Here is a 56576-nt window from a genome sequence, read left to right on the forward strand (position 1 = left end):
GTGCGGGTATCTACCTGGCGAGCATCGATTCCAACAGCAACCTGCCCGGCTATGCTCCGTTCAGCATCATCTATCAGGATGGTGGGCTAATTGAAGGTGGTGAATACGCCATTTATTCCGATCCGCAAAACAATGACTCACGACTGATCTGGGGAGGCGGTACGATCAAGGGCAAGATCCACGGTATCTCCTATATAGACATCGTCGGGGACGCTACTTTTGACGGCAATCACATCTCTGACGGCGGTGATTATGGCGGCGTGGATATCTTCAATGCCGACGATAGCCCTCTAGGCCGACCGGGAAAACTGACACTGCTTCAACCCCATGTGACGCTGGATGGCCATCTTGAGATGAACCGTGGCACCGTGTTGCAGCTCAACCTCAGTGACGCGACCGATCCTGACAGGGCGATTCTCAAGGTAAGAGACGAGGCCTACTTTTCGGAAGAAAGTACCATTGCGCTTCGCCCTACTTCGGAGGCCTTTCGTGCCTCGGGCAAAGAGTACAAGCTGATTCAGGCAGATAAGATCGAATACGACGGCAACGGCAGCCTGGTGGTCAGCAGCTCACCCTTACTGACCGTCAACTCTTCCAGGCTTACCGATACCGAAGTATTGGCAACTGTCAGCAGTGTATCTGGCCAGCAGGCCGGTGAAATCATCGATCAGGCCGGCAGCAGCCCCAACGCCCGCCGTGCCTTCCAGCCGTTCTATGCCAGTGTGATGGCGCAACTGGACAGCAACGACCCGGTGTTCCAGGCGTTCGCCAATGCCGATGAGGCCCAGCTTGCCGCCCTGAGCGAACAGCTCACGCCTCAGGTCGATGGCGCCGCACAGGCTGCAGCCAATGCGGTGCAAAACCTGGTCAGCGGGGCTGTGAGCTCGCGTACTTCGTCGCTGCGTGGTGCCTCGTCCGGTTCGGCATTCAGCGAGACCGGCTTCTGGGTCCAAGGGCACGACAGCGACCTGCGCCAGGGCCGTCGCAGCGGCATCGCCGGTTACGACGCCGACAGCCGCGGCCTGAGCCTCGGCCTCGACGGCAAGCTCGACGAGCAGTGGACGCTGGGTGTGGCTTACAGCAACCTGGATACCAACGTCAGTGGCCGCACCGGCAACAAGAGCGAGATCGACAGCCAGGTACTGACCCTGTATTCGAGTTTCGAACAGGGCCCGGTATTCGTCGATACCAGCCTGAGCTATGGCTTCAACGACAACACCAGCAAGCGCAACATCGCCGGCACCCGTGCCAAAGGCGACTTCGACAGCCAGTCCCTGGCGTGGAATCTGGAAGCGGGCTACGGCCTGCATGCCGGCAGCATCACGCTTGAGCCACGTGTAGCGACCCGTTACACCCGCCTGGACATCGACGGCTATCGGGAAAAAGGCTCCTCGGCGGCACTGGCAGTAAGCAGCCAGCGCTATGAAGCTATCGAACTCGGCGCGGGTGCACGCCTGGCCAGCCGGTTCTCCGTTGGCCAGGGCACTCTCGAGCCGGAGCTGAAGCTGATGGCCTACCACGACTTCGCGGCTGATCGTGCCAGCAGCACCTCCAGCTTCGTACTGGGTGGCTCATCCTTCGTGACCCACGGTGCCAACCCGGCACGTGACAGCTACGAGGCCAGCCTTGGCGTCAACTACCGGCTCGGCGCCCTGAGCCTGGGCGCAGGCTACGAGCACGTGGGCCGCTCGGGCTTCGATGCCGATACGCTTCGCGCGAAAGTCCGTTACGACTTCTGATCGTGACCAAGTGGCGTTCAGGATGAAACCTGGACGCCATCTCTGCACCACTGCCTTCTCAAATCGGATTCGGGCAATCGATGAACAGATGCTCGATGGCGAAGCGTCGGCTCAGGTACTCCCCCAGTGCCTGCACGCCATAACGCTCGGTAGCGTGGTGGCCGGCGGCGATAAAGCTGACGCCGTTTTCCCGTGCGCTGTGGAAGGTCTGCTCGGACGCTTCCCCCGTCAGGTACAGGTCGACGCCGGCGGCGATGGCCTGGTCGATATAGCCCTGTCCGCCCCCCGTACACCAGCCGATACGGCTGACCGGTCTGTCCTCCTCCACCAGCAACGGTTCACGACCCAGCACTTCATGCACGCGGCGGGCGAAGTCGCGGGCGCTCAGCGGTTGCGCGAGCGAACCGATCAAGCCGACGGTACGCGGATTGTCCGGCTCCAGCGGCCCCTCGACGGTGATATCGAGCTGGCGCGCCAGCTGCACGTTGTTGCCGACTTCGGGGTGCAGGTCCAGCGGCAGGTGGTAGGCCAGCAGGCTGATGTCGTTGGCCAGCAGGGTCTTCAGGCGACGCTGCTTCATGCCGGTAAGGCAGGGGTTCTCGCCCTTCCAGAAGTAGCCGTGGTGCACCAGCAGGACGTCGGCACGGGCCTCGACGGCCGCCTCGATCATCGCCAGGCTAGCGGTTACGCCACTGACGATGCGCTGCACCTGCGGCCGCCCCTCGACCTGCAGGCCGTTGGGGCAGTAATCGCTGATGCGCGAGGCGCCCAGATAGCGCTCAACGTCCTCTACCAGGGTGGTCAGGGCAATGGCCATACAGATTTCCTCACGAACGGTTGCGAACCGCTGCTTTCTTGGCACGGTTCTCTATAATGGCGCACCTTAAGGGCCCGATAGGGGCCTCGCAACCCTCAGGATTGGATCGATGCTCAAGGCCCTGCGTTTCTTCGGCTGGCCACTACTGGTTGGCGTTCTGGTGTCGCTGCTGATCATGCAGCAGTACCCGCAGCTGGTCGGTCTGCCCATGCATGACGTGCAGCTGCGCCAGGCGCCTATCTACGCGCGCTCCCAGGAGGGCCCGGCCTCCTACGCCACGGCCGTCAGCGTCGCCTCGCCGGCGGTGGCCAACCTGTACACCACCAAGTACGTGGGCAAGTCCAATCACCCGCTGCTCGATGACCCGCAATTTCGCAAGTTCTACGGCGAGAACCTGCCCGGCCAGCGGCGCATGGAGTCCAGCCTCGGCTCGGCGGTGATCATGAGCCCGGAAGGCTACCTGCTGACCAACAACCACGTGACCGCCAATGCCGACCAGATCGTGGTGGCCCTCAAGGATGGCCGCGAGACCCTGGCGCGGGTGATCGGCAGCGACCCGGAGACCGACCTGGCGGTGCTGAAGATCGACCTCAAGGATCTGCCGGCGATGACCCTCGGGCGCTCCGACAACATCCGCATCGGCGACGTCACCCTGGCCATCGGCAACCCGTTCGGCGTCGGCCAGACCGTGACCATGGGCATCATCAGCGCCACCGGCCGCAACCAGCTGGGCCTCAACACCTACGAAGACTTCATCCAGACCGACGCGGCGATCAACCCGGGCAACTCCGGCGGCGCGCTGGTCGACGCCTACGGCAACCTGGTCGGTATCAACACGGCGATCTTCTCCAAATCCGGCGGTTCCCAGGGCATCGGCTTCGCCATCCCGGTGAAGTTGGCGACGGAAGTGATGCAGGCGATCATCGAGCACGGCAAGGTGATCCGTGGCTGGCTGGGCCTGGAAGTACAACCGCTGACTCCGGAACTGGCCGAGTCCTTCGGCCTGGAAGGCCGCCAGGGCATCATCGTCGCCGGCATCTACCGCAACGGCCCGGCTCAGAAGGCCGGCCTGCAACCCAACGACCTGATCCTCAAGATCGACGGCGAACCGGCCGGTGACGCGCGCCGCTCGATGAACCAGGTTGCCCGCGCCAAGCCAGGTGAGACCATCCGCATCGAAGTGATGCGCAACGGCAAGCCGATGGAGCTCAAGGCCGAGATCGGCATCCGCCCGCCGGTGGCCACCAGCAACTGATACCTACAGTTGTCGCGGATACGAAAAAGCCAGGGCCTGTGCCCTGGCTTTTTTCTTTGCGGTTATCGATCAGAGCGCGGCGAGTGCGTCGAGCAGGGCCTGGTTCTGCTCGGGCGAGCCGATGCTGATACGCAGGAACTGAGCGATGCGCGCCTGCTTGAAGTGGCGCACGATCACGCCCTGCTCACGCAGTGAGGCGGCGATGCTGGCCGCGTCATGCCCCGGATGGCGAGCGAAGATGAAGTTGGCGGCTGACGGCAGTACCTCGAAGCCCAGCGCCTGCAGCCCGGCAACGACCTGCTCGCGGCTGTCGACCACCGCAGCGCAGGTCTGCTCGAAATAGGCACGATCCTCGAACGCGGCTGCCGCGCCGGCGATGGCGATACGATCCAGCGGGTAGGAGTTGAAGCTGTTCTTGATCCGCTCCAGCGCCTCGATCAGGTCTTCATGACCCACCGCCAGGCCAACCCGCAGGCCGGCCAGCGAGCGCGATTTGGACAGCGTCTGGGTAACCAGCAGATTCGGGTATTGGCTCACCAGGCTGATCGCCGATTCGCCACCGAAATCGATATAGGCCTCGTCCACCAGCACCACGCTGTCCGGGTTGGCCTGCAGCAGCCGCTCCACCGCCTCCAGCGCCAGCAGGCAGCCGGTCGGCGCGTTCGGGTTGGGGAAAATGATGCCGCCGTTGGGCCGCGCGTAATCCTCGACGCGGATCTGGAACTGCTCGTCCAGGGCGATCGGCTCGGCCTGGATGCCGTACAGCCCGCAGTAGACCGGATAGAAGCTGTAGCTGATATCGGGGAACAGCAGCGGCTTGCCGTGCTGGAACAGGCCGTGGAAGGCGTGGGCCAGGACTTCGTCCGAGCCGTTGCCGACGAACACCTGGCTGGCCGGCACGCCATAGTGAGCGGCGACGGCCTGCTTGAGGCGATCGCCATTGGGATCCGGGTACAGACGTAGGTCGTCGTTCAGCTCCGCCTGCATGGCGGCGATGGCCTTGGGCGACGGACCGTAGGGGTTCTCGTTGGTGTTGAGCTTGACCAGCTTGGTCAGCTTCGGCTGCTCACCCGGCACATAGGGCACCAGGTCCTTGACGAAGGGGCTCCAGAATTTGCTCATCTGCCCTTCTCTCCTAGAAATTGTTCAGAAGAAACGGTGGACGAGAAAAGCCTCGTCCACCCTACGATCAGCTATCAGTTCTTGATGCGGTATTCGGCGCTGCGCGCATGGGCAGTCAGCGATTCGCCGCGGGCGAGCACCGAGGCCACCTTGCCCAGCTCGGAGGCACCGTCGGCCGAGCAGTGGATGATCGACGAGCGCTTCTGGAAGTCGTAGACGCCCAGCGGCGACGAGAAGCGCGCGGTGCCCGAGGTCGGCAGCACGTGGTTGGGCCCTGCACAGTAATCGCCCAGCGCCTCGGCGGTGTACCGGCCCATGAAGATCGCACCGGCATGGCGGATCTGCGCCAGGTATTGCTCGGGGTTCTCGACCGACAGCTCCAGGTGCTCGGGGGCGATACGGTTGGCCACTTCGATGGCCTGGGCCATGTCATCGACCAGAATCAGCGCGCCGCGGCCTTCGATGGAAGTACGGGCAATGGCCTCGCGTTCCAGGCTCGGCAGCAGCTTGGCAATGCTTTCGGCGACCTTGTCGAGGAATGCGGCGTCCGGGCTGACCAGGATCGACTGCGCATCCTCGTCGTGCTCGGCCTGGGAGAACAGGTCCATGGCGATCCAGTCCGGATCGGTCTGGCCGTCGCACACCACGAGGATCTCCGATGGCCCGGCGATCATGTCGATGCCGACCTTGCCGAACACATGGCGCTTGGCGGTGGCCACGTAGATGTTGCCCGGCCCGACGATCTTGTCCACCGGCGGCACGCTCTCGGTACCGTAGGCCAGCGCCGCGACGGCCTGGGCGCCACCGATGGTGAACACCCGGTCGACACCGGCAATGGCGGCGGCAGCCAGGACGATCTCGTTGATCTCGCCACGCGGCGTGGGCACCACCATGACCACTTCGGGTACGCCGGCGACCTTGGCCGGGATGGCGTTCATCAACACCGAAGAGGGGTACGAAGCCTTGCCGCCCGGCACGTACAGGCCGGCGCGGTCGAGCGGCGTGACCTTCTGGCCCAGCACCGTGCCGTCGGCTTCGGTGTAGGTCCAGGAATCCTGCTTCTGCTTTTCGTGGTAGCTGCGCACCCGGGCGGCGGCCGTTTCCAGCGCCTGGCGCTGCTCGGCGGTGATACGGGTGAGCGCCAGCTCCAGGCGCTCGCGCGGCAGGATCAGGTCGGCCACGGAGTCCACATCCAGCGCGTCGAAACGCTGGGTGAACTCGACCAGAGCCGCATCACCGCGCTCGCGCACCGCCTTGATGATATCCAGCACGCGCTGATTGACGCCGTCGTCGGAGACGCTTTCCCAGCTCAGCAGATGATCCAGATGCTGGGCGAAATCCGCGTCGGCAGCGTTGAGTCGGCGAATGGCAACTGGAGCGGTCATAGCTGAAGCCTCATCTGGATGGCGGTATTCTCAGGCGCCGCTAGAGTAGCAAGCCCACCGTGCGGGCACCTGAGAATTTGGCTATAGCACGAATAGGCGTTGCGCGGCGCTTAGCAGGCTGTCGAAAAACTATCTGCGTTGCCATCGCCGCGTTAAAAACAACCTCAAAATGCTCATGTACTACTCGTACACTCCGCTTTTTCGCCTGTTTTTGCCTTGCGCTGGCTACCTCGATTACGTTTTTCAACGGCCTGCTAGGCCACGCGAGAGAGGGTCAATGCGGATGGTGGCTCTCGACCGCTTCTCGCAGCGTGTCGATCAGCGCCTGCAGACGGCCGTGCTGCATCTTCATGGAGGCCTTGTTGACGATCAGTCGCGAGCTGATGTGGGCGATCAGTTCCTGGGCTTCCAGGCCATTGGCCTTGAGGGTGTTGCCGGTGTCGACCACGTCGATGATCTTGTCGGCCAGGCCCACCAGCGGTGCCAGCTCCATGGAGCCGTACAGCTTGATGATGTCGACCTGACGCCCCTGCTCGGCGTAGTAGCGCTTGGCGACGTTGACGAACTTGGTGGCTACGCGCAGGCGGCCTTTCGGCTCGGGTGCACCCACGGCACCGGCGGTCATCAGCTTGCAGCGGGCGATACGCAGGTCCAGCGGCTCGTAGAGCCCCTGGCCGCCGTACTCGAGCAGCACGTCCTTGCCGGCCACGCCGAGGTCGGCGGCGCCGTGTTCGACGTAGGTCGGCACATCGGTGGCGCGTACGATCAGCAGGCGCACATCGTCCAGGGTGGTGGGGATGATCAGCTTGCGGCTCTTGTCCGGATTCTCGGTCGGCACGATGCCTGCCGCCGCGAGCAGCGGCAGGGTGTCGTCGAGAATACGGCCTTTGGACAGGGCAATGGTCAGCATCTGGTCAGCCCGGCACGCGGCGAATCTTCGCCCCCAGCAATTGCAGTTTTTCCTCGATGCATTCGTAACCACGGTCGATGTGGTAGATGCGATCGATCACGGTATCGCCCTGGGCAACCAGCGCAGCGATCACCAGGCTCGCCGAGGCGCGCAGGTCGGTGGCCATCACCGGAGCGCCATTGAGCTGCGCCGCGCCAGTGACGATGGCGGTGTTGCCTTCGACCTGGATCTGCGCGCCCATGCGGCTCATTTCGTATACATGCATGAAGCGGTTTTCGAAGATCGTCTCGATCACCGTACCGGTGCCTTCGGCGATGGCATTGAGGGCGATGAACTGCGCCTGCATGTCGGTCGGGAAAGCCGGGTACGGCGCGGTACGCAGGCTTACCGCCTTCGGGCGCTTGCCTTTCATGTCCAGTTCGATCCAGTCGGGACCGGTGGTGATCTCGGCACCCGCTTCCTGCAGCTTGGCCAGTACGGCTTCGAGGGTGCTCGGGTCGGCGTCCTTGACCTTGACGCGGCCACCGGTGGCCGCTGCGGCAACCAGGTAGGTGCCGGTTTCGATACGGTCGGGCATCACGTTGAAACGCGCACCGTGCAGGCGCTCGACGCCATCGATGGTGATGGTGTCGGTACCAGCACCCTGAATCTTCGCGCCCATGGCGATCAGGCAGTTGGCCAGGTCCACCACTTCCGGTTCGCGAGCGGCGTTTTCCAGAACCGTGCGGCCCTTGGCCAGGGTAGCGGCCATCAGGATGTTTTCGGTGCCGGTCACGCTGACCATGTCGAAGAAGAAGTGCGCACCGCGCAAGCCGCCTTCCGGCGCCTTGGCCTTGATGTAGCCACCTTCGACATCGATGATCGCGCCCATGGCCTCCAGGCCACGGATGTGCAGGTCGACCGGACGCGAGCCGATGGCGCAACCGCCCGGCAGCGCCACCTCGGCCTCCCCGAAGCGGGCGACCATGGGGCCGAGCACCAGGATCGAGGCGCGCATGGTCTTCACCAGCTCATAGGGCGCGACCAAGGTCTTCATGGTGCGCGCATCGACTTCGACGCTGAGCTTCTCGTCGATGATCGGCTCGATACCCATGCGGCCGAACAGCTCGATCATCGTGGTGATGTCGTGCAGGTGCGGCAGGTTGCAGATGGTCACCGGCGCGTCGCCCAGCAGGGTGGCGGCAAGGATCGGCAGTGCGGAGTTCTTCGCACCGGAAATGCGGATTTCGCCGTCGAGACGCACGCCGCCCGTAATGCTCAATTTATCCATAGCTAATTCGTCGTCTCAGGAACGCGCGGCCCAGTCGGCACGGCTGAAGAATTTCATGCTCACGGCATGGATGCTGCCATCGGCGATCCAGGGATTGAGGTGAGCGTAGATCTGTTGCTGACGCTTGACCGGGCTGAGGGCGGCCAATTCGTCGCTGATCAGGTTGAGCTGGAAGTTGCAGCCTTCGCCGTCGACCTCTACCTGAACATCCGGCAGTTTGGTCTCCAAGAAACTTTTTACCTCAAGGGCCTGCATGCTCAACCTCGATCAACGTATTCAATATGCGTGAACGTCGCCTGGCGACGCCTATGAAAGCGGACCATGCCCGGGCAGCGGAGGCGCCTGGCAAGCGGCCAGCGGCAGTGACCGGCAGACATGGGGCCGGCATCATACCAAAAAATCGCCAGCGGCGATTTCCCAGTTCAGCCGGTAGCCAAGCGGTCAGGCCGGTAGCGGCAGCACATGCTGCAGCTCGCACACCTTGGCGATTCCACCCATGTCCTGCGGCAGCCCGCGGACGCTCAGCGGCTTGCCGGCCGCACGTGCATCGCGCATGTAGCACAGCAGCAGCGACAGGCCGACGCTGCTGGACTTCTCGACGGCCGAGCAATCGATCACGCAGGCTTCTGCCTGGGTCGCGCGGATCAGCCGCCCACCCTGCTCACGCAAGGCCGGGCCGCTCTGGTAATCGAGCACGCCGGAGAGTGCGAGCACACCCGGCGCCTGTTCGACGATGGCCGCCGGACTCACGACGTCCCCCGGGCCTGACGCGCCCTGGCCACGGTGTCGGCCCAGCTGTCGATGACCTTGTCGAGGTCGTTGCGGTTGTTCTGCATCGACTGGGCGAACTGATCGCGGAACAGTTTGCCGACGTTGATGCCGTTGATCACCACGTTACGCAGCTTCCAGGTCCCGTCCATGGCGACCATGGTGTACGACAGCGGGTACACGACACCCTTGCCATCGCGGATCTCCATGTTCACCGAGGTACGCTGCGCATCCTGCTTGCCGGAAGCCGGAATCACGCGGATGTCCTGGTTGTTGTATTCCAGCAGCGCGTTGCCATAGAACTGCATCAGGCTGCGCTTGAAGTTCTCCTGGAAGCGCGCCATCTGCTCCGGCGTGGCTTCGCGGGAATAACGCACGGTCATCACGCTGCGCGAGACGCCATCGACGTCCACCACCGGGCCAAGAATCTCGTTGAGCGCGTTGTAGAAGGCCTCGGGGTTCTGGCGGTATTGGTCCTTGTTGGCCTTCAGATCAGCCAGCAGGGTATCGGTGGTTTTCTGCACCACTTCGTGGGCAGCAGGCGCGGCCACGGCCAGCAAGGGTAGAGCAGCCAGCAGAGCGACGAGGCTGTTGCGCAGGGTCTTGATCATCATCGGGTACCTCATTGGCTTTCCTGGTCCCGGTTCACCGAATTGAGCAAGAACTTGCCAATCAGGTCTTCGAGCACCAGGGAAGATTGGGTGTCGTGGATGGTTCCGCCATCGGCCAGCAACTCTTCGTCGCCGCCGACGCTGATACCCACATACTTTTCACCGAGCAGACCAGCGGTCAGGATCGACGCGGTGGAGTCCACCGGAAGATTGTCGACAGCGCCATCGAGTTCCATCGTTACGCGCCCGGTGTAGCTGTCGCGGTCCAGATCGATCGCCGTCACACGGCCGATATTGACGCCCGCCATGGTCACCTTGGCGCGCACGGTCAGGCCGGCAATGTTGTCGAAATGGGCGTACACCTTGTAGGTATCGGCATTGCCACCCGGCGCCAGACCGCTGACGCGCAGCGCCAGCAGCAACAGGGCCAGCAGGCCGGCGAGCAGGAACAGGCCGACACCGATTTCCATCGTGCGGTTTTGCATCAGAAATCTCCAAACATCAAAGCGGTCAGAATGAAGTCCAGCCCCAGCACGGCCAGCGAGGCATACACCACCGTGCGGGTAGTCGCCCGGCTGATGCCTTCGGAAGTGGGTTCGCAGTCATAGCCCTGGAACACGGCGATCCAGGTCACCACGAAGGCGAAGACCAGGCTCTTGATCACGCCGTTGAGCACGTCTTCGCGAAACGAAACACTGTTTTGCATGTTGGCCCAGAACGAGCCCTCGTAGACGCCCAGCCAATCGACGGCGACCATCGCGCCGCCCCAGATGCCGACCACGCTGAAGATCATCGCCAGCAGCGGCATGGAGATGAAGCCGGCCCAAAGGCGCGGCGCGACGATGTGCTTGAGCGGGTCGACACCGATCATCGCCAGGCTGGACAGTTGCTCGGTGGATTTCATGTTGCCGATCTCGGCGGTCAGCGCCGAGCCGGCACGCCCGGCGAACAACAGCGCGGTGACCACCGGTCCCAACTCACGCAACAGGGTCAGGGCGACCATCTGCCCCACCGCCTGTTCGGAACCGTATTTGGCGAGGATGCTGAAGCCCTGCAGCGACAGCACCATGCCGATGAATACGCCGGACACCACGATGATCGCCAGGGACAGCACGCCCACCGAATACAGCTGCTTGATCAGCAACTGCAGGCCATTGCCCGAAGTGCCGCGGCCGAACAGCGCGCGCAGCAGAAAGATCGTCGAACGCCCCAGCGCGGCGACCACATCGATACCCGCCCGCCCGAACAGGCGAACGCGTTCGAGTGAAGATGTCCTGCGCATCAGCGCCCTCCCAGTAGATCGTCGTGGTAATTCGGCGCTTGGAAATGGAAGGGAACCGGGCCGTCTGGCGTTCCCTGCATGAATTGACGCACCCGCGGATTGTCCGAGTCACGCAGCTCGGCCGGTGTTCCCTGGCCCAGCACCTGGCTGTCGCCGACCACATAGATGTAGTCGGCGATGCTGGCCGTCTCGGCCAGATCATGGGAAACCACGATGCTGGTGATGCCCAGGGCATCGTTGAGCAGGCGGATCAAGCGCACCAGCACGCCCATGGCGATCGGGTCCTGACCGACGAACGGCTCGTCGTACATGAGAATCTGCGGATCCAGGGCGATGGCCCGTGCCAGCGCCACGCGGCGCTTCATGCCACCGGAGAGTTCATCAGGCATCAGCTCGATGGCGCCACGCAAGCCGACGGCCTGCAGCTTCATCAGAACAATGTCACGAATCATTTCTTCGGGCAGTTGGGTGTGCACGCGCAGCGGGAACGCCACGTTCTCGAACACGTCGAGGTCGGTGAACAGCGCGCCACTCTGGAACAGCACGCCCATCTGCTTGCGCATGTCGAACAGTTCGCTGCGCGACAGGTCGGGCAGGTTCAGGCCATTGACCCGGATCTCGCCGGCGCTCGGGCGCAGTTCGGCGGCGATCAGGCGCAGCAGCGTGGTCTTGCCGCAGCCCGACGGCCCCATGATCCCGGTGACCTTGCCACGCGGGATACAGATATCGACGTTGTTGAAGATGTGTCGCTCGCCGCGCTGAAAACTTACGTTCTTAAGCTCGACCGCGTACTGATTTTCCGCGCTCATCGGAACTCCATTGCGTACTGCCTTCCTAATCAGACGCCCGGGATCGGGACAAGGGCACTCCATTCGCCCCCTGGAAAAGGCTGCGGACTATAGCATTTGCCCATTTGCCCGCCAAAGCCAGGCTCCGTCCACGTTCAGGGTTGTGACAGCTTTGCCATTTACGGGTTTGCTGCATGGATGATGAGTCCACAGGGCTTTCCCGCTATAATCCCCGTCTTTTTCGTCGAGCAGCCCAAGCCGAGCATGAACCAGACCCGCGACCTGATTGATTCCGCACAGCGCACCATTCGCCTCGAGATCGAGGCGGTGCAAGAGCTGCTGCCTCGCATCGATGCCAATTTCGTCAAGGCCTGCGAGCTGATCCTGGCCAGCAAGGGCCGCGTGGTCGTGGTGGGCATGGGCAAGTCCGGGCATATCGGCAACAAGATCGCCGCGACCCTGGCCAGCACCGGCACCACCGCATTTTTCGTGCACCCGGCCGAAGCCAGTCACGGCGACATGGGCATGATCACCCGTGACGACGTGGTGCTGGCCCTCTCCAACTCGGGCTCCACCGCGGAAATCGTCACCCTGCTGCCGCTGATCAAGCGCCTCGGCATCACCCTGATCAGCATGACCGGCAATCCCGAGTCGCCGCTGTCCAAGGCCGCCGAAGTCAACCTGGACACCCGGGTGGCCAAGGAGGCCTGCCCGCTCAACCTGGCGCCGACCTCCTCCACCACCGCCTCGCTGGTGCTGGGCGACGCCCTGGCCATCGCCCTGCTCGAAGCCCGCGGCTTCACCGCCGAGGACTTCGCCTTCTCGCACCCCGGTGGCGCCCTGGGTCGCCGCCTGCTGCTCAAGGTCGAGAACGTCATGCACGCCGGCGACCGCCTGCCCCAGGTCAAGCGCGGCACCAGCCTGCGTGACGCGCTGCTGGAAATGACCCAGAAGGGCCTGGGCATGACCGCCGTACTGGAAAGCGATGGCCGCCTGGCCGGCATCTTCACCGACGGCGATCTGCGCCGAGCCCTGGACAAGGGCATCGACGTGCGTGACGCACGCATCGACGAGGTCATGACCCCCCACGGCAAGACCGCTCGCGCCGACATGCTCGCCGCCGAGGCCCTGAAGATCATGGAAGACAACAAGATCAGCGCCCTGGTGGTGATCGACGCCACCGGGCGCCCGGTAGGCGCCTTCAACCTGGGCGACCTGCTGCGCGCGGGGGTGATGTGATGAACGATCTGCTGCAGCGTACTCAAGCGATCAAGCTGGCGATCTTCGACGTCGACGGCGTGCTCACCGATGGCAAGCTGTACTTCCTGGTCGACGGCAGCGAGTTCAAGACCTTCAACACGCTCGACGGCCAGGGCATCAAGATGCTCATCAACTCCGGCGTACGCACCGCCATCATCAGCGGCCGCAAGACGCCGGTGGTCGAGCGCCGCGCCCAGAACCTCGGCATCCAGCACCTGTACCAGGGCCGCGAGGACAAGCTCGACGTGCTCGACGAGCTGCTCGCCGAGCTGGGCCTGAGCTACGAGCAGGTCGCCTACCTGGGTGACGACCTGCCGGACCTGCCGGTGATCCGCCGGGTCGGCCTGGGCATGGCCGTGGCCAGCGCCAACGAATTCGTGCGCGAGCATGCCCATGGCGTGACCCGGGCACGCGGTGGCGAAGGCGCCGCCCGCGAATTCTGTGAACTGATCATGCGCGGACAGGGTACCCTCGACGCCGCCCAATCCGCCTACCTCTAGGGCCTGCCGATGCTGCGCAAATTCCTCACCCCCGTCCTGCTGACCTTCGGCGCATTGCTGATCGTGGCGGCCGGCTACTGGAACATCAATCCGGACAGTTTCTCCAGCGCGCCCCAGCACAGCGGGCCGGAAAACCCCATCGACTTCTATGCGATCAATGCGCGCAGCGTGCAGTACCTGCCCGACGGCCGGGTGCAGAACGACATGACCAGCGAACGACTCGAACACGTGCAGAGCAGCGACACCACCCTGCTCACCGAGCCGCGCATGAACCTGTTCCGCGGCACCGAGTTGCCCTGGAAGGTACGCAGCGCCCGTGGCGAAGTCGGCCCCGATGGCAACGAGGTCGAACTGATCGACCAGGTGCGCGTCGAGCGCACGGACGAAAAGGGCCGCCCCACTATACTCACCACCAGCCGCCTGACCGTATTCCCCCAGAAGGAATATGCGCAGACCCAGCAAGCCGTTAGAATCGACGCGGCCAATGGGGTGACCACGGCACAAGGAATGAAAGCGTACTTGAATGACGGCAGGATGATCCTGCAGTCCAATGTAAGAGGCCAGCATGAGGTTCGTTAAAACCCTCCCCCTACTTCTCAGCCTTGGCGCCACGCTCGGAAGCGTAAGCGCCTGGGCTCTGCCGAGTGACCGCGATCAACCGATCCGCGTGCAGGCCGACAGCGCTGAACTGGACGACAAGCAAGGCGTAGCCGTGTACCGCGGCGACGTCGTCATCACCCAGGGCACCATGAAGATCACCGGCGACACCGTTACCATCACCCAGAACGCACAGGGCGACATCGACGTGTTCACCTCGGTGGGCAAGCCGGCCTACTACGAGCAGAAGCCGGCGGCCGACAAGCAGATCGTCAAGGCGTACGGCCTGACCATCCAGTACTTCGCCGCCAACGAGCGCATCGTACTGATCGACCAGGCCAAGGTCGTGCAGGAAGGCAATACATTCGAAGGCGAGAAGATCGTCTACGACACGCGCCGCCAGATCGTCAACGCCGGCCGCGCCACCGGCACCAACGTGTCGAGCCCGCGCCCGCGTATCGACATGGTGATCCAGCCGCAGAAGAAAGCGGCCCCCGCTGCCGAGCAGGGCCAATAACCATGGCGATTCTCAAAGCCCAGCACCTGGCCAAGAGCTACAAAGGCCGCCAGGTCGTGCGCGACGTCAGCCTGAGCATCGAGAGCGGGCAGATCGTCGGCCTGCTCGGCCCAAACGGCGCCGGCAAGACCACCTGCTTCTACATGATCGTGGGCCTGGTGCAGGCCGACCAGGGCCGCGTACTGATCGACGACCTGGACGTCAGCCATCAGCCGATGCACGGCCGTGCCCGTGCCGGGATCGGCTACCTGCCCCAGGAGGCCTCGATCTTCCGCAAGCTCAGCGTTGCCGACAACATCATGGCGATCCTGGAAACCCGCAAGGACCTCAACCGCGAACAGCGGCTGCAGGAGCTCGAGAGCCTGCTGCAGGAATTCCACATCACCCATATCCGCGACAACCTGGGCATGAGCCTGTCCGGTGGTGAACGCCGACGCGTCGAGATCGCACGCGCCCTGGCCACTTCGCCGAAATTCATCCTGCTCGATGAACCCTTCGCCGGCGTGGACCCCATCTCCGTGGGCGACATCAAGCAGATCATCCATCACCTCAAGGCCAAGGGCATCGGCGTGCTGATCACCGATCACAACGTCCGTGAAACCCTGGACATCTGCGAAACCGCCTACATCGTCAGCGATGGCCAGCTGATCGCCGAAGGTGATTCAGCGGCGATCCTGGCCAACCAGGTGGTCAAGGAAGTCTACCTGGGCCACGAATTCCGCCTGTAGCGGATTCCCCTTCCCATGAATCTTTGCCAGCGCCCGTTACCGTTCGAGCCGTATCGCAACGAAATGGTAACAGGCCCTAGGCAAAGGGCTCGGATTCAGGCATATAATTTGCTTCCTAGTGGCGCTTCGTCGCCCTGTCGTGGATTACGTACAGACGCCGGATAAGGTCTGCAATGAAACCATCGCTAGTCCTGAAAATGGGCCAGCAGCTGACGATGACGCCGCAGCTGCAACAAGCCATTCGCCTGCTCCAACTGTCGACCCTGGATCTGCAACAGGAAATCCAGGAGGCGTTGGAATCCAACCCGATGCTGGAGCGCCAGGAAGAAGGCGAAGACTTCGACAACTCCGACCCAATGGCCGACGGCGCCGAAAGCGCGGCGGCGACCGCCGTTCAGGAAGAGACCTTTCAGGAGTCGAGCTTTCAGGAAAGCCCGCAAACCGTCGACAACCTGGAAGACGGCGAATGGGGCGAGCGCATTCCCAATGAGCTGCCCGTGGATACGGCCTGGGAAGACATCTACCAGACCAGTGCCAGCAGCCTGCCCAGCAATGACGATGACGAATGGGACTTCACCACCCGCACGTCCTCGGGCGAAAGCCTGCATAGCCACATGCTCTGGCAACTGAACCTGGCGCCCATGTCCGACAAGGACCGCCTGATCGCCGTAACGCTCATCGACTGCATCAACGACCAGGGCTACCTGGAGGAAACCCTCGACGAGATCGTCGAGTCCTTCGACCCGGAGCTGGATGTCGAGCTGGACGAAGTCGAAGCCGTGCTGCGCCGTATCCAGCAGTTCGAGCCGTCGGGAATCGGCGCTCGCGACCTGCGCGAATGCCTGCTCCTGCAATTGCGCCAACTGCCCGCCTCAACTCCATGGCTCAAGGAAGCACAGCGCCTGACGAGTGAGTACCTGGACCTGCTCGGCAACCGTGACTACAGCCAGCTGATGCGCCGCATGAAGCTCAAGGAGGACGAACTTCGCCCGGTCATCGAACTGATCCAGAGCCTCAACCCGCGCCCTGGCTCGCAGATCGAGTCCAGCGAACCGGAGTACGTGGTGCCGGATGTGATCGTGCGCAAGCACAACGATCGCTGGCTAGTCGAACTCAACCAGGAAGCCATGCCGCGCCTGCGCGTCAACGCCCAGTACGCCGGTTTCGTGAAGCGCGCCGACTCCAGCGCCGACAACACCTTCATGCGCAACCAGCTGCAGGAAGCACGCTGGTTCATCAAGAGCCTGCAGAGCCGCAACGAGACCCTGATGAAGGTCGCCACGCAGATTGTCGAGCACCAGCGCGGTTTCCTGGATTACGGCGACGAGGCCATGAAGCCCCTGGTGCTGCACGACATCGCCGAGGCGGTGGGCATGCACGAGTCGACCATTTCCCGCGTCACCACCCAGAAGTACATGCACACCCCCCGTGGCATTTACGAGCTGAAATACTTCTTCTCCAGCCACGTCAGCACCGCCGAAGGTGGCGAATGTTCGTCGACCGCGATCCGCGCGATCATCAAGAAACTGGTCGCGGCGGAAAATGCGAAAAAGCCATTGAGCGACAGCAAGATCGCTGGTTTACTGGAAGCACAGGGCATTCAAGTGGCGCGCCGCACAGTCGCCAAGTACCGTGAATCGCTCGGTATAGCGCCTTCGAGCGAACGCAAGCGACTGATGTAGGGTGCCCTTGTAGCGAAAGCAACGCCCCAGTGTTCCTGCGGCAGGCTGCCAAGCCTGCCACTCACACACGGCAACAAGGAGAAGCGGTATGCAAGTCAACATCAGTGGACACCAGCTGGATGTGACAGACGCACTACGCAGCTACATCGAAGAGAAGCTCGAGCGCCTCGAGCGGCACTTCGACAAGATCACCAATGTGCAGGTTATCCTGGAGGTCGAGAAGCTCAAGCAGAAAGTCGAAGCCACCCTGCACATCGCAGGAGGCGAAGTGGTGGCCAATGCCGAACACGACGACATGTACGCAGCCATCGATCTACTCACCGACAAACTCGATCGCCAACTTATCAAGCACAAGGAAAAACAGCTCGATCGCCAGCAGGGCGCGATGGCCCGCTGAGTTCGTCCTTCTCCTATGATCCGACTTGAAACCATCCTGACCCCCGGCCGTTCCCTGGTGAACGTGCCGGGCGGCAGCAAGAAGCGTGTCCTCGAACAGATAGCCAGCGTGATCGCGCGCGACCTGCCCGATCTCGATGGCCAGACCATCTACGAAAGCCTGATCGCCCGTGAGAAGCTCGGTTCGACCGGCTTCGGCAACGGCATCGCCATTCCCCATTGTCGCCTGCCCGGCTGCAACACGCCGATCAGCGCCCTGCTCAAGCTGAGCACCGCGGTCGACTTCGACGCCATCGACGGCGCCCCCGTCGACCTGCTTTTCGTGCTGCTGGTACCCGAAGCGGCCACCGACGAGCACCTCGAGCTGCTGCGCCAGATCGCCAGCATGTTCGACCGCGAGGATGTCCGCGAACGGCTGCGCCAGGCCCAGGACAGCGAAGCCCTGTACCAGACCGTCGTGAACGTCCAGAACGGCCAATAGCCTGCGGGGTTAGCCCATGCGCCTGATCATCGTCAGCGGTCGTTCCGGTTCGGGCAAGAGCACGGCGCTCGACGTGCTCGAAGACAACGGCTTCTATTGCATCGACAACCTGCCGGCCGGCCTGCTGCCCGAGCTGGCGGAGCGCGCACTGCCCAACACCGAACTGCTGCATCCGCAGGTGGCGGTGTCCATCGATGCGCGCAACCTGCCCAGCCAGCTCAGGCGCTTTTCCGAACTGCTCGACGAAGTGCGCTCACGCAACATTCGTTGCGATGTGCTGTACCTGGATGCCAGTGAAGAAACCCTGCTCAAGCGCTTTTCGGAGACGCGCCGGCGCCATCCACTGACCAACGACCAGCGCTCCCTGGCCGAGGCCATGGTCGCCGAGGTCAAGCTGCTGAGCCCGATCATCGACCGGGCCGACCTGAAGATCGATACCACCCACCTGAATCTGTACCAGCTGCGCGACACCCTCAAGTTGCGCCTGCTCAACCAGCCCGAGCCCGGCACCGCCTACCTGATCGAGTCGTTCGGCTTCAAACGCGGCATGCCGGTGGATGCCGATCTGGTGTTCGACGTGCGCTGCCTGCCCAACCCTTACTGGAAGCCCGAGCTGCGTGATTTCACCGGCCTGGAGCAGCCGGTGGAGGAATACCTGGCGGCGCAGGCGGATGTCGAGGAGATGTATCAGGATATCCATGCCTATCTGCACAAATGGCTGCCGCGCTTCGCGGCCAGCAACCGCTCCTACGTGACCGTGGCCATCGGTTGCACGGGCGGCCATCACCGCTCCGTCTACCTGGCCAATCGCCTGGGCCAGGCCCTCAAGCCGTTGTTGAAGAACGTTCAGATCCGCCACCGCGACCTCAGTTAAGGAATTGCCGCGATGCCCGCCCGTGAAATCACCATCATCAACAAGCTCGGCCTGCATGCCCGGGCGGCCGCCAAGTTCGTCGGCGTCGCGGGGCGCTTTCCGTGTCAGGTGAAGATCGGCCGTAGCGCCGAAGCACTGGTGGACGGCAAGAGCATCATGGCGGTGATGATGCTGGCAGCAGGCAAGGGTACCAACGTGCACCTGCTGACCGAGGGGGAGCGCGAGGACGAGGCGCTGCAGGCCCTGGTCGATCTGATCAACAACTACTTCGACGAAGGCGAGTAGCAGAATTCGTATAGCACAGTGGCACGCGCCATCTGACGGGCTGGTCAAAACCAGCCCGGCGCGCCGTTCAAGAGCTTGACGACGAGAATCAACCCGCCGGCAAAGACCACCATGAACCCCAGTGCATGACGCAGCGAGCGGCGGTTGGCCACGATCAGCTCATGCAATGGGCTCATGGATGCTCCTGAAGCCGTGGATCACGCCGTTGCGGCTTGATAGCGGCGGGCAACCTCTGCCCAGTCCACGACGTTGTAGAACGCACCGATGTATTCCGGGCGGCGGTTCTGGTAACGCAGGTAATAGGCGTGCTCCCAGACGTCCAGGCCGAGGATCGGCGTATTGCCGTTCATCAGCGGGCTGTCCTGATTACCGGTGCTCTCAACCACCAACTTCTTCTGCGGCGTCACGCTGAGCCACGCCCAGCCGCTGCCGAAGCGGGTCAGTGCCGCCTTGGTGAAGGCTTCCTTGAAAGCCTCGAAGCCACCCAGTTGGCTGTCGATGGCCGCTTTCAGGTCGCCCTGGGGCTCGCCGCCGCCATCTGTGCTCATCACCGTCCAGAACAGCGAGTGGTTGGCGTGACCGCCACCGTTGTTGATCACGGCGCCGCGTTTGTCTTCCGGCACCTCCTTGAGACGGGTCAGCAGCTCCTCGACCGGCAGCTCGCCCAGTGCGTTGCCCTCCAGGGCGGCATTGAGGTTGTTGACGTAGGTCTGGTGGTGCTTGCTGTGGTGGATCTCCATGGTCTGCGCATCGATGTGCGGCTCCAGGGCATCGTAGGCATAAGGCAGAGCAGGCAGGCTATACGGCATGGTTTCACTCCTCTAATGGTACTGACGGGCGGCAGGCACCAGGTGCGCTGCCATTGACGCATCGCCGGACGCCTGGGCATCCAGCAATCGATCTGTACGGGGGTAGGCCCCGTGCTCGGCGACAAAGTTCAATACACCGGCGTAAGTGCGCCGGCTGTGATTCATGGCGGCCTGGCGCAGCGCGGGCGACAGGTGTTCGCCCGCCATGCAGCGCAGCAGGTGTTCGTGGCAGGCACACAGGTGCTCGGCAGCACCCTCGGGATGGCCGATGGTCAACTGCAGGTCGGCCAGGTTGTGCTGCGAGACGACGAACGCCGCCACCGCCGCATCGGCGTCACGCCAGCGTTCGAACAGCACCTGGGCCAGGGCAAGGGCCTGCAGGTACTGCTCGCGCGCTTCGACCCAGCGGCCTTCGGCGAAGTGGCGGTTACCGGCGGCGATGAGTCGTTTCCACTGTTCCATGATCGGCCTCCTCGCCTGAGTTCAAGGCACCGGTGTGCGAACGCTGCACCGCTTAAAGACCGCCCTCGGTAAGGCGCTCGGGGTTGAGCAGCTGCTCCAGCTCGGCGCGACCCAGTTCGGTCATCTCTTCGGCCACATCGATGATGGGCCGGCCTTCCCGGTAGGCTTTCTTGGCGATTTCCGCGGCCTTCTGGTAGCCGATCAGGGGATTGAGCGCGGTGACCAGAATCGGATTGCGCCCCAGCGCTTCCTTGAGCTTGGGTTCGTTGACCTTGAAGCTGGCGATGGCGCGATCGGCTAGCAGGCGGCTGACATTGGCCAGCAACTCGATGCTGCCGAGAAGGTTGTGGGCGATCACCGGCAGCATCACGTTCAGCTCGAAGTTGCCGGACTGCCCGGCCACGGCGATGGCGGCGTCATTGCCGATCACCTGCGCGGCGACCATGGCGGTGGCTTCGGGAATCACCGGATTGACCTTGCCGGGCATGATCGACGAGCCGGGCTGCAGGGCCTCGAGTTCGATCTCGCTCAACCCGGCCAGGGGCCCGGAATTCATCCAGCGCAGGTCGTTGGCGATCTTCATCAGCGAGACGGCGACGGTCTTCAGCTGGCCGGACAGGGCGACCGCGGTGTCCTGGGAGCCGATCAGGGCGAAGAAGTTGCTGCCTGGGGTGAACTGCCGGCCGGTCAGGGCATTGAGCTCCTGGCAGAACAGCTCGGCAAAACGCGGGTGGGCATTGATGCCGGTGCCCACCGCGGTGCCACCCTGGGCCAGCGCCTGCAGCGCCGGCAACAGCCCGCTGAGCAACTGGATGTTGGCCTGGATCTGCTGGGCCCAGCCATCGAGCACCTGGCTCATGCGCACCGGCATGGCATCCATCAGGTGGGTGCGCCCGGTTTTCACGTAGGGCTGCACCGCCAGGGACTTGTTGCACAGCACCTCGAGCAGATGCCCCAGCGCCGGCAGCAGCTTCTCGCTGACCTCGATGGCGGCACTGACGTGGATGGTGGTGGGGATGATGTCGTTGCTGCTTTGCCCGCAATTGACGTGATCGTTGGGGTTGATCGGCTCCCCCAGAATGCGCGTGGCCAGGGTGGCGATCACCTCGTTGGCATTCATGTTGGAGCTGGTGCCGGAACCGGTCTGGAAAACATCCACCGGAAAATGCTGCATGAAGTCTTCGGCCAGCAATTGCTGGCACGCCGCGACGATGGCATCACCCTGCGCCGGCAGAATCTGCTCCAGGTCGACGTTGGCGCGAGCGGCTGCCGCCTTGGCCAGCACCAGGGCACGGATGAACGCCTCGGGCATGGCCTGCCCCGACACCGGGAAGTTGTTGACCGCACGCTGGGTCTGGGCGCCATACAGCGCCTCGGCGGGTACAGCCAGCTCACCCATGCTGTCACGTTCGATACGGGTGTCGCTGTGGTGGTTACTCATAGGGGTTTCCTTCTGCCAGTTCGGACATCGAAAGCGAGGGCTGCATGCGCAGGGTAGCGAGCCGATTGCGCGCGCGATTGAGGCTGCCATGCTGCTCGCGGTCTACCGCCAGGTGTTGCAGGGCGTAGAGCGAGCGGTAGGCGTGATCCAGGCAGACGCTGCGCCAGTGCCAGGGCAGCGCCCTGTCGCAGGCGGTGTCCATGAGCAGGGTCAGGGTGGTCAGCGACATCCGCCAGGGACACAGGCGGCCGTGTTCGACCAGTTGCCGCCCCTGCGCCCAGTGCAGTTCCAGCAGCCGCGGCTCGTCCGGCAGCAGCGCGCAACGGATCCTGAATCCCAGCCAGTGCCAGCAATCCAGACAAGGCGTATTGCTCGTGCGAAATCTCATGGCAATCCCTCAAAAGATAATGATATTAATTCCTATATAGGAAAAATAATCAATCCTTTGCGGTAAATGCAAACGCAGATGCCGATTCAGCAGGAAGGAAGGGATGGCAGATCAGCCTGGCGAACCGGTGAAAGGAGAAACGGCTGGTGAAACCGTCGCCTTGCGCAACGGTTTGCGAGAAACGGGCGCCAAACAAGCGGTGTGAAAACGTCGCGAGCAGTAGTCTTCACACGGACTGCAAGGGCGCCCTGCTGAATTCAGCTACCGGCGACGGTCATCTTCTCGATCAGCACCGAGCCCGTGCGAATATTGCTGCGCAGCTCCAGATCGCTGCCCACGGCGACGATCTGCCGGAACATGTCGCGCATGTTGCCGGCGATGGTCACCTCCTGCACGGCGAACTGGATCTCGCCATTCTCCACCCAGTAACCACCCGCACCGCGGGAATAGTCACCGGTCACCATGTTCAGGCCGTGGCCCATCAGCTCGGTGACCAGCAGGCCGCGGCCCATGCGCTTGATCAGCGCCTGCTGATCCTCCTCGCCATGGCTGACGAACAGATTGTGCACGCCACCGGCGTTGGCGGTACTGGGCATGCCCAGCTTGCGGCCGGAGTAGGTGCTCAGGATGTAGGACACCAGCCGGCCGCCCTCGACGAACGGTTTGGCATAGGTGGCCAGGCCGTCGCCATCGAACGAGGCGCTGCCCATGGCGCGCGGAATGTGCGGGCGCTCGTCGAGGTTCAGCCAGGACGGGAACAGCTGCTCGCCCAGGGTGCCTTCGAGAAACGACGACTTGCGGTACAGCGCGCCGCCGGAAATGGCGCCGAGGAAACTGCCGAACAGGCCGGTAGCCAATTCCGCGGAAAACAACACTGGCACCTCGCAGGTCGGCACCGGGTGAGCGCCGAGGCGGCTGACCGCCCGTTGCGCGGCGCGCCGGCCGATGCTGACAGGGTCAGCGAGCAGAGGGCCCTGGCGGTTCACGTCATACCAGTAATCGCGCTGCATCTGCCCTTCGCTCTCGGCGATCATCACGCAGCTGAGGCTGTGGCGGGTGCTGGCGTAACCGCCGATGAAACCATGACTGTTGCCGTACACGCGGCAGCCCTGATGGGTGCCCAGGCTGGTGCCATCGGCATTGCGGATGCGCGCATCGGCGTCGAAGGCCGCTGCCTCGCATATCAGCGCACGCTCGACGGCCTGCTCGGGGGTGATGTCCCAGGCGTGATAGAGGTCCAGCTCCGGCAGGTCGCGGGCCATCAGCGCGGCATCGGCCAGGCCGGCGCTGTCGTCCTCGGAGGCATGCTTGGCAATCGCCAGGGCGGCCGCCACGGTTTCCCGAATGGCCGCCTCGCCGGTGGCCGAGGTGCTGGCCGAGCCCTTGCGCTGGCCCACGTACAGGGTGATGCCGAAACCCTGGTCGCGATTGAACTCGACGGTTTCCACCTCGCGCTGACGCACCGTGGTGGACAGCCCCTGCTCCACCGACACGGCGACCTCGCAGGCAGTGGCGCCCTGCTTCCTGGCCTCGGCGAGAATCTCTTCGACCTGCGCCTGCAAACCGGGCAACGCGGCGGGTCCGACTACTTCCACTTCACTCATAACGACTCCTGAACGATAGCCACAGCGGCAACGACGCGGGTCGCGCATGCGGCAAGAAACTTGCTGCTATCATGGCGGCGTTTCCCATTGGATCACCGCCCCATGTCTGATTACTCCGATGACTTCTCCGGCGAGAAGAGCAAATCCCAGGTCAAGCGCGAACTGCACGCACTCCAGGAACTGGGCCAGCGCCTGGCCGGCCTCAAGCCCGAGCTGCAGCGCAAGCTGCCCCTGACCGACGCCCTGCGCCGCGCCCTGGAAGAAGCACCGAAGCACACCGCCAACTCGGCCAAGAAGCGCCATGTCCAGTTCATCGGCAAGCTGATGCGTGAACAGGACATCGACGCCATCGTCGCGCTGCTCGACCAGGTCGACGCCTCCACGCGCCAGTACAACGAACGCTTCCACAACCTCGAGCGCTGGCGTGACCGGCTGATCGAGGGCAACGACGAGGTGCTGGAAAAATTCATCACCGAGTATCCCGATGCCGACCGCCAACACCTGCGCGGCCTGATTCGCCACGCCCAGCACGAAGCCGCCCAGAACAAGGCACCGGCCGCCTCACGCAAGATCTTCAAGTACATCCGCGAGCTCGACGACGCCCAGCGCGGCCTGCGCTAAACGCGCCCCTGCGCGGGTGACGCCCTCGCCCGCGCCCATCACGCGCCGGTACCGCCTACCGTGATCGCGTCGATCTTCAGGGTCGGCTGACCGACGCCGACCGGCACCGACTGGCCATCCTTGCCGCAGGTACCGACGCCGCTGTCCAGCGCCAGGTCGTTGCCGACCATCGACACCCGGCTCATCGCCTCCGGGCCGTTGCCGATCAGGGTCGCGCCCTTGACCGGGGCGGTGATCCTGCCGTCCTCGATCAGGTAGGCCTCGCTGGTGGAGAACACGAACTTGCCACTGGTGATGTCGACCTGACCGCCGCCGAGGTTGGCGCAGTAGATGCCTTTCTTCACCGACCGGATGATTTCCTCGGGGTCGCTCTCGCCGGCCAGCATGTAGGTGTTGGTCATGCGCGGCATCGGCAGGTGCGAGTAGGACTCGCGGCGGCCGTTGCCGGTGCGCGCCACGCCCATCAGGCGGGCGTTGAGCTTGTCCTGCATGTAGCCTTTGAGCACGCCGTTCTCGATCAGCGTGGTGCATTGGGTCGGTGTGCCTTCGTCGTCCATGCTCAACGAACCACGGCGCTCGGCCAGGGTACCGTCGTCGACGATGGTGCACAGCTTGGACGCCACCTGCTGACCGATCTTGCCGCTGTAGTTGGAGCTGCCCTTGCGGTTGAAGTCGCCTTCCAGGCCGTGACCGACCGCCTCGTGCAGCAGCACGCCGGACCAGCCGGCGCCCATCACCACCGGCAGGGTGCCAGCCGGCGCGGCGATCGCCTCGAGGTTGACCAGCGCCTGGCGCAGCGCCTCGCGGGCGTAGCCCATGGCGCGGTCTTCGTTGAGGAAATAACGGTAGTCGGTACGCCCGCCGCCGCCGTGGCCGCCGCGCTCGCGACGACCGTTCTGCTCGACGATCACGCTGACGTTGAAGCGCACCAGGGGGCGGATATCGGCGCCCAGGCTGCCGTCGGTAGCGGCGACCAGCACGCGATCCCAGACCCCGGCCAGGCTCACCGTCACCTGCTTGATGCGTGGGTCCAGGGCGCGGGTGGCGATGTCGATGCGCTTGAGCAGCTCGACCTTCTGGGCGCGGTCGATCACGTCCAGCGGGTTGTCGGCGGCGTACAACGGCATCACCTCGGTAGCCTTGAAGGCCTGCACGCGGCCCTGCTGGCCGGCGCGGGCAATCGAACGCGCAGCACGCGCCGCCTGGCTCAGCGCCTCGGGCGTAACGGCATTGCTGTAGGCGAAGCCGGTCTTTTCACCGGACTGGGCACGCACGCCCACGCCCTGGTCGAGGTTGAAACTGCCTTCCTTGACGATACCGTCCTCCAGCACCCAGGTTTCCGAGACCTGGGTCTGGAAATACAGGTCGGCGGCGTCGATGCCCGGGCCGGCCAGCTCGCCGAGCACGCCCGGCAGGTGCTCCAGGGTCAGGCCGCCCGGGCTCAGCAGTTGCTCGCTGACGGTCGATAAAAGGTCGCTCATAAGGTCTCCACATCAGGCTGCCGCGGCTGCGCCGCAGCGAAAAATCGTTTATGTCGCAGCACCGGCATGCGTTCGCGAATCGCCGCCTGCTCGGCCGCATCGCGCTCGGCCAGCAGCATCGCCTCACCCTCGGCATGCTCTGCCAGCTTACCCCCCCAGGGATCGACGATCAGGCTGTGGCCGTAGGTTTCCCGGCCGCCGGGATGAACGCCGCCTTGGGCGGCCGCCAGCAGGTAGCACTGGGTTTCGATGGCGCGGGCGCGGATCAGTACCTCCCAGTGCGCCGCGCCGGTGACCCGGGTAAAGGCCGAGGGCGCAGTGATCAACTCGGCGCCTGCCTCACGCAAGGCGCCATAGAGTTCAGCAAAGCGCAGGTCATAGCAGACGGTCAAACCCAAACGCCCGACGGGCGTCTCGGCCACCACCACCTGCTGACCGTGGGCATAGTCGTCCGACTCGCGATAGCGGCCGCGGCTGTCGCTGACGTCCACGTCGAACAGGTGCAGCTTGTCGTAGCGGGCGACGAAATCACCCTGCTCGTCGACCAACAGCGAGCAGGCCCGCGGTTTACCGTCGGGCTCACCCTGGGGCGGCAGCGGCAGGGTACCGGCGACGATCCACAGGCCCAGCTCGCGGGCCGCGCGCTGCAACCAGGGTAGCACCGGGCCTTCGCCACGGGCTTCCTGCCGGCCCAGGGCGGCGGCGTCGCGACGGCCCAGGGCGGAAAAGTTCTCCGGCAACACCGCCAGCCGAGCCCCGCCCTCCGCGGCCTGCTCCAGCAGCCGCCGGGCCTGCTGGAGGTTGGCGCCGATATCGTCCTGGCTGACCATCTGGATCACGGAAAATGCCATCACGACCTCCCGGCTCAGTTGGGCTTTTCGAAGGGTTTGTCGAAGGTCAGCTCGGGGTCGTGCAAGGTACCCTTGACGTCGTACTGCACGCTGGCGAAACGCGCCACGCGGTCGCCGAGCAGCTTGTCGGCGATGAACAGCGCCCCGCCGATGGCCGGCGCGCCGACGATCAAGGCGGCGATCGGCAGGTTGTTGGTGACCGGCAGGGTGACCAGCAGCTTGGCGTCGATGCCCTCGTTGACCATGTTCAGGGTGCCGTTGAGCTCCAGGTTGCTCGACGGCCCGGTCATGGTGATCGGCCCCTGGGTGACGAACACGCCATCGGTGGCCAGCAGGTTGCCCTTCACCCGGTCGTAGCTCAGGCCCTTGTCGAGCAGGTCGGAAAAATCGAGGCGCAGGCGGCGGCCGATGGAATTGAAGTTGAGCAGGCCGAACACCCGCAGCGCCGAGGCAGAGCCCTGCACCTCGACGAACTGCCCCTTGCGCAGCGCCGCGTCGAGGCTGCCGGAATAGCGCTTGAGGCTGAACCAGGCGGGCGAGCCCGGCCAGTGCCCGTCGGCATCCAGGCGGAAGCTCTCGCTGGTGGCCGACGGCGCGTAGCCCCAGGCCTTGAGCACTTCGGAAAGTTTCTCGCCCTGCATGCGCCCCTTGTACCAGCTGCGCGTCTGCCCCGGCACGCCCTGCCAGCCGATCGCACCGCCCAGCTTGAGGCCCTTGAGGTTGATGTCCAGGTCGCTGAACTGCACGCCCTGGGCAATCGGGCGCGCATTGAGCGACCAGGTGCCCATGTCGTCATCGCCCTGGAACACGTGGGCGACGCGCAGGTTCAGGGCCGGAATCTGCCGCGGGTCGAAGTCGGCCAACGGGTCGGGACCTTCGGGCTCCGGCGCGTCCCCGGTCTTTGGCTTGGCGGCCGGCAGGCGTACGTATTCCAGGTCGGCGACGATGGGCCGGTCGGCTGCTTCGAACAGATCGATACGCCCCTTGGCCAGGGTGCTGTCCAGGTTCAGCGACCATCCACCCTGGAGCGGGCGCAGGCCGACATCGAGATCATCGAGCTGCTGACCGAGCCCCTCGAAGCGCCCGATACGCAGCTGGGCATCGCTGAACAGCTGCTGGGCATCCTGCCGCGACGACTGCTGGTAGGGTTCGATCGCCTTCTGCCACTCGGCCAGGTTGACCTGGGCAACGCGCCCACGCACGCGCACACCGCGGCTGGGCGGCAGGATCGCCGGGCCATCGCCCAGGCGCAGCTCGCCGCGGCTCTGGTCGAACTGGCCTGGCGGCGCGGCCAGGGTAAAGCTGGCGACGTCGGCGTAGTCGAGCCAGTAGCGCTGCTCGGTGCCGCCGAAACTCATGCGCCAATCGGCGTAACGTTCGTCATTGCCGGCCTTGCCGAAAGGCGCCGGCAGGGCAATGCTCAGGCCCTTGAGGTTGGAGTCGACGCGCAGCTGGCTTTGCGCGCCCTCCAGGCTCAAGCGCAGGCGATACGGCAGGCTGCCTTCGGCAGGCAGCTGCTGCTTGACGCCCAGCCACTGCGTCAGGTTGCTCAGGGGCACCACGCCATTGGCTTCGATCTGGCTGCGCGCCTGGCCCGGCCTGCCATCGGCCAGCGCCTTGCCACGAATGGCATGGCCGAGCGCCCGCGCGGTGATCGACGGCGCGCTCAGCCCCTTGTTGGTGTCGTAGCGGAAATCGCCGGTCACGTCGCTCAACTGCAGCTCGGGCTTGCTGATGGCCAGCGAGGCCTTGTCGGCACTGAAGTCGACGATCACCCTGGCCTGCTCGCCCTTCTGCAATGGGATATCCAGATCCAGCGCGCCCTCCAGGGCGCCCTCGCCCTTCCACCCGGCAAAGGTATCGGCAACACCCAGCGGGGTTTCCTGGAGGATCTTCAGGCCATCGCCGACACTGCTCTGCAGCTTGCCCTTGAGCTTCAGGTGCGGGGTCTGGCCAGGGTCGACATGGGGGATATCGGCAAATGCCTCGCGCACTCGGCTGTTCAGAATGCTGCCTTCGGAGACCCGCACGCGCACGCCGCTGTCTTCGATCAGCACCTGGCCACGGGCATCACGCAGCGCAGGCCAGCCCGGCTGGAAGGCCAGCTCGGCGTCCTCCACGTCGAAGAACAGGCTGATGCTGCGCACCGCCGGGTCAGGGTTGCGATTGATCGAGCCCTGGTACTGGAAGTAACCCTCGTTGACCTTGCCGCTGTGAATCGCGGTTTTCAGCCACTCGTCCAGCGCCGGGCTGAGCACCGGCGTCGGCAGGTATTTTTCGGTGAAGCGCGCATCGCCGTCGCGCATGCCGACGCGCAGGTCCATGTAGTCCTCGCGCTCGGGGTCCTTGAGCATGCGGATCAGGAAGTCGCCGGCCACCTTGCCCTCTTCGCCCACCACCTGCAGGTAGGGCGCGCGCAGGGTGAAGCCTTCCTCGTCGAGGGTCCAGGTCAGCCGCCCCTTGGCCTGCTGATAGACCCAGGCCTTCGGGAACAGGGTGGTGAGGTGCAGGGAGAAATCTTCGCTGTCGACCTTCAACTCGCCACCGCCGAGGTCGCCGGTGATACTGCCACTGCCGTTCTCCACGGCAGGCGAGGCATGCCAGGCGGAAAAACCGACGCGCTCCAGATTGGCGGAGAACTGCAGGCGCTCGGGGCCTTCGAGCTCCGGTTGGAAACTGGCGTTGAGGTTGCGCAGGCCGCCGTGGGGCTTGAGGATCTGCAGCAGCTGCAGGGCATTGTCAGGCAGCGGCGCCAGGCCCTCGACCAGTGGCACCAGCGGGCCGATATCGAGACGATCGGCGCTCAGGGTCCAACGCTGCGGCTGGTCGTCCTTGCCAGCCTGGTGGCCCAGGGCGATGCGCGCCTCGCCCCAGCGGTGGTCACCGCGGCTGAAGGCGAAATCATCGAGCAATAGCTCGAAGTCATCGCCCTTGCGCTCGAAATAGGCATTCAGTGCCAGGTCCTTGAGGGCGACCGACTTGCGCTCGCCATGGTGCCCCTTCACGGCCGGGGCATGCAGGCGGGTGACGGCGCGCTGCAGCTGACGCCCGTCCCATACGCCCCACAATTCTCCGCCCAGTTGCAACTGCTCGAGGTGCCAGTCGCGGGTCAGTTTGGGCGGCAACCAGGCGGCCCAGTCGCTCTGCGGCGCGCTCAGATACAGCTCGGCGCGGGCGTCCTGCCAGTGCTCGGGCTGGATGCGCGTGCGCAACTGCAGGGCCAGGGGCTGGCCATCCGGCAGGTGCAGGCGCGCATTCAGGCGCTGGCGGCTGCTGCCGTTATCCACACTGAGATTGATGTCGGTGAGTTGCAGCGGCGGCTGCCCCTGGGGCTGGACGCTCACCTGGCTGCCGAGCAGGGAAAGATGGCCGATCACCTGGGACTGACGCAGCGCCTTGGCAACGTCCAGCGGGGGCTGGTCCTGGCGCTGCGGCAAGCCTTCGACATGCCAGGCGCCCTGTTCGTCCTCGCGCAGGCTCAGGCTCAGGCCATCGAGCTGCAGGTCGGCGAGGCGCGGTTGCCAGGCCAGCAGGCTGCCGAGCAGATCGGGCACCACCTGCACCCGTTCGAGGGCCAGCGCCTGCTCGCCTTCGCCGATGCGCAGATCACGCACCGTCAGCAATGGCGCGAAGCCACGCCAATGGCCTTCCAGCGCGCCGATGCCGACCGGCATGCCCAGGGCCTCGCTGGCGCGGGTTTGCGCTTCCTGTCGGTACTCGGCCACCAAGGGCACCAGTTGGCGGCCCAGGCTCACATAGAGCGCGGCCAGCACCAGCCCCAGGGCGCACAGCCCCAGGCTCCAGCGCAACAGCGTGGCTAACGCCAGACCCAAACGCGCCATTCAGCTCACGCCCCGGCCCGGCCGGGCGTCTTCACAGCAGTACCACATCGTATTGTTCCTGGGAGTACATGGTTTCGACCTGGAACTTGATGGTTCGTCCTATGAATGCTTCGAGGTCGGCGACATTGCCGGACTCCTCGTCGAGCAGGCGGTCGACCACCTTCTGGTTGGCCAGCACGCGATAGCCTTCAGGCTGATAGGCGCGGGCCTCGCGAAGGATCTCGCGGAAGATCTCGTAGCAGGTGGTTTCCGCGGTTTTCAGCTTGCCGCGGCCCTGGCAATGGCTGCACGGCTCGCACAGCACCTGTTCGAGGCTCTCGCGGGTACGCTTGCGGGTCATCTGTACCAGGCCGAGTTCGGTGATGCCGATGATGTTGGTCTTGGCGTGATCGCGCTCCAGTTGCTTTTCCAGGGTGCGCAGCACCTGGCGCTGGTGCTCCTCGTCCTCCATGTCGATGAAGTCGATGATGATGATCCCGCCGAGGTTGCGCAGGCGCAGTTGCCGGGCAATCGCGGTGGCCGCCTCGAGGTTGGTCTTGAAGATGGTCTCTTCGAGCGTGCGATGGCCGACGAAGGCGCCGGTGTTGACGTCGATGGTGGTCATCGCCTCGGCCGGGTCGATGATCAGGTAGCCGCCGGATTTCAGCGGCACCTTGCGCTCCAGGGCCTTCTGGATCTCGTCCTCGATACCGTGCAGGTCGAAGATCGGCCGCTCGCCCGGGTAGTGTTCCAGACGGTCGGCGATTTCCGGCATCAGCTCGGCGACGAAGCTGGTGATCTTGCCGAAGGTTTCCCGCGAGTCGACACGGATCTTCTCCGAGCGCGGGCTGACCAGATCGCGCAGGGTGCGCAGGGCCAGGCTGAGGTCTTCATAGATCACCGAGGGCGTCGGCGCGCTCTTCATCTGTTCGCCGATCTGCGTCCACAGGCGGCGCAGGTAGCGGATGTCGACGAGAATCTCTTCGGCCCGCGCGCCGTCGGCGGCGGTGCGCAGGATGAAACCGCCGGCCTCGGCAATGCCCTCGGCAGCCACGCAGTCGGCGACCACCTGCTTGAGGCGCTCGCGTTCGGCCTCGTCCTCGATCTTCAGGGAAATACCGACATGGCTGGTGCGCGGCATATACACCAGGTAGCGCGAGGGGATCGACAGCTGGGTGGTCAGGCGCGCGCCCTTGCTGCCGATCGGGTCCTTGGTGACCTGCACGGTCAGGCTCTGCCCTTCGTGCACCAGGGCACTGATGCTCTCCACGGCACTGCCTTCGCGGCTGGAGATTTCCGAGGCGTGGATGAACGCCGCACGCTCCAGGCCGATGTCGACGAACGCCGCCTGCATGCCGGGCAGCACGCGCACCACCTTGCCCTTGTAGATGTTGCCGACGATGCCGCGGCGCTGGGTGCGCTCGACGTGCACTTCCTGCAGCACACCGTTTTCCACCACCGCCACGCGCGACTCCATCGGCGTGATGTTGATCAGGATCTCTTCACTCATGCGCCCATCTCTTGGCTGAGATGAAGCTGAAAGCAGCGCCGGGCTCATCGCGCCCGAACCATCGCGGCCTGCAACCTCTGGGTTATGCGCTGGCGGTCGTTTGCCAGCACGGAATCGCGAATTGCGCGAGCAGTTCGGCAGTCTCGCACAACGGCAGGCCGACCACCTCTGAATAACTGCCCTGCATCTGGCTGACGAATACCGCAGCCAAGCCCTGAATACCATAACTGCCGGCCTTGTCGCGCGGCTCACCGGTGGCCCAATAGGCTTCAAGCTGTGTCCGGTCGAGTGCCTTGAAGCGCACCGTGCTGGTCACCACCCGGGCCTCGGCCCGGGCATCGCTGACCAGGGCGACGGCGGTCAGCACCTGGTGCTCACGGCCGGACAGCGCGGCCAGCGTGGCCAGGGCATCCTCACGGTCGACGGGTTTGCCGAGTATGCGGCCGTCGAGCACTACGGCGGTGTCGGAGCCGAGCACTACGGCATCATGGCGATCGTCCAGCATACCGAGCGCGGCCTGGGCCTTGGCCAGTGCCAGGCGCTCGACGTAGGCGGCAGGCGCCTCGCCGGGCTGCGGGGTTTCATCGATGGGCACCACATGGGTGGTGAAGGAGACGCCGATCTGCGCGAGCAGCTCGCGACGGCGCGGCGAAGCGGAGGCCAGGTAGAGCGTGGTCATGCACAGGTCTCGCAATCAGGCGCCGCAGCGCGGTTCAGTTGACTCGCATGCGCCGGTGCACGGCGCGCAGCAGGGTGCACACCCAGGGCCAGAGCAGCGCACTGACCAGGGCCGGCAGCACGAAGGCCAGGGTCGGCGGGCGGTTGCCGGTCAGGGCGTTGAGCCACAACTGCACCAGCTGCGCCACGCCGAACACCACCAGCAGCACCATGCTCTGCTGCCACATGGGAAACATGCGCAGGCGTTGGTGCAGGCTCAGCACCAGGAAGGTGATCAGGGTGAGGATCAGCGCGTTCTGGCCCAGCAGCGTGCCGTTGAGCACATCCGCCAGCAGGCCGATGCAGAAGGCGCTGGTCATGCCGATGCGGTGCGGCACGGCCAGCACCCAGTAGGTGAGAAACAGCGCCAGCCACAGCGGCCGGCCGATCTCCATGAAACGCGGCAGCGTCGACACGCTGAGCAGCAGCGCCAGCACCAGGCTGGCCCAGATCACCCAGAGGTTGCTGGAACGGGTGGCGATCATTGGCGGGCCTCCTCAGCGCTGGCAGGTTCGGCAGGTGCAGCCTCCGGTGCCGGCGCGTCGACTGGTGGCGCATCCTCGACCGGCGCCTCGGCATCGGGATGCTCGAGGGCACGGCGATCGACCTCCTCCTGGGCCTCGGCCGACTCGGCGGCGCGCTGCTCCGGTGTGCGCGGGTCGGTGAACACCAGCAGCATGTAGCGGGTCCGGTTGAGGTTGGCGGTCGGCACGGCACGGACGATGGCGAACGGCTGGCCGGAGTCGTGCACCACTTCGGTCACCGTGGCCACCGGATAGCCGGCCGGGAAACGCTGGCCAAGGCCGGAGCTGACCAGCAGGTCGCCTTCCTTGATGTCGGCGGTATCGGCCACATGGCGTAGTTCGAGACGCTCGGGGTTGCCGGTGCCGGTGGCGATGGCGCGCAGGCCGTTGCGGTTGACCTGCACGGGAATGCTGTGGGTGGTGTCGGTGAGCAGCAGCACGCGGGAGGTGTAGGGCATCACCTCGACCACCTGGCCCATCAGGCCGCGGGCATCGAGCACCGGCTGGCCGAGCACCACGCCGTCCTTCTCGCCCTTGTCGATCAGGATGCGGTGGGTGAAGGGGTTGGGGTCGATGCCGATCAGCTCGGTGGCCAGCACCTCGTCGTCGACCAGGGCCGAGGAGTTGAGCAGCTCGCGCAGGCGCACGTTCTGTTCGGTCAGCGCGGCGAGCTTCTGCAGGCGGCGCTGCATCATCAGCTGTTCGGCCTTGAGCTTCTCGTTCTCGGCGGCCAGCTCGTTGCGCGAGCTGAGCTCCTGGGTAGCACTTTCCCACAGGGTGACCGGCAGGCGCCCCAGCCAGTAGACGGGCTCGACGATCAGGCCGAGCTGGCTACGCACCGAATGCAGAACGGTAAGGCGGGCGTCGACGACCATCAGGGCAGCCGACAGCACGGCGAACACCAGCAGGTGTACACCGAGCGAAGGACCTTTGGCGAATAGCGGCTTTATGGCGATTACCTCGTAGCCTGCCCGGAAGCTGCATGCGGCGCGATGGTAGCTTCCGAGCTGCTGCAGCGTGAGGCGTGCGGCTTATTCGGTGGACAGCAGATCCATGGTGTGGCGATCCATCATTTCCAGTGCCTTGCCACCGCCACGGGCGACGCAGGTCAGCGGATCCTCGGCGACGATCACCGGCAGGCCGGTTTCCTGGCTCAGCAGCTTGTCGAGGTCACGCAGCAGCGCGCCACCACCGGTCAGCACCAGGCCGCGCTCGGCGATGTCCGAAGCCAGCTCCGGCGGCGACTGCTCCAGGGCGCTCTTGACCGCCTGGACGATGGTCGCCAGGGATTCCTGCAGCGCCTCGAGCACTTCGTTGGAGTTGAGGGTGAAGCTGCGCGGTACGCCTTCGGCCAGGTTACGGCCACGTACGTCGACTTCACGGATCTCGCCGCCCGGGTAGGCGGTGCCGATTTCCTGCTTGATGCGCTCGGCGGTGGACTCGCCGATCAGCGAGCCGTAGTTGCGGCGCACGTAGGTGATGATGGCTTCGTCGAAACGGTCGCCACCGACCCGGACGGATTCGGCATAAACCACGCCGTTCAGGGAGATCAGCGCGATTTCCGTGGTACCGCCACCGATATCGACGACCATCGAGCCACGGGCTTCCTCGACCGGCAGGCCGGCACCGATGGCAGCGGCCATCGGCTCTTCGATCAGGAACACTTCGCGGGCGCCAGCACCCAGGGCGGATTCACGGATGGCGCGGCGCTCGACCTGGGTCGACTTGCACGGCACGCAGATCAGCACGCGCGGCGAAGGCTGCAGGAAGCTGTTTTCGTGAACCTTGTTGATGAAGTATTGCAGCATCTTTTCGCAGACGCTGAAGTCGGCGATCACGCCGTCCTTCATCGGGCGGATGGCGGCGATGTTGCCCGGCGTACGGCCGAGCATGCGCTTGGCGTCGGTGCCGACGGCCACAACACTTTTCTGGTTGCCATGGGTACGAATGGCGACGACCGACGGCTCGTTCAGGACGATGCCGCGCTCGCGTACATAAATAAGGGTATTGGCAGTGCCCAGGTCAATCGACAGATCGCTGGAAAACATGCCACGCAGTTTTTTGAACATGGGATAGGGACCCTAGGCAACGCGTGGTAAAGATCGGCGCAAGAAAACACGCAGGTAAAAAAGTGCGGCAAACTCTAACAACGGCAGGGATTTTGAGCAAGGCACCAATATGTTAGATTGCCTGTTTTTCCGCGGCCTTGAGGCATCTTTCACGCCGGTGGCGACAGCACTGAAAAGCTGTCATGCGCTACCGGTAACCGCCCCAAGCCGCACGTCGCCGCCTTAGACCGCCAGCCAAACGCATCCGTTCCCTTGCCACCCGCGCACGGGTACCTGCGATACGCACGCTGGCGACCGCCTGGCGGCCAGCTTTTAAAGGGAGAACCCGATGGCGCTTGAACGCTCCGAGGTGGAAAAGATCGCACACCTGGCCCGCCTGGGCCTGGGTGACAGTGAACTGCCACAGACCACCGCAACCCTCAACAGCATTCTGGGCCTGATCGACAACATGCAGGCGGTCGACACCACCGGCATCGAGCCCCTGGCCCATCCGCTGGAAACCACCCAGCGCCTGCGCGCCGACACCGTTACCGAAACGAACCAGCGCGACGCCTACCAGGCCATCGCCCCGGCCGTGGAAAGCGGCCTGTACCTGGTTCCCAAAGTCATCGAGTAAGGAAAGCCTTCCGCCATGCATGAATTGACCCTGGCCGAGATCGCCCGCGCACTCGCCGACAAGCAGTTCTCCTCTGCCGAGCTGACCGGGAGCCTGCTGAGCCGCATCGAGCAGCTCGACCCGCAGCTCAACAGCTTCATCACCGTGACCGCCGAGCAGGCCCTCGAGCAGGCCAAGGCCGCCGACGCGCGCCGCGCCGCCGGTGAAAACGGCCCGCTGCTCGGCGCGCCGATCGCCCACAAGGACCTGTTCTGCACCAGGGGCGTGCTGACCAGCTGCGGCTCGAAGATCCTCACCGGTTTCAAGGCGCCCTACGACGCCACCGTGGTCGAGAAACTCGCCAACGCCGGTACCGTCAGCCTCGGCAAGCTGAACATGGACGAGTTCGCCATGGGCTCGGCCAACGAATCCAGCCACTACGGCCCGGTCAAGAACCCCTGGGACACCAGCCGCGTGCCCGGCGGCTCGTCGGGCGGTTCGGCTGCTGCGGTGGCCGCACGTCTGCTGCCGGCCGCTACCGGCACCGATACCGGCGGCTCGATCCGCCAGCCGGCCGCGCTGACCAACCTCACCGGCATCAAGCCCACCTACGGCCGGGTGTCGCGCTGGGGCATGATCGCCTACGCCTCCAGCCTCGACCAGGGTGGCCCGCTGGCCCGCTCCGCCGAAGACTGCGCCCTGCTGCTCGGCGCCATGGCCGGTTTCGACCCGAAAGATTCGACCAGCGTCGACCAGCCGGTCGATGATTACCTGGCCGCCCTCGCCCAGCCGCTGGCCGGCCTGCGCATCGGTCTGCCCAAGGAATACTTCGGTGCCGGCCTGGACGCGCGCATCGGCGAGAAAGTCATGGCCGTGGTCGAGGCGCTGAAAAAACTCGGCGCCACCGTCAAGGACATCAGCCTGCCGAACCTGCAGCACGCCATCCCGGCCTACTACGTGATCGCCCCGGCGGAAGCCAGCTCCAACCTGTCGCGCTTCGACGGCGTGCGCTTCGGCTACCGTTGCGAGAACCCGAAAGACCTGCAGGACCTGTACAAGCGCTCCCGGGGCGAAGGCTTCGGCGCCGAAGTGAAGCGGCGCATCATGGTCGGCACCTATGCGCTGTCCGCCGGTTACTACGACGCTTACTACATCAAGGCCCAGCAGATCCGCCGACTGATCAAGAACGACTTCGTCGCCGCCTTCAAGGACGTCGACGTGATCCTCGGCCCGACCACGCCGAACCTGGCCTGGAAGCTCGGCGAGAAGAACGCCGACCCGGTTTCCGCCTACCTGGAAGACATCTACACAATCACCGCCAACCTGGCCGGCATTCCCGGCCTGTCGATGCCAGCCGGCTTCGTCGATGGCCTGCCGGTGGGCGTGCAGTTGCTTGGCAACTACTTCCAGGAAGGTCGTCTGCTCAACGTCGCGCACCAGTACCAACAGGTCAGCGACTGGCACAAACACGCACCGAGCGGCTTCTGAGGAAGGATCAAGACATGCAGTGGGAAACCGTCATCGGGCTGGAGATTCACGCTCAGCTCAGCACCCAATCGAAGATCTTCTCGGCCAGCGCCACCACCTTTGGCGCCGAGCCCAACACCCAGGCCAGCCTGGTCGACCTCGGTATGCCCGGCACCCTGCCGGTGCTCAACGCCGAGGCGGTGCGCATGGCCTGCCAGTTCGGCCTGGCCATCGATGCCGAGATCGCCGAGCGTAACGTCTTCGCGCGCAAGAACTACTTCTACCCGGACCTGCCAAAGGGCTACCAGACCAGCCAGATGGATCACCCCATCGTCGGCAAGGGCTTCCTCGACATCACCCTGGAAGACGGCACCGTCAAGCGCATCGGCATCACCCGCGCGCACCTCGAAGAAGACGCCGGCAAAAGCCTGCACGAAGACTTCCAGGGCATGAGCGGCATCGACCTGAACCGCGCCGGCACGCCGCTGCTGGAAATCGTCTCCGAGCCGGACATCCGTTCGGCCAAGGAAGCGGTGGCCTACGTGAAAGCCATCCACGCACTGGTGCGCTACCTGGGCATCTGCGACGGCAACATGGCCGAAGGTTCGTTGCGTTGCGACTGCAACGTGTCGGTACGCCCGAAGGGCCAGGCCGAATTCGGCACCCGCGCCGAGATCAAGAACGTCAACTCGTTCCGCTTCATCGAGAAAGCCATCAACCATGAAGTGCAGCGCCAGATCGAGCTGATCGAGGACGGCGGCAAGGTGGTGCAGGAAACCCGCCTGTACGATCCCAACAAGGATCAGACCCGCTCCATGCGCAGCAAGGAAGAAGCCAACGACTACCGTTACTTCCCCTGCCCGGACCTGCTGCCGGTGGTAATCGAGCGCAGCTTCCTCGATGACCTGCGCGCCAAGCTGCCCGAACTGCCGCCGCAGAAGCGCGAGCGTTTCGAAAGCCAGTACGCACTATCGACCTACGACGCCAGCGTGCTCAGCGCCAGCCGTGAACTGGCCGACTACTTCGAAGCGGTCGAGAAAACCTGTGGCGACGCCAAGCTGGCGGCCAACTGGGTGATGGGCGAGCTGTCCAGCCTGCTCAACAAGGAAGGCCTGGAGATCGAGCAGTCGCCGGTGTCCGCCGAGCAACTGGGCGGCATGATCCTGCGCATCAAGGACAACACCATCAGCGGCAAGATCGCCAAGATGGTCTTCGAGGCCCTGGCTGCCGGTGAAGGCGCCACCGCCGATGAAGTGATCGAGAAGAAGGGCCTCAAGCAGGTCACCGATTCCGGTGCCATCGAGGCGATGCTCGACGAAGTGCTGGCCGCCAACGCCGAGCAGGTCGAACAGTACCGCGCCAGCGACGAAGCCAAGCGTGGCAAGATGTTCGGCTTCTTCGTCGGCCAGGCCATGAAAGCCTCCAAGGGCAAGGCCAACCCGGGGCAAGTGAACGAACTGCTGAAGAAAAAGCTCGAAGGCTGAGCCTATGAAAACGCCGGGGTTGCCCGGCGTTTTCGCATCTGAAGTTCGGGATGGAGAAAAGCAATGCGTCGATTATCGGTACCGCTGGCGATGTTCAGCCTGCTGCTTGCCGGCTGTAGCAGCTTTGGCGGTGGCGTCCCCGGCGATTACCGCGCCGAGGGCAAGGCCTCCTATTACGGCAAGGCCCACCACGGCAACCGTACCGCCAGCGGCGAGCGCTTCGACCAGAACGCACTGACCGCCGCCCATCGCACCCTGCCCTTCGGCACGATGGTGAAGGTCACCAACCTCGACAACGACCGCAGCGTGGTGGTGCGCATCAACGACCGCGGCCCGTTCGCCCGCGGGCGGATCATCGACGTGTCGCGCAAGGCGGCCGAGGCGCTGGACATGATCCGCTCGGGCGTGGCGCCAGTACGTGTGGAAAGCCTGAAGTAACGGCAACGGCTCAAGCGCGCCACCCTGGCGCCGTTTTGCATTGACCGTATTGCCAAGCTTTTCGCCCCGGGGCGGGGCTCCCACAGTGATCGCGAGCAGTCCACCGCCTGTGTAGGAGCGTCGCCCTCGGCGCGAATTCGATTGTGGCCTTGCTGCAAAACCGGCGTCGTACACACGATTCGCCCCAGGGCGGGGCTCCTACAGTGATCGCGAGCAACCCAAAGACCGCGTAGGAGCGTCGCCCCCGGCGCGAACCCGATTGCGGCATTACTGCAAAACCGGCGTCGTACACACGATTCGCCGCGGGTCGCGGCTCCCACGGTGATCGCAAGCAACCCAACGCCCGTGTAGGAGCGCCGACCCGGCGCGAACTCGATTGTGGCCTTGCTGCAAAACCGGCGTCGTACACACGATTCGCCGCGGGTCGCGGGCCCAACAATGATCGCGAGCAACCCAGCGACCGTGTGGGAGCGCCGACCCGGCGCGAATGGTCGTGGCCTCGACGCGACCTGCACGTCGGCCTACGGCGACGCTTTCCTTACAACGCCGGATCCCAGCGCTGCGACCAGTCGGTGTCCTGCGCGGCGATCTCGCGCAGCAGCTCGAAGCTCTGCTGCAGGGCCGTCGAGTCCCGCTCGCGGGAGTACACCAGATAGGTCGGGTAGCTGAACTCCGGCGCCCTGGGCACCCGTTCGAGCACTTTCTTGTCGAGGTAGCTCTGCACCACCCGCGTGCGGAAATAACCGGAGCCGCCATGCTCCAGAATGTACTGCAGGGCAAGCGGCCCGAGATTGAAGGACACCGGTGCCCGCGCTTTGTCCGGCAAGGCGCGGTCATGCTGGGCGCGAAAGCTGTCGCTCCAGTCGATGAACACGTAGGGCTCCGGGTTCGCGGCCCGCACCAGGATCAGCTTTTCCTCGAGCACCTGCTCGACCTGCACGCCGGCCCAGTATGTGGGCTGGTAGACCAGCGCCGCGTCCATCACGCCCATCTCCACCTGCCGCAACAGGCTGGCGCATTCGGCCACCTGGGCGCGCACCGCGTAGCCGTCGATACCCTGGCGGATGGCGCTGACCCAACGCAGCATCAGCGGATTGCACAAGCTCACCTCGCCGCCGATATGCAGCACATTGTGATAACCGTCCGGCAACGGCAGGTCGCGCTGCGCGGCCTCCCAGGTCTGCTGGATCTGGTTGGCGTAGGTGACGAACGCCTCGCCATCGGCGGTCAGCCGCGCGCCAGCGCGATTGCGCACGAACAGCGTGCTGCCCAGGTGGTTTTCCAGCTTCTGGATGCGCGCGGTGATCGCCGTCTGGGTGACGTGCATGCGCTCGGCGGCGGCGATGAAACTGCCGCTGCGGACGATTTCCAGAAAGGTGCGGGTAAGGTCGATATCCATGGTCGCTGAGCCAGCCCGATTGGCGCTGGCGATTCCTCAAGCCTGATCTGGCGCCCAGTGTACGGGCGCGCGGCGGATCATTCGATGCTTCAGTCGAGGTGCCTGAGCAGATCGCGGTGCAGCGCGGCGACCAGGTCGGTCTGGGTAATCATCCCGGCCAACCGGCCCTCATCGAGCACCGGCAGGCAATGCAGCCCGTCGTCGGAGAGCAACGCAATAAGGTCGACGACATGGGTATCGACATCCACCGTGCGCACCGGCGCGGTCATCAGCTCGCCGAGCACCTGTTTCTTCTGCAGGCCGAGGATCGCCCGCAGGTTGAACGCATTGGCCCGCGTGGCGCTGACCAGATCGACCAGACTGACGATGCCGACCAGTCTGCCGGCGTCGAGAATCGGCAGCGCCTTGAGGCCGTGATGGGTGAGCAGGTACAGGCCCTTGGCGACCGCCGTTTGCGGCGTGGCGTGGATCAGGTCGCGGGACATCATCTGCCCGGCACGGATCTCGCCCATGCTGCGGCGCAGCGCGTGCTTCTCGGTGCTGCGCACGATCAGCTCGAGGTCTTCGCGGGTGATATCGACGAAGGAACCCAGTTCGTCGAGCGCATAGTCCAGGTCATCGGCACTGATGCCGGCGCGCTCGCTCGGCAGCGGATCGCGGGTGTGATGCACCGCAGGCGTGCCGGGGTGCGGGCGCGGATACGGCACGCGGGTCAGGTTGTTGTAGAGCAGCGCGCAGGCCAAGAGGCCGACGCCGGCGGTCATCGCCGCCAGCGCCGGCTGCCAGAACGGCTCGCCCGGCAACGGCGTGGCGAACACCATGCAGAAGGCGATGGCCCCGCCCGGCGGATGCAAGCAGCGCAGCGGGCACATCAACAGCAGGCTCAGGCCCAGGGCCAGCGCCGCACCGAGCAAGCTGTGATCGATGAAATGGCTGATCGTCAATGCTACGGCACTGGCGCACAGGTAGCTGCCGAGAATCGACCAGGGCTGGGCCAGAGCTCCCGAGGACACGGCGAACAGCAGCACGGCCGAGGCCGCCAGGGGGCCGGAGAAATGCACCGCCATGTGCAAACCGAACAGTTGGCTGCATACCCAGGCGCTGAACAGGAACCCGGCGGCGGCACCAAAGGCGGCGCGGCTCCACTCACGAGGACGGGTGTGCAGGGCATCAGGCAGAAAGGCGGAGAGCCATTGGGGGAAATGCGCGTGGGACTTCATCGCTACCGTCGAAAAGATCGAGCCTCTCAAATGAGAGGCCCGCTGGGTACCGCTGGAAGCGGCTGGCAGGAGCATCCGTCCCTGGATGATGTACTCGTCTGTTTGCAACCTTGCCCGCCCCGGCAGAGAAACCGTGGCGAGCAATGGAGCAGAGTGTGACGAAGGGTTTAAGCGCGATCAAACGAATAATAATGAAGGATAGATAAGCTTTTTTTGATACTAAACGGCATGCATCACGCCTGTAGCCCGGGTTGAGCGCAGTGATACCCGGGGAACCGAATCCAGGTATCGCTGCGCTCAACCGCAGGCTACGTATGATCGGCTGTACCGTTACGGATAGCTGAAGCTCTTCACCAGGGTCAGCTCGCCCGGCGTGCGCATCGGCACCAGAAAGCTCTCCTGCTTCTCGTTGACCGTGCCCTCTTCGGTAATCAGGGTGATCTGCCCGGTGGTGAGGATCTGCCCAGCCTCGCTCGCGCCCTCTTCGTCATAGCTGTAACCGCCGCCGTAGTAGTTCACGTAGACCAGGTACCGGCCCTTGAGCGGTGTGGGCGAGGCGATCATTTCCGGGCCGTAGCCGGTGGTCACGTCGACATCCAGGGCGGCGCCGTTGGCCAGCGAACGATTGCCGTACCACACGTGCTCGCCATCGGGCGTGACCAGGTGCAGATCCAGGTCGGTGTTGTCGCTGTCCCACGACAGCACCACGCGCAGGCGCGCCGGGGTTTCGCCGCTGCCGTTGTTGTAGAACTGCACGCGGCGACGCTGGCTGCCATCCGGGCTGCGCACCTCGACGTTGTTGCTGCCGGCCGGGAACACGAATGGTCGGTCGAAGCCGCCGTCCTCGCCGATCTTCAGCGGCATGCTGGTGCCGTTGACCACCAGGCGACCCGGCGCCTTGCTCTCGTCCTTGCCGAGCTGGCTGATCGCGCCCTTGATGCGCGCGGTGTCGGCCTGGTTGGCGGCGCTGTTCACCGAAGAGGCTGGGTAATTGACCTCCTGCATGAACTGCGCGCCGTCGCCACCGCCAACGCGCCAGCCGCTACGCGGGGTGTCGAGTTTCACCTCGGCCAGCGCGCAGAGCGGCAGCAATGTCAGGCAAAGGGCGATACGAGGGGTGATCAGGGCCATGATGTCATTCCAGTAACAGGGTGCGGGCGAGGCCTTCGACGTAGGCCTCGTCCTGTCCATTGGGGTGGGCGACGAACGCCAGGTGCAGGTATTCGTGGGTCAGGTCGAGGCGGTCCTGCAGGGAGAAGAAGCCGCGCACGAAAATGCGCTGCCGCTCACGATCCACATAGGGCCGCCCGGAAGCCAGTTGGCAAACGGTGAACTGCTGAATTTCTTCATACCCCGGCTCCATGTCCAGACGCGGGCGCCAGTCGCGGCGCTGCTTGCGCAGCCACTGCTCGGCAGCGACCAGCGGCTGGCAGGCGGCCACGGGCTTGTCCCAGCGGCTCAGGGTGGCACGCGGGAAGGCGCGAGCAAGGATGGCGTCGTAACGCAGGCCGCTGTTCGCCTGCTCGACCGCCTGGCTCCAGGCCAGACGATCAGGCCCCGGCTGGGTGCTGTGATAGGTCACCGGCGAGCCGGCCAGCACCAGGTCGGCCGTCCACGCGGCGATATCCCTGGCGCCCTGGCTGGCCGGGCGCGGCGCCACGCGCTGGCTGGCGCTGCTGTCGTCGATGCGCAGGCATTCGCCACGGCGACCGGCGCTCTGCAACAGGTAGGTGCGCGCAGCGATGGCCAGTGCTTTGGCGGCCTCGGCGGGCTGCGCCGAGGCTTCGCGGTCCAGCACCCGGGCCACGTAGTCTTCGCGCTGCAGATGGGCAGTGAGCTGCTGGCCCTCGCTCGTACGTTCGAGAAACAGCTCGCCTTGGCTTTCGATGGGCAGACGGTTGCCATTGACGAACTCGACCTCAAAGCGCCCGTTGAGCACGCCCGCCTCCACGGCCGCGTCACTGCCCTCGCGCCGGAGCTGACGCAGCGGGTAGCGGGCGAACAGGCGCACCTCGACGCAACTGCCGGCCTCGCTTGGCCAAGCCGCTGGCAGCACCTGGCCGAGCGCCTCGGCATGGTGCTTGAGCACCATGCTGCTGGTGCCCGAGCCGCCAGCCCAGACGGGCGTGCCATTGGCCAGCCAGCCGGCGAAACCACCCTGGCGCGCCTGGGCATCGCTATCGGCCAGCCAGCTCCAGGTCTTCACCCGCAGGCGGCTGCCCAGGGCGCTGACGGTCGAGCCGTCGCCGGCCAGCACCACGTCCAGCAGCACCTTGCGGGCATCGGCCTGGGCCGGCAATTGCCCGAGTTGCGTGAGCAACTGTTGAACCGAGACGCGGGTGGCCGGCGCCAGGTGCTGGCGCTCGCCGATCCAGCTCGGCGCTTTGCGGGCCTGCCAGTAACGCGACCAGTCGCCTTGGTCCAGCTGCAGGTTCTGCTGCTCGAAATACAGGCCGCAGGATTTGACCAGCGCCTGCTCCCGGTCGATGCGCTCGCCGGGGTTGCAGCAGTAAACCTCTTCCTTGTCCTGCCCGCGGCACTGATAGCCGTTGTCCGGCTGTTTGGTGTCGACCAGATAGGCGTAGACGAACAGCTTCCACAGGCTGCCCAACGGCGCCTGAAGAGTATCGGGCAGCGGTTCGCGGCTGATCAGCCGTTGCCCGTCGAGGCGCAACAGTTCGCTGCCGCCAGCCGTTTGCCAGGCCAGCGACAGCGGCGCCTCGCCAGCAACTGCCGAACCGCCGAGGGCGGCCAGCAGGACTAGCGAAACGAGCAGGCCGTACTTACTCAACGTTTACCTTCTGCAGGGCTGGCTCCGTTTCCAAAGCCTGCTGGCCCGGCGCATAGAGGCGTACATAGCGAGCCGGCGGCAACACGAACTGGCCCTTCTGCGAGAAGCGCACCAGGTGACGCAGCACCAGCTCACCCTGCAGGGCGTCCACCGGCACCGCATAGCCGAGCTCGCCCGGTTCGTTGCGGGCCTTTTCCAGCGCCGCGGCTTCGTCGCCACCCAGGCCACTGACCTGGATGCCCCAGGTGGTGCGCTCCACATCAGCGCCCGGCGGCAGCGGCACTTCCAGCATGCCGTAGCGCAGGACCTGCTCGCCTTCGCTGCTCAGGGTCACTTCGTCCAGGTACAGGTCGGCACTGGAGATCTCGTCCTTGCCGACTTCCTCGGCGCGGAATTCGAAGGCCTTGTCGCCCGGGACCAGGCGCAACAGGCGGCGCTTGAGGGTAACCGGCACATTGCTCGGCGCGGCCTGGGCGCTCTGGTAGTCCAGACGCACGTCGTTCGGCTGATCCAGATCGCCAGCGACCAGCAGTGCCTTGGGCGGTTGCGCGCCGTTCCACTGCCAGTAGTTCTCGCCGCTGGTGCCTTCCACCGCCTGCCAGTCGCCTTCCAGTGCCAGCGTTGGCTGGGCACTGCGCAAGTCCAGCGACGGCTGCAGCCAGGTCAACGCCAGGGCGCGTTCAAGGCCGGCCTGGGCCGGCGCCAGTTCGCCAAGCAGGCGCTGGGCGCGCTGGCGATCCGGGCCATCGAGGTACAGGGCGACGGCGGCCACGAAGGGCGACTGGCTTTCGGCCAGGCGGCGACGGGCGCCTTCGAGCTGCCCTTGCAGGGCCTCGGCCACCGGCACGTTGTTGTGCTGCGCCAGGCGCACGCCCAGCTCGCGGGCAATCGCCAGGCCCAGGGCCGAATCCGGTGCGGCCATCACCAGGCTGTCGCCCTCGCCGAGTACCACTTCCTCGCCTTCGCCTGCGGCGGCCAGGTCATACACCAGGCCTTCGAGCAGGGTTTTCACCGGCAGGCCCATGTCACGGGCGAACGCCAGGATCAGCGCACGCTGCAGCAGCGGCGTTTCCGGGGCGCGCTTGGCATACAGCTCCAGCACGCGCTGCCAGTGCTCCGGCGGCAGCTGAATGGCCAGGGCGCGGCTGGCGTGCCAGTCGGCGTAATAGGCATAGGTGGTCAGGAAGGCGTCGCCATCGGCATCGCCGCCCCACCAGGTGAAGGTCGCCTCCGGCCCGGCCATCTGCACCAGGCGCAGGCGGCTGTTCTGCATGATCAGGCGCAGGCGATCCTTGATCCGCGGCTCGCCGGCGGCCAGCGCCGGGTAGGCCAGGCTCAGCGGCAGCAGGCGGCTGGCGGTCTGCTCGACGCAGCCGTAGGGGTAGTCGAGCAGGTCGTCCAGCGCAGCGTTGAACAGCCCGGCGCCGCTGTCGGCCACGCGCAGTTGCACCTGGCTGGCATCGGCCGGCAGTTGCAGCGGCGTGCTGCCCGGGAATACCGACAGCTGCTCGCTGCGCACCTGCTGCCAGCCGGGCGCCACGGTGCTCAGCTTGACGGCCAGGGCGTCGGCGACCTTGTCGGCCTGGCGCAGCTCGGCGCTGAAATCGCCAGCGGCGATCACCGCGTCCTCGACCGGCAGGTAGTTGATGCCCTTGGCCAGCGTCACCTCGCGGCGCTGCTCTTGCTCGCCATGACGGATCAGCAATTCGGCCTTGGCGCCCTCCTCGCCCTGATTGAAGGCGAACAGGCCCAGCGCCGGCTTGTCGCCGACACGGAAGCGGCTCGGGCCGCTCCACTTCAGGTACAGCGGTTTTTCCGAACGCACGAACTGGCGCTTCTGGCCGACTTCGCCCTCGGCGCTCACCGCCCGGGCGGTGATGCGCCAGCGGGTCAGCGAATCCGGCATGCGGAAGCTGAAGCTCGCCTTGCCATTGGCATCGGTGACCAGGTCCGGCTGCCAGGAGGCGGTGTCGACTTCCTCGCGGCGCGGCCGCTCCAGCACCTTGACGCCGCGCTCGCTGCGGTTGGCACGGCCCGGTGCACTGGGCATGCCCGGCAGGGCCAGGTCGTAGCTGATGAACGACAGGCTGGCACTGGTGCGCACGTTGTTGCGGCGCGGGTGGTAGAAGAACTGGTCGATGCCCGGGGCGATTTCCGGCTGCAGGGCGTAGATCATCTCGTCCACCACGCTGACCGTCAGGCGCGTCGGCACCGGCTTGCCGTCGAACAGGGTGCTCAGCTCGACGGTGACCAGGTCACCCGGCTGCACCACGTCCTTGTCAGCCTTGATGGCGATGTCGATCTGCGGCGTGGCGACCTTGATGCCGGCGTTCTGGAAGCTGTAGTCACCGCCGCGGGTGTACAGCGCCGAGAAGGTGATGTTCGGCGAGAAGGTCTTGCCGACCGGAATGCGCGCACGGTACTGGGTGTCGGACAGGCGCTCGAGCTTGAGCCAGTCGCCGCCCTTGGAAAGCAGTGCGGTGGCTTCGACCTTGTCACGCTCCAGGGTCAGCAGTGCATCGCTGACCGGCTCGGGAAAGGTGATCAGCGCCAGGGCTTCGTCGCCGGCCTGGTACTCGGCCTTGTCGAGGACGATCTCGATGGTGCCGGCTACCGATTTGACGCCTTCGCCGCTGACCGAATGGCCGGTGGCACCGAGAATCAAACCGCTGCTGTCCTTGAGGGTGATGCTGTAGGTGCCGGGGCGTTCGAAATTCAGCTCGAAGCCTTTGGCATCCGCGGCCAGCTCGCCGTTGCCGGTGCTCTGGTCTTCCAGGCGCACCCACTCGTAACGGGCCGGTTTGCGCTCACTGGTGCCTTCGCTCTGATAGGTGAAGTTCACCGCCTGGCCGGCCGCGCTGAAGCGCTGTGGCGCGCTCAGGCGGTAGCGGGCGGCGCCGCGCTCGATGAGGATTTCCTTGCTGGTCTTGACCCGGTAGGCGGCGCCATCGCTGGCGAACACGCTGAGCAGGTAGCGGCTCGGCTTGTCGGCCGCCGGCAGGTCCAGCGCCGCGCGGCCCTGGCTGTCGGTGCTGACTTCGCTGCTGGCCAGCTCGACCGGGAACTGGCCGAGGTACTGCAGTTCGTTGTCGACCATCGACAGCTGCTGGGCACGCAGGCTCAGCTGCACCTTGGCGTTGGCCACCGGCTTGCCGTCCGGGTAGAGCAGCACCAGGGCACCCTTGACCGGCTCGCCGGTACGGAAGTCCGGCTTGTCCAGGTCCAGCGACACTTCGAAATGCGGCTTGATGTACTCGGCGACGCGGAAGGCGCTGCTGTAGAGCCCGTCGCGGTAGGCGAAGCGCAGCTCGTAGCCACCGGCCACGGCATTGTCCGGCAGCTGGAAGCGACCCTGGCCGCCACGGGCGCTGTCGAAGTCGAGCTTCTGGGTCTGCAATACGGTGCCGTTGGCGTCCAGCACGCTGAGGCTGATCGGCGCGGTGCCGGCCGCTACGGATTCGCGGGCGTTCTTGAACTCACGGCCGACGATCTTCACCTCCACCCAGTCGCCGGGGCGGTACAGGGGGCGGTCGGTAAAGGCGTACAGCTTGGTGTCGTAGATTTCGCTGTCGTAATAGAAGTTCTCGGAGACGAACACGCCGCCCTCGGCGTCCTCGCCGATCACGTAGGAGCGCTCCGGGCTGGCGTGACCCAGGCGCAGCAGGCCCTGGGCGTCGGTGTTGCCGCTGGTCATCACGCCCAGGCCATCGCTCCACAACAGCTTGGCGTCGGCCACCGGCGTGCCCTGGTGCTTGTCGGCGGTCCATACCAGCAGCTCGCCACCGGCGATCTTGCTGACCGCCACGGTATTGGAGACGAACACCACGGTGGTCGCGCGGTACTTGCCGATGATTGCCTCGGCCAGGTACAGGCCAGGCTTGAGCTTGCCCAGCGGCACGTAGACGTTACCCGAGGCGACGCTGACGAAGTTGCTCGACGAGCCGGACAGGTCGACGCCGGCCGGCGGCTCGATGGGCTTGGCTTCCCACAGCGGGTAGCGGAACTCGGCGACCAGCGGCAGGCCCTTCATCGGCGCGAACTGCACCTGCGGGGTGTACTCGGTGGGCGCGGCGATGGCGCTGCCCATCTTCAGCTCCGGCGCCTCCTCGGTGACCTGCTTGCGCGACTCGTAGGAGAAGGCGCGCTGCATCACCCGGCGGGATTTGCGGTACCAGTTGTCCCACAGGTACGCCAGGGTGTTGGACAGCCCCTCGCCCTTGAACTGGCCCTCGGCGACCACCCGGTGCAGGTTCTTCTGGCGCTTGAGGAACTCCAGCGGCTGGTCGATGCGGTACAGGCGCATGTCCACGCCGCCGTAGCCTTCCATACGATAGCGGCGGTAGTCGCGGCCCGGCGCCTCGAGGCGCACGGTGGCCACTTCATCGGCGGCGAAGCTCGAGTCGGCGAGCAGGAAGAACGACTCGCCGGCCAGCGGCGTGTAGCCACTGGCCGGCACTTCGTCTTCGGCCTGCACGGCCAGGGGCACGAGCGCCAGCAGCGCGACGGCGAGCAGACGGTTCATCGCGCGAGGAAATTGAGCCGATAGATGCCGATAAAGTTGGGGTTGGCGTCGTCGGGTATCCATCGGGTGTCCTTCCATGTCATGAGTTGTTGCAGGCTGACGGCACGCATGCCGTTATCCGTGGGAGTGGTGGTGCCGGTGTGGTAAACGATGTCGCGGCCCATCCAGATCATCAGGTGCTGGTCATCGCCCTGGTCGAAGAACATCAGGTCGCCGGGGCGCGCCTGGTTCAGGTCGCGGCCGACCAACTGGCTGTTGAACTGGATCATCTTGATCGCGTTGACGTAGGGCCCGCGCTTGCCGCCGCCCTGCTCCCAGCTCTGCGCCAGTTGGCGCTGGGCGTCGCTGAGCTGCAGCTCCGGCGGCAGGTAGCGGTTGGACAGGCCATTGGCGCGCAGCCACTTGGCGTCGTGCACCTTGAGCGCCTCGTTGGCGGCGAAGCGCACCAGGCCCACGCAATCCTGCTGATACCAGCGCGGGCTCGGCCCCTGGCGCAACTGCTCCTGGGCGATACGCACGAACCAGGCGCGAAAGACCTGCGACTGCTCGGGATCGAGGCCGGGCGCCGGCTCGGCGTGGGCGCACAGGCTCAACGCGAGCAGCGCCGCAGTCAGCAGCACGCGCCAGGCCGGCATGGCAGTGATCAAAGCGCGCGCCATTCCAGGGGCACCCACTTCCAGTCATCATCGGCTTCGGTGTCTTTCGGCAGCGTCAGCGCGAACTGGCCGTAACCGCCCAGAGCCCGCAGCTTGGGCAGCAGATGGGTGTCGGCGGCGTTGCGGAATACCGGCTCGTAGTTGGCCGGCAGGCTGTCCAGGGTTTCCTGTTCGAGCAGACGCGACAGGCCTTCGGGCGCCAGGTAACCGGGCACCAGGCCGTCGGCGGGCAGCACTTCGGCCAGCGGCGGGTAGCGCCTGTTGAGGGTGTCCAGGGCCTTGATCACCAGTGTGTCATCCAGCGAAAACAGCAGGGTCTGGCCCTGGCGCGCCAGGCTGACGTTGAAGAATGCGCGGGACGCCACGGCGTCCGGGGTGTTGCTGTCCTCGGCCGGGTACTGGCCGAAGTTGGAGCCCACCTGGCGGTGCCAGATATGGCCATCGGCGATGCTCTGGCTTTCTACCGGGAAACGACCATTTTCCACTTTGGGCTCGAAGGCGCCGATCATGCCGTCGAACAGCCCGCCGATGGCCTGATCCAGCTCCGGCGTGGCGGCTTCGTCGAGGTGGGCGACCAGCAGCGGCGAATGCAGCCGCGAGTCGGCGTACCAGCACAGGCCGGCAACGTTGCCCAGGCGCTTGCGCAGGTCTTCGCTGGCTTGCTCGCTGGCGCCGACCTTGGCCAGCAGTTTCTCGGCACTGCCCGGCGCAACGGGCACGGCGACGCAGGCGCTGGCGCCCATGGGCATGGCTTGCCAGATCGGCGTGAAGTCCATGGCCGGTTGATCGTCGACTTCGTTGAGCGCCAGGAAGCTGCTCCAGCCGCCCTCGCCTTTCTCGAAACGCACGCCGGCAAAGGCCGGGAAGAAGCGCTGGTAACCGAGGGCGACGTATTCGCCGCTCAGGGAAATACGCTGCTGCTCGGTTTCGCGGGCCTTGAGGCCGAAGCGCTTGGCGAAGGGGTTATCGCCATCGAGCAGTGCCTCGACGGATTCGGTGGCGTCGCGGCCGAGCTTGTCGTCCTCGCCGAACAGCATGCCGGGCGAGGACAGCACCAGCAGTTTGTCGCCATGGCTGGCCAACAGCAGGGCGCGATCACCCAGGTAATTGAGGCGGTACAGCGGCACGCTGCTGCCATCGACGCGCAGCTCGCCGGCCTGGCTGAGCTGGGTGTCGTCCAGCGCCACGTGGGCCAGGGGCTCGAGCACCTTGGCCAGGCCGCCGCGCTGCATGACCATCACGAAGTGCTTGAGCTTGCCGTCGGCGCCCTTCCACAGCGCCACGTCGGCGGGCTGGTCGAGCAACTCGTCGAGCAGGTTGTCGCGCAGTTTCAGGTCACGCTCGTAGATGATCCGCCGCAGGCTGCCGACCAGCCCCAAGCGGTCGGCATTGTGTTCGTAATAGAACACGAAGTCTTCGGTGAGGGTGTCGCGCAGCAACGGCACGGCCAAGAGGTCCTTGGGCAGGCGGCTGAGCGAGGCGCTTTCGATCAGCGCGTCGGGGTGCTTGAGGTCCAGGCCCAGGGCGCTGCGCTCACCGAGTTCGCGTGAGTCCTGACCGCAGGCGGCCAGCAGGCCGGCCGTCAGCAGCAGGGCGACGTGGCGCAGGTGGGCAGTGGTATTCCGGTTCATCCGAGCCTCGGGATATCAGTAATTGAAGGATTTGACGAACAGCAGCTCACCGATGGCGCGCAGCGGCACCACGAAGGTCTCGCGCTTCTCGTTGACGGTGTTCTCGTTGAAGATCAGGTTGATCTGCGCAGTGATGATCTCGTTCCCGTTGCTGCCGGCCTCGAAGTTGTAGCCCTCGCTGCCCAGATTGCCCCAGTAGTTCACGTAGACCAGGTAAATGCCCTGCAGCGGCGCGGTCATGGTGAACATTTCCGGGCCGGGGCCGTCGACGCTGTCGACATCCAGGCCGCCGCCATTGGTGAGTACCGGGTGGCTCCAGAACGCGTGCTGGCCATCCGGGGTGACCACGTGCAGGTCGAGTTCGGCCTTGGGGTCGTCCCAGCCGAGCACCATGCGGATACGCGCCGGCGTGCGCAGGTTGTTGGCTTCGAAGAACTGCACGCGCTTGAGCGATGAGCCCTCGCCGGCCACCAGCTCCACGCTGTTGGAGCCGGCGCCAACGGCGTAGGGCCGGGCGAAGCTGCCCTGCTCGTCGGTGTACAGCGGCAGCGGGTTGCCATTGACCACCAGCCGATGGGGCGCACGCACCCCGCCGATGTTCTGCAGGGTGCCTTCGATCAGGCTGCGCCCGCGCTGGGCGCCGCGGTCGATGGGCGGCGTCGGGTAGGCCACACGGGCATCGCTATCGCCGTCGTTGAGGCCGTAATAGCGCCAGCCGCCGCTGGGTGCCTGCAGGGAAACGGACGGTTCGCCGCCGCGAGGACCGGCCCAGCTCGATGGCATCGTCAGGGCAGCGCAAAGCAGCAGCACGCAGCGCGCCAGCCAGCGGCTGGCGGGAGCGAACCGAATCGCTCGGCGCTGCGAAAGAAAGCGAACCACCGCACTGCACTCCTTGTGCTGGCTCAGGGATCCTGGCGCCCGCACTTCACACTGTTGGCTCTGGAAAGGGTTTGGTCTTGGCTGTGGCGCCAGCAGCCTTTGCGGGCGCCGCCGTCACATCAAGTTACATGCTGGGCGGGAATGCTAGCGACTTGCCTTGAGGCTGACAATCGTGGCACTTGCGAATCGGCACTGGATCACAATGAAGAGGTGCAGAATCACACCAGACCGCGTGCGGGCCAGGCCTGGGGCCAGCAGTACTCGGATCAGGAAAGCCGCTGGCGCAGCGTGGCCGAGGCCCATTCGGAAAAGATCACGGTGGCGAAGATCAGCACAAAGATCACGCTGACCCGATCCCAGGCGAGGTTGTTGATCGCCGCATCGAGCTGCAGGCCGATGCCACCGGCGCCGACCAGCCCCAGCACGGTGGCCTCGCGGATGTTGATATCCCAGCGATACAACGAGGTGCCGACGAACGCCGGCATGATCTGCGGCACCACGCCGAACTGCAGCACCTGCAGGCGCCCTGCCCCGGTGGCACCGATGGCCTCGACCGGCGAAGGGCTGATCTCCTCGATCGCCTCGTAGAGCAGCTTGCCGACGAAGCCGACCGAGCGCAGCGCAATGGCGATGATGCCGGCCAGGACACCTGGGCCAAGCATCGCCACCAGCAGCATCGCCCAGATCAACGAGTTGATCGAACGCGACGAGACGATGATCAGCAGCGCGGCGCTTCTGATCAGCGGCGATGGCGTGGTGTTGCGTGCCGCCAGAAACGCCAGGGGGAACGCCAGCATCACCCCGAGGGCAGTGCCCAGGGTGGCGATGTTGAGCGTATCCCACAGCGGCCTGAGCAACTCGGGCGTGTAGTCCCACTGGGGCGGCACCATGCGTGCCAGCAGCGAGGCACCCTGGCTTCCGGCGTCGGCCACGAACTCCCACAGGGTGTTCTCGGAGATGAACCGTGCGCACCAGACGAACAGCAAGGCGCCGGCGAACCAGGCAAGCCAGTGCGCCCACTGCTGGGCGGTGGTGCGGCGGCGCCATTGCGGCTCGGCCGTCTCGGCATGGATGATCGGCATGGGGATAACGCCCTACTGAAGCCAGCGACGTACGTAGCCGGAGAGATACTCGGCGGCCAGCACGATGGCAATGATGATCAGCAGCACGGCGGCGGCCGTGCTGTATTCGTAGCGATCCATGGCCGTGCCGAGCGTCGCGCCAATGCCGCCCGCGCCGACGATGCCGATGACCGCCGACTCGCGGAAGTTGATATCCAGGCGGTACAGCGACAGCCCGATCAGCCGCGGCAGGATCTGCGGCTGTACCGCATGGTTGAGTACCTGCAACCAGCTGCCGCCGGTGGCGCGAATGGCCTCCAGCGGTCGCGCATCGATGTCCTCGATCGCCTCGGCCAGCAACTTGGCGATGAAGCCGATGGTCGCGAAGGTCAGCGTGGCGACGCCGGCCAGGGGGCCGAAGCCGAACATCACCACGAACAGGATGGCGATGATCACCTCCTGGAAGGTCCGCGACACCATGATGATCCAGCGGCAGAGCAGGTAGATCGGTAGCGGCGACAAATTGCGCGCGGCGCCCAGACCCACGGGAATCGACAGGGCGATGCCCAGCACGGTGGCGACCAGGGTCATGCTCAGGCTTTCCAGCAGGCCTTCGAGGATATCGCCACCACGGCTGGTGAAATCCGGCTGCAGGAAACCGCCGGCGAAGGCCAGGCCGCGCGACCAGCCTTCGGCGATGCGATTCCAGTCCAGGTTGATGCTCGAACCGGCCAGCAGCAGATAGAGCAGCAGGCCGCCGACCACCAGGCAGCGCTGCCCCCTTCCCGACAACAGCGCGGGCGGTCGCCAGTCGCCGGCCTGTGCTCTGGCCAGGCGCTCGGCCAGGTTCACCTGCCCGGCCATCAGGTGGCCACCCGTGGCCAGCCGGAGCGCGGCGCGTGCGCTGCGGGCGGCGCATCGGGGTCGTCATCCTGCGCCGCTTCGGCGGCCTGGGCGTCCCAGTCTTCCTCGCCGTAGATACGCGTCAGGGTCGCGGCATCCAGCGCATCGGGCGGGCCATCGAAGACCACCCGGCCGGCGTGCAGGCCGACGATGCGGTCGGAGAAGCGCCGCGCCAGCTCGACATCGTGGATATTGATGATCGCGGTCAGGCCGCGCTCTTCGCACAGCTCGCGAATCAGCCGCATGATCTGCCGGGAGGTTTTCGGGTCGAGGCTCGCCGTGGGCTCGTCGATCAGCATCAGCTCGGGATTCTGCAGCAGCGCGCGGGCGATGCCGACCCGCTGGCGCTGACCACCGGACAGCGCATCGGCGCGCTTGTCGATGGCATGGGCCAGGCCGACGCGCTCGAGCAGGCGAAACGCTTCCTGCACATCGGCCCGCGGGTAACGGCGCCATACGCTGCGCCAGAAGCCGACGTAGCCCAGCCGCCCGGACAACACGTTCTCCATCACCGTCAGGCGGTCGACCAGGGCGTGGTCCTGGAAGATCATGCCCATGCGCCGCCGCGCCTTGCGCAAGGCGCCGCCACGCAGCCCGGTCAGGGCCAGGCCACCGAGCAGCACCTCGCCCTCGCTGGGTTCCACCAGGCGGTTGATGCAGCGAATCAGCGTGCTCTTGCCGGCGCCGGACGGGCCGATCAGCGCCATCACCTGGCTTTTCGGCAGCGCCAGGCGAATGTCGGCCAGGGCCTGGTCGCCGGTGGCGTAGCGCTTGCCCAGCCCTCTTATCTCGAGCAGGTTCATGGCTGTGCTCCTTCGGCCGCGGGGATCACTTGTCGCACGCGTAGCTCACGTCCATGGCCTGGTCGATCTTGCGCACCACTTCCCAGTGCTCCTGGTAGGTGATGGGGATGAACTGCGCCTGGCCGGAGTTCTTGAATTCGGCCTGCAGCGCGGTGCCTTCCCAGTCGAAGGTCTCGAAGCCCTTGCGCACCTTGTCGGCCAGCTCCGGTTTGAGGTTGTAGACATAGCCATAACCGGTGGTGGGGAAGGTTTGCGAGGTGTACAGCACCTTGTACTGGTCGGCCTTGACCACGCCGCGCGCTTCCATCTGCGAGAGCACCGAGTTGGCGATGGCGGCGGCGTCGTAGTCGCGGTTCACCACGCCCATGATCGAGTTGTCGTGCTTGCCGGAAAACGCGGTCTTGAAGTCCTTGTCGGCTTCCAGGTTGAACTCGGACTTGAGCAGTGCCGAAGGCGCCTTGAACCCGGAGTTGGAGGTGGGCGAGGTGAAGGCGAGCGTGCGCCCCTTCAGGCCGGGCACATCATTGATACCGCTGACGGCATGGGTGATGATCTCCATCTGGTAGCCGAAACCGCCGTTCTCGTCGGCCATCATGGTGAAGGGCACGAAGCCGGCGCAGTTGACCGCCAGCGGCACGGAGCCCGTATTGAAACCGGCGATGTGCAAGCGGCCGGCGCGCATGGCTTCGAGCTGGGCGGCGTTGGACTGCACCGGGAAGAACCTGACCTTCTTGCCGGTCACCGTCTCCATGTGCTGCAGGAACTCGTCCCACACCTTGGCATAGACGGCCGGGTCTTCGACCGGGGTGTAGGCGAAGATCAGCGTGGCCGGGTCCAGCCACTCGCCGGGCTTGGCCGGCGCATCGGCGACCATGTCGTCGTTGCCGTCGGTGTAGCGCGAGGCGAGATCCGCTGCCTGGGCGCTACCCAGCAGGGGCAGCAACAGGGTGGGGAGCAGTCGGCAGAAAGGGGCGCGTGGCATGGTCGTGTCCTCGGCGGCTGAAAAGGGATTGCAGCCACCTTAAGGAGCACCTGTGACACTTTTGCTGCAGCGGATCGCACCGTAAACCCTTGCAACGAACTGGCAATTGGCCGCTACACCCAGCCGGCCCACTGCAACAGCAACAGCCCCACATTGGTGCTGACCACCGCCGCCAGGGTG

General features: G+C 65.2%; 55 protein-coding genes (2 of these 55 cut by a window edge). 17 read left to right on the forward strand and 38 right to left on the reverse strand.

Features of this window, described 5'->3' with window-relative positions:
* Positions 1–1739, forward strand: the 3' portion of a protein-coding gene (locus tag K8U54_RS05695; protein ID WP_249909245.1) for an autotransporter outer membrane beta-barrel domain-containing protein. The gene continues 1120 nt to the left of window position 1, outside the view; 1739 of the gene's 2859 nt are visible here — the last part of the coding sequence; the start codon falls outside the window, past its left edge; its stop codon occupies positions 1737–1739.
* A 58-nt stretch (positions 1740–1797) separates the two neighbouring features.
* Here K8U54_RS05695 and K8U54_RS05700 read toward each other — a convergent pair whose 3' ends face one another.
* Complete coding sequence (locus K8U54_RS05700; RefSeq protein ID WP_249909246.1) at positions 1798–2556, reverse strand: Nif3-like dinuclear metal center hexameric protein; 759 nt, start codon at positions 2554–2556, stop codon at positions 1798–1800.
* Between the two features lie 109 nt (positions 2557–2665).
* On the opposite strand from K8U54_RS05700, the gene algW reads away from it, so the two are divergent.
* On the forward strand, positions 2666–3811 hold the full coding sequence (algW, locus tag K8U54_RS05705) for a Do family serine endopeptidase AlgW (RefSeq protein ID WP_070884324.1): 1146 nt from the start codon (positions 2666–2668) through the stop codon (positions 3809–3811).
* A 69-nt stretch (positions 3812–3880) separates the two neighbouring features.
* Here the strand turns inward: algW and hisC are convergent, their stop codons facing one another.
* The 10 genes from hisC to K8U54_RS05755 all read right to left on the reverse strand — a co-directional run bounded on the left by hisC (position 3881) and on the right by K8U54_RS05755 (position 11968).
* Positions 3881–4933: a histidinol-phosphate transaminase gene (hisC, locus tag K8U54_RS05710; RefSeq protein ID WP_249909247.1), complete on the reverse strand. Its 1053-nt coding sequence runs from the start codon at positions 4931–4933 to the stop codon at positions 3881–3883.
* Between the two features lie 74 nt (positions 4934–5007).
* Complete coding sequence (hisD, locus tag K8U54_RS05715) at positions 5008–6318, reverse strand: histidinol dehydrogenase (RefSeq protein WP_249909248.1); 1311 nt, start codon at positions 6316–6318, stop codon at positions 5008–5010.
* A gap of 274 nt (positions 6319–6592) precedes the next feature.
* Complete coding sequence (hisG, locus tag K8U54_RS05720; RefSeq protein WP_249909249.1) at positions 6593–7228, reverse strand: ATP phosphoribosyltransferase; 636 nt, start codon at positions 7226–7228, stop codon at positions 6593–6595.
* Between the two features lie 4 nt (positions 7229–7232).
* Positions 7233–8498, reverse strand: a complete 1266-nt coding sequence (gene murA / locus K8U54_RS05725) for a UDP-N-acetylglucosamine 1-carboxyvinyltransferase (protein ID WP_249909250.1) — start codon at positions 8496–8498, stop codon at positions 7233–7235.
* A 15-nt stretch (positions 8499–8513) separates the two neighbouring features.
* Entirely contained in the window at positions 8514–8753 is a 240-nt protein-coding gene (locus K8U54_RS05730) for a BolA family protein (protein ID WP_070884328.1), read from the reverse strand.
* A gap of 186 nt (positions 8754–8939) precedes the next feature.
* The gene (locus K8U54_RS05735; RefSeq protein ID WP_249909251.1) at positions 8940–9248 is read right to left on the reverse strand and encodes an STAS domain-containing protein; all 309 of its coding nucleotides are present in this window, start codon (positions 9246–9248) and stop codon (positions 8940–8942) included.
* On the reverse strand, positions 9245–9877 hold the full coding sequence (locus tag K8U54_RS05740; RefSeq protein ID WP_249910404.1) for an MlaC/ttg2D family ABC transporter substrate-binding protein: 633 nt from the start codon (positions 9875–9877) through the stop codon (positions 9245–9247). The genes K8U54_RS05735 and K8U54_RS05740 overlap by 4 nt, the downstream gene beginning before the upstream one ends.
* Positions 9878–9888: 11 nt before the next feature.
* Positions 9889–10362, reverse strand: coding sequence for an outer membrane lipid asymmetry maintenance protein MlaD (gene mlaD / locus K8U54_RS05745; RefSeq protein WP_249909252.1), 474 nt, complete (start codon positions 10360–10362; stop codon positions 9889–9891).
* Complete coding sequence (mlaE, locus tag K8U54_RS05750) at positions 10362–11159, reverse strand: lipid asymmetry maintenance ABC transporter permease subunit MlaE (RefSeq protein WP_074881392.1); 798 nt, start codon at positions 11157–11159, stop codon at positions 10362–10364. The genes mlaD and mlaE overlap by 1 nt, the downstream gene beginning before the upstream one ends.
* Positions 11159–11968, reverse strand: a complete 810-nt coding sequence (locus K8U54_RS05755; protein ID WP_249909253.1) for an ATP-binding cassette domain-containing protein — start codon at positions 11966–11968, stop codon at positions 11159–11161. The genes mlaE and K8U54_RS05755 overlap by 1 nt, the downstream gene beginning before the upstream one ends.
* 243 nt (positions 11969–12211) lie before the next feature.
* On the opposite strand from K8U54_RS05755, the gene K8U54_RS05760 reads away from it, so the two are divergent.
* From K8U54_RS05760 to K8U54_RS05805, 10 genes are all read left to right on the forward strand, one after another.
* A complete protein-coding gene (locus K8U54_RS05760; protein WP_249909254.1) occupies positions 12212–13186 on the forward strand; it encodes a KpsF/GutQ family sugar-phosphate isomerase in 975 nt (324 codons plus the stop codon).
* Positions 13186–13707 carry a KdsC family phosphatase gene (locus K8U54_RS05765; RefSeq protein WP_249909255.1) on the forward strand — a complete coding sequence of 174 codons (522 nt, stop codon included), beginning with the start codon at positions 13186–13188 and terminating at the stop codon, positions 13705–13707. The genes K8U54_RS05760 and K8U54_RS05765 overlap by 1 nt, the downstream gene beginning before the upstream one ends.
* 9 nt (positions 13708–13716) lie before the next feature.
* On the forward strand, positions 13717–14286 hold the full coding sequence (gene lptC, locus K8U54_RS05770; RefSeq protein WP_070884335.1) for an LPS export ABC transporter periplasmic protein LptC: 570 nt from the start codon (positions 13717–13719) through the stop codon (positions 14284–14286).
* Complete coding sequence (gene lptA, locus K8U54_RS05775) at positions 14273–14821, forward strand: lipopolysaccharide transport periplasmic protein LptA (protein ID WP_070884336.1); 549 nt, start codon at positions 14273–14275, stop codon at positions 14819–14821. Before lptC ends, lptA begins: the two co-directional genes overlap by 14 nt.
* A 2-nt stretch (positions 14822–14823) precedes the next feature.
* The gene (gene lptB, locus K8U54_RS05780) at positions 14824–15549 is read left to right on the forward strand and encodes an LPS export ABC transporter ATP-binding protein (RefSeq protein WP_249909256.1); all 726 of its coding nucleotides are present in this window, start codon (positions 14824–14826) and stop codon (positions 15547–15549) included.
* Between the two features lie 173 nt (positions 15550–15722).
* A complete protein-coding gene (locus K8U54_RS05785) occupies positions 15723–17231 on the forward strand; it encodes an RNA polymerase factor sigma-54 (protein WP_249909257.1) in 1509 nt (502 codons plus the stop codon).
* 88 nt (positions 17232–17319) lie between these two features.
* Entirely contained in the window at positions 17320–17628 is a 309-nt protein-coding gene (gene hpf, locus K8U54_RS05790; RefSeq protein WP_013792760.1) for a ribosome hibernation-promoting factor, HPF/YfiA family, read from the forward strand.
* 15 nt (positions 17629–17643) lie between these two features.
* The gene (gene ptsN / locus K8U54_RS05795; protein WP_249909258.1) at positions 17644–18108 is read left to right on the forward strand and encodes a PTS IIA-like nitrogen regulatory protein PtsN; all 465 of its coding nucleotides are present in this window, start codon (positions 17644–17646) and stop codon (positions 18106–18108) included.
* A 16-nt stretch (positions 18109–18124) separates the two neighbouring features.
* Complete coding sequence (gene rapZ, locus K8U54_RS05800; protein WP_249909259.1) at positions 18125–18982, forward strand: RNase adapter RapZ; 858 nt, start codon at positions 18125–18127, stop codon at positions 18980–18982.
* A gap of 12 nt (positions 18983–18994) precedes the next feature.
* The gene (locus tag K8U54_RS05805; RefSeq protein WP_070884341.1) at positions 18995–19267 is read left to right on the forward strand and encodes an HPr family phosphocarrier protein; all 273 of its coding nucleotides are present in this window, start codon (positions 18995–18997) and stop codon (positions 19265–19267) included.
* Positions 19268–19311: 44 nt separating this feature from the next.
* On the opposite strand, the gene K8U54_RS25180 is transcribed toward K8U54_RS05805, so the two are convergent.
* From K8U54_RS25180 to pmbA, 6 genes are all read right to left on the reverse strand, one after another.
* Positions 19312–19443: a hypothetical protein gene (locus K8U54_RS25180; protein WP_283939403.1), complete on the reverse strand. Its 132-nt coding sequence runs from the start codon at positions 19441–19443 to the stop codon at positions 19312–19314.
* A 21-nt stretch (positions 19444–19464) separates the two neighbouring features.
* Entirely contained in the window at positions 19465–20076 is a 612-nt protein-coding gene (locus K8U54_RS05810; protein ID WP_249909260.1) for a superoxide dismutase, read from the reverse strand.
* Positions 20077–20088: 12 nt separating this feature from the next.
* Positions 20089–20538: a hypothetical protein gene (locus K8U54_RS05815; RefSeq protein ID WP_249909261.1), complete on the reverse strand. Its 450-nt coding sequence runs from the start codon at positions 20536–20538 to the stop codon at positions 20089–20091.
* A 52-nt stretch (positions 20539–20590) separates the two neighbouring features.
* The gene (gene fumC / locus K8U54_RS05820; RefSeq protein WP_249909262.1) at positions 20591–21979 is read right to left on the reverse strand and encodes a class II fumarate hydratase FumC; all 1389 of its coding nucleotides are present in this window, start codon (positions 21977–21979) and stop codon (positions 20591–20593) included.
* Positions 21972–22367 (reverse strand): FagA protein, encoded by a 396-nt coding sequence (locus tag K8U54_RS05825; protein WP_249909263.1) that lies wholly within the window; start codon positions 22365–22367, stop codon positions 21972–21974. Before K8U54_RS05825 ends, fumC begins: the two co-directional genes overlap by 8 nt.
* A gap of 257 nt (positions 22368–22624) precedes the next feature.
* Positions 22625–23971, reverse strand: a complete 1347-nt coding sequence (pmbA, locus tag K8U54_RS05830; protein WP_249909264.1) for a metalloprotease PmbA — start codon at positions 23969–23971, stop codon at positions 22625–22627.
* Between the two features lie 102 nt (positions 23972–24073).
* On the opposite strand from pmbA, the gene yjgA reads away from it, so the two are divergent.
* Complete coding sequence (gene yjgA, locus K8U54_RS05835; RefSeq protein ID WP_249909265.1) at positions 24074–24592, forward strand: ribosome biogenesis factor YjgA; 519 nt, start codon at positions 24074–24076, stop codon at positions 24590–24592.
* Between the two features lie 38 nt (positions 24593–24630).
* Here the strand turns inward: yjgA and tldD are convergent, their stop codons facing one another.
* The 8 genes from tldD to mreB all read right to left on the reverse strand — a co-directional run bounded on the left by tldD (position 24631) and on the right by mreB (position 35565).
* Positions 24631–26073, reverse strand: a complete 1443-nt coding sequence (gene tldD / locus K8U54_RS05840) for a metalloprotease TldD (protein WP_249909266.1) — start codon at positions 26071–26073, stop codon at positions 24631–24633.
* Positions 26070–26924 (reverse strand): carbon-nitrogen hydrolase family protein, encoded by an 855-nt coding sequence (locus K8U54_RS05845; RefSeq protein WP_249909267.1) that lies wholly within the window; start codon positions 26922–26924, stop codon positions 26070–26072. The genes tldD and K8U54_RS05845 overlap by 4 nt, the downstream gene beginning before the upstream one ends.
* Before the next feature lie 14 nt (positions 26925–26938).
* The gene (locus K8U54_RS05850; RefSeq protein WP_249909268.1) at positions 26939–30766 is read right to left on the reverse strand and encodes a YhdP family protein; all 3828 of its coding nucleotides are present in this window, start codon (positions 30764–30766) and stop codon (positions 26939–26941) included.
* A gap of 31 nt (positions 30767–30797) precedes the next feature.
* The gene (gene rng / locus K8U54_RS05855) at positions 30798–32255 is read right to left on the reverse strand and encodes a ribonuclease G (protein WP_070884349.1); all 1458 of its coding nucleotides are present in this window, start codon (positions 32253–32255) and stop codon (positions 30798–30800) included.
* 82 nt (positions 32256–32337) lie between these two features.
* Complete coding sequence (locus tag K8U54_RS05860; protein WP_249909269.1) at positions 32338–32934, reverse strand: Maf family protein; 597 nt, start codon at positions 32932–32934, stop codon at positions 32338–32340.
* Positions 32935–32968: 34 nt separating this feature from the next.
* Positions 32969–33457 carry a rod shape-determining protein MreD gene (gene mreD / locus K8U54_RS05865; protein ID WP_075960547.1) on the reverse strand — a complete coding sequence of 163 codons (489 nt, stop codon included), beginning with the start codon at positions 33455–33457 and terminating at the stop codon, positions 32969–32971.
* On the reverse strand, positions 33454–34398 hold the full coding sequence (gene mreC / locus K8U54_RS05870) for a rod shape-determining protein MreC (protein WP_249909270.1): 945 nt from the start codon (positions 34396–34398) through the stop codon (positions 33454–33456). The genes mreD and mreC overlap by 4 nt, the downstream gene beginning before the upstream one ends.
* 129 nt (positions 34399–34527) lie before the next feature.
* Entirely contained in the window at positions 34528–35565 is a 1038-nt protein-coding gene (gene mreB, locus K8U54_RS05875) for a rod shape-determining protein MreB (protein ID WP_070884352.1), read from the reverse strand.
* 328 nt (positions 35566–35893) lie between these two features.
* Between mreB and gatC the strand changes: the two genes are divergently transcribed.
* The 4 genes from gatC to K8U54_RS05895 all read left to right on the forward strand — a co-directional run bounded on the left by gatC (position 35894) and on the right by K8U54_RS05895 (position 39549).
* On the forward strand, positions 35894–36181 hold the full coding sequence (gene gatC, locus K8U54_RS05880; protein WP_249909271.1) for an Asp-tRNA(Asn)/Glu-tRNA(Gln) amidotransferase subunit GatC: 288 nt from the start codon (positions 35894–35896) through the stop codon (positions 36179–36181).
* A 15-nt stretch (positions 36182–36196) separates the two neighbouring features.
* Positions 36197–37648, forward strand: coding sequence for an Asp-tRNA(Asn)/Glu-tRNA(Gln) amidotransferase subunit GatA (gene gatA, locus K8U54_RS05885; protein ID WP_249909272.1), 1452 nt, complete (start codon positions 36197–36199; stop codon positions 37646–37648).
* A 14-nt stretch (positions 37649–37662) separates the two neighbouring features.
* A complete protein-coding gene (gene gatB, locus K8U54_RS05890) occupies positions 37663–39111 on the forward strand; it encodes an Asp-tRNA(Asn)/Glu-tRNA(Gln) amidotransferase subunit GatB (RefSeq protein WP_249909273.1) in 1449 nt (482 codons plus the stop codon).
* Between the two features lie 63 nt (positions 39112–39174).
* Positions 39175–39549, forward strand: a complete 375-nt coding sequence (locus tag K8U54_RS05895; RefSeq protein ID WP_249909274.1) for a septal ring lytic transglycosylase RlpA family protein — start codon at positions 39175–39177, stop codon at positions 39547–39549.
* 538 nt (positions 39550–40087) lie between these two features.
* On the opposite strand, the gene K8U54_RS05900 is transcribed toward K8U54_RS05895, so the two are convergent.
* The 13 genes from K8U54_RS05900 to K8U54_RS05960 all read right to left on the reverse strand — a co-directional run.
* Positions 40088–40948, reverse strand: coding sequence for a LysR family transcriptional regulator (locus K8U54_RS05900; RefSeq protein ID WP_249909275.1), 861 nt, complete (start codon positions 40946–40948; stop codon positions 40088–40090).
* 89 nt (positions 40949–41037) lie between these two features.
* Entirely contained in the window at positions 41038–42168 is a 1131-nt protein-coding gene (locus K8U54_RS05905) for an HPP family protein (RefSeq protein ID WP_249909276.1), read from the reverse strand.
* A 330-nt stretch (positions 42169–42498) separates the two neighbouring features.
* Positions 42499–43299: a YfaP family protein gene (locus tag K8U54_RS05910; protein ID WP_249909277.1), complete on the reverse strand. Its 801-nt coding sequence runs from the start codon at positions 43297–43299 to the stop codon at positions 42499–42501.
* Between the two features lie 4 nt (positions 43300–43303).
* The gene (locus tag K8U54_RS05915) at positions 43304–44959 is read right to left on the reverse strand and encodes a DUF2300 domain-containing protein (RefSeq protein ID WP_249909278.1); all 1656 of its coding nucleotides are present in this window, start codon (positions 44957–44959) and stop codon (positions 43304–43306) included.
* On the reverse strand, positions 44952–49481 hold the full coding sequence (locus K8U54_RS05920) for an alpha-2-macroglobulin family protein (protein WP_249909279.1): 4530 nt from the start codon (positions 49479–49481) through the stop codon (positions 44952–44954). The genes K8U54_RS05915 and K8U54_RS05920 overlap by 8 nt, the downstream gene beginning before the upstream one ends.
* The gene (locus K8U54_RS05925; protein ID WP_434060016.1) at positions 49478–50116 is read right to left on the reverse strand and encodes a DUF1175 domain-containing protein; all 639 of its coding nucleotides are present in this window, start codon (positions 50114–50116) and stop codon (positions 49478–49480) included. Before K8U54_RS05925 ends, K8U54_RS05920 begins: the two co-directional genes overlap by 4 nt.
* A gap of 8 nt (positions 50117–50124) precedes the next feature.
* Positions 50125–51768 carry a DUF2138 domain-containing protein gene (locus K8U54_RS05930; protein ID WP_249909281.1) on the reverse strand — a complete coding sequence of 548 codons (1644 nt, stop codon included), beginning with the start codon at positions 51766–51768 and terminating at the stop codon, positions 50125–50127.
* A 15-nt stretch (positions 51769–51783) separates the two neighbouring features.
* Positions 51784–52551 (reverse strand): YfaP family protein, encoded by a 768-nt coding sequence (locus K8U54_RS05935; RefSeq protein WP_249910405.1) that lies wholly within the window; start codon positions 52549–52551, stop codon positions 51784–51786.
* A 362-nt stretch (positions 52552–52913) separates the two neighbouring features.
* The gene (phnE, locus tag K8U54_RS05940) at positions 52914–53729 is read right to left on the reverse strand and encodes a phosphonate ABC transporter, permease protein PhnE (RefSeq protein WP_249909282.1); all 816 of its coding nucleotides are present in this window, start codon (positions 53727–53729) and stop codon (positions 52914–52916) included.
* A 12-nt stretch (positions 53730–53741) separates the two neighbouring features.
* Positions 53742–54572, reverse strand: a complete 831-nt coding sequence (phnE, locus tag K8U54_RS05945) for a phosphonate ABC transporter, permease protein PhnE (protein ID WP_249909283.1) — start codon at positions 54570–54572, stop codon at positions 53742–53744.
* Positions 54572–55414 carry a phosphonate ABC transporter ATP-binding protein gene (gene phnC / locus K8U54_RS05950; protein WP_249909284.1) on the reverse strand — a complete coding sequence of 281 codons (843 nt, stop codon included), beginning with the start codon at positions 55412–55414 and terminating at the stop codon, positions 54572–54574. The genes phnE (K8U54_RS05945) and phnC overlap by 1 nt, the downstream gene beginning before the upstream one ends.
* Positions 55415–55439: 25 nt before the next feature.
* Positions 55440–56396 carry a phosphate/phosphite/phosphonate ABC transporter substrate-binding protein gene (gene phnD, locus K8U54_RS05955; RefSeq protein WP_249909285.1) on the reverse strand — a complete coding sequence of 319 codons (957 nt, stop codon included), beginning with the start codon at positions 56394–56396 and terminating at the stop codon, positions 55440–55442.
* Positions 56397–56509: 113 nt separating this feature from the next.
* Positions 56510–56576 carry the 3' end of an AEC family transporter gene (locus K8U54_RS05960; protein ID WP_075933009.1) on the reverse strand. The gene runs 875 nt beyond the window's last position, so only the last 67 of its 942 coding nucleotides appear in the window; the start codon falls outside the window, past its right edge; the stop codon is at positions 56510–56512.

Origin of the sequence: Pseudomonas fulva, assembly GCF_023517795.1 — a bacterium.
Classification (GTDB): Bacteria; Pseudomonadota; Gammaproteobacteria; order Pseudomonadales; family Pseudomonadaceae; genus Aquipseudomonas; species Aquipseudomonas fulva_D.

Excerpts from the sequence above, each read along its gene's own strand:
- hisG (WP_249909249.1), bottom strand. The coding sequence starts at position 7,228 with ATGCTGACCATTGCCCTGTCCAAAGGCCGTATTCTCGACGACACCCTG.
- lptB (WP_249909256.1), top strand. The coding sequence starts at position 14,824 with ATGGCGATTCTCAAAGCCCAGCACCTGGCCAAGAGCTACAAAGGCCGC.
- phnC (WP_249909284.1), bottom strand. The coding sequence starts at position 55,414 with ATGAACCTGCTCGAGATAAGAGGGCTGGGCAAGCGCTACGCCACCGGC.
- K8U54_RS05930 (WP_249909281.1), bottom strand. The coding sequence starts at position 51,768 with ATGAACCGGAATACCACTGCCCACCTGCGCCACGTCGCCCTGCTGCTG.
- K8U54_RS05730 (WP_070884328.1), bottom strand. The coding sequence starts at position 8,753 with ATGCAGGCCCTTGAGGTAAAAAGTTTCTTGGAGACCAAACTGCCGGAT.
- K8U54_RS05805 (WP_070884341.1), top strand. The coding sequence starts at position 18,995 with ATGCCCGCCCGTGAAATCACCATCATCAACAAGCTCGGCCTGCATGCC.
- K8U54_RS05825 (WP_249909263.1), bottom strand. The coding sequence starts at position 22,367 with ATGAGATTTCGCACGAGCAATACGCCTTGTCTGGATTGCTGGCACTGG.
- ptsN (WP_249909258.1), top strand. The coding sequence starts at position 17,644 with ATGATCCGACTTGAAACCATCCTGACCCCCGGCCGTTCCCTGGTGAAC.
- hisD (WP_249909248.1), bottom strand. The coding sequence starts at position 6,318 with ATGACCGCTCCAGTTGCCATTCGCCGACTCAACGCTGCCGACGCGGAT.
- K8U54_RS05760 (WP_249909254.1), top strand. The coding sequence starts at position 12,212 with ATGAACCAGACCCGCGACCTGATTGATTCCGCACAGCGCACCATTCGC.
- K8U54_RS05765 (WP_249909255.1), top strand. The coding sequence starts at position 13,186 with ATGAACGATCTGCTGCAGCGTACTCAAGCGATCAAGCTGGCGATCTTC.
- K8U54_RS05785 (WP_249909257.1), top strand. The coding sequence starts at position 15,723 with ATGAAACCATCGCTAGTCCTGAAAATGGGCCAGCAGCTGACGATGACG.
- lptC (WP_070884335.1), top strand. The coding sequence starts at position 13,717 with ATGCTGCGCAAATTCCTCACCCCCGTCCTGCTGACCTTCGGCGCATTG.
- gatB (WP_249909273.1), top strand. The coding sequence starts at position 37,663 with ATGCAGTGGGAAACCGTCATCGGGCTGGAGATTCACGCTCAGCTCAGC.
- K8U54_RS05905 (WP_249909276.1), bottom strand. The coding sequence starts at position 42,168 with ATGAAGTCCCACGCGCATTTCCCCCAATGGCTCTCCGCCTTTCTGCCT.
- K8U54_RS05815 (WP_249909261.1), bottom strand. The coding sequence starts at position 20,538 with ATGGAACAGTGGAAACGACTCATCGCCGCCGGTAACCGCCACTTCGCC.
- K8U54_RS05755 (WP_249909253.1), bottom strand. The coding sequence starts at position 11,968 with ATGAGCGCGGAAAATCAGTACGCGGTCGAGCTTAAGAACGTAAGTTTT.
- mreB (WP_070884352.1), bottom strand. The coding sequence starts at position 35,565 with ATGTTCAAAAAACTGCGTGGCATGTTTTCCAGCGATCTGTCGATTGAC.
- gatC (WP_249909271.1), top strand. The coding sequence starts at position 35,894 with ATGGCGCTTGAACGCTCCGAGGTGGAAAAGATCGCACACCTGGCCCGC.
- K8U54_RS05900 (WP_249909275.1), bottom strand. The coding sequence starts at position 40,948 with ATGGATATCGACCTTACCCGCACCTTTCTGGAAATCGTCCGCAGCGGC.
- rapZ (WP_249909259.1), top strand. The coding sequence starts at position 18,125 with ATGCGCCTGATCATCGTCAGCGGTCGTTCCGGTTCGGGCAAGAGCACG.
- tldD (WP_249909266.1), bottom strand. The coding sequence starts at position 26,073 with ATGAGCGACCTTTTATCGACCGTCAGCGAGCAACTGCTGAGCCCGGGC.
- pmbA (WP_249909264.1), bottom strand. The coding sequence starts at position 23,971 with ATGAGTGAAGTGGAAGTAGTCGGACCCGCCGCGTTGCCCGGTTTGCAG.
- hisC (WP_249909247.1), bottom strand. The coding sequence starts at position 4,933 with ATGAGCAAATTCTGGAGCCCCTTCGTCAAGGACCTGGTGCCCTATGTG.
- K8U54_RS05740 (WP_249910404.1), bottom strand. The coding sequence starts at position 9,877 with ATGATCAAGACCCTGCGCAACAGCCTCGTCGCTCTGCTGGCTGCTCTA.
- gatA (WP_249909272.1), top strand. The coding sequence starts at position 36,197 with ATGCATGAATTGACCCTGGCCGAGATCGCCCGCGCACTCGCCGACAAG.
- rng (WP_070884349.1), bottom strand. The coding sequence starts at position 32,255 with ATGAGTGAAGAGATCCTGATCAACATCACGCCGATGGAGTCGCGCGTG.
- lptA (WP_070884336.1), top strand. The coding sequence starts at position 14,273 with ATGAGGTTCGTTAAAACCCTCCCCCTACTTCTCAGCCTTGGCGCCACG.
- K8U54_RS05700 (WP_249909246.1), bottom strand. The coding sequence starts at position 2,556 with ATGGCCATTGCCCTGACCACCCTGGTAGAGGACGTTGAGCGCTATCTG.
- K8U54_RS05935 (WP_249910405.1), bottom strand. The coding sequence starts at position 52,551 with ATGCCATCGAGCTGGGCCGGTCCTCGCGGCGGCGAACCGTCCGTTTCC.
- K8U54_RS05860 (WP_249909269.1), bottom strand. The coding sequence starts at position 32,934 with ATGACCACGCTCTACCTGGCCTCCGCTTCGCCGCGCCGTCGCGAGCTG.
- phnE (WP_249909283.1), bottom strand. The coding sequence starts at position 54,572 with ATGGCCGGGCAGGTGAACCTGGCCGAGCGCCTGGCCAGAGCACAGGCC.
- yjgA (WP_249909265.1), top strand. The coding sequence starts at position 24,074 with ATGTCTGATTACTCCGATGACTTCTCCGGCGAGAAGAGCAAATCCCAG.
- algW (WP_070884324.1), top strand. The coding sequence starts at position 2,666 with ATGCTCAAGGCCCTGCGTTTCTTCGGCTGGCCACTACTGGTTGGCGTT.
- mreD (WP_075960547.1), bottom strand. The coding sequence starts at position 33,457 with ATGATCGCCACCCGTTCCAGCAACCTCTGGGTGATCTGGGCCAGCCTG.
- fumC (WP_249909262.1), bottom strand. The coding sequence starts at position 21,979 with ATGAGTAACCACCACAGCGACACCCGTATCGAACGTGACAGCATGGGT.
- K8U54_RS05850 (WP_249909268.1), bottom strand. The coding sequence starts at position 30,766 with ATGGCGCGTTTGGGTCTGGCGTTAGCCACGCTGTTGCGCTGGAGCCTG.
- hpf (WP_013792760.1), top strand. The coding sequence starts at position 17,320 with ATGCAAGTCAACATCAGTGGACACCAGCTGGATGTGACAGACGCACTA.
- K8U54_RS05810 (WP_249909260.1), bottom strand. The coding sequence starts at position 20,076 with ATGCCGTATAGCCTGCCTGCTCTGCCTTATGCCTACGATGCCCTGGAG.
- phnE (WP_249909282.1), bottom strand. The coding sequence starts at position 53,729 with ATGCCGATCATCCATGCCGAGACGGCCGAGCCGCAATGGCGCCGCCGC.
- murA (WP_249909250.1), bottom strand. The coding sequence starts at position 8,498 with ATGGATAAATTGAGCATTACGGGCGGCGTGCGTCTCGACGGCGAAATC.
- K8U54_RS05925 (WP_434060016.1), bottom strand. The coding sequence starts at position 50,116 with ATGCCGGCCTGGCGCGTGCTGCTGACTGCGGCGCTGCTCGCGTTGAGC.
- mlaD (WP_249909252.1), bottom strand. The coding sequence starts at position 10,362 with ATGCAAAACCGCACGATGGAAATCGGTGTCGGCCTGTTCCTGCTCGCC.
- K8U54_RS05895 (WP_249909274.1), top strand. The coding sequence starts at position 39,175 with ATGCGTCGATTATCGGTACCGCTGGCGATGTTCAGCCTGCTGCTTGCC.
- K8U54_RS25180 (WP_283939403.1), bottom strand. The coding sequence starts at position 19,443 with ATGAGCCCATTGCATGAGCTGATCGTGGCCAACCGCCGCTCGCTGCGT.
- K8U54_RS05910 (WP_249909277.1), bottom strand. The coding sequence starts at position 43,299 with ATGGCCCTGATCACCCCTCGTATCGCCCTTTGCCTGACATTGCTGCCG.
- phnD (WP_249909285.1), bottom strand. The coding sequence starts at position 56,396 with ATGCCACGCGCCCCTTTCTGCCGACTGCTCCCCACCCTGTTGCTGCCC.
- K8U54_RS05845 (WP_249909267.1), bottom strand. The coding sequence starts at position 26,924 with ATGGCATTTTCCGTGATCCAGATGGTCAGCCAGGACGATATCGGCGCC.
- K8U54_RS05920 (WP_249909279.1), bottom strand. The coding sequence starts at position 49,481 with ATGAACCGTCTGCTCGCCGTCGCGCTGCTGGCGCTCGTGCCCCTGGCC.
- mlaE (WP_074881392.1), bottom strand. The coding sequence starts at position 11,159 with ATGCGCAGGACATCTTCACTCGAACGCGTTCGCCTGTTCGGGCGGGCG.